The organism is Burkholderia sp. Bp8963 (assembly GCF_003854275.1).
Lineage (GTDB): Bacteria > Pseudomonadota > Gammaproteobacteria > Burkholderiales > Burkholderiaceae > Burkholderia.
In genome coordinates this window covers 1-57,538 of sequence record NZ_QTQP01000020.1, presented here as the reverse complement: position 1 = coordinate 57,538, position 57,538 = coordinate 1, and the positions used below count along the sequence as shown (strand labels likewise).

At 64.5% G+C, this 57,538-nt stretch carries 49 protein-coding genes, 1 tRNA gene and 1 pseudogene (1 of these 51 cut by a window edge); 24 read left to right on the top strand and 27 right to left on the bottom strand.

Annotation, left to right across the window (positions count from 1 at the left end):
• The 4 genes from htpX to def all read right to left on the bottom strand — a co-directional run.
• Window positions 1–682, bottom strand: the 5' portion of a protein-coding gene (gene htpX, locus DID96_RS18460) for a zinc metalloprotease HtpX (RefSeq protein ID WP_124600719.1). Its footprint begins 176 nt before the window's first position; 682 of the gene's 858 nt are visible here — the first part of the coding sequence; it begins with the start codon at window positions 680–682; its stop codon lies beyond the left edge, outside the window.
• Window positions 683–788: 106 nt separating this feature from the next.
• The gene (locus DID96_RS18455) at window positions 789–1,430 is read right to left on the bottom strand and encodes a LysE family translocator (RefSeq protein WP_124600718.1); all 642 of its coding nucleotides are present in this window, start codon (window positions 1,428–1,430) and stop codon (window positions 789–791) included.
• Between the two features lie 111 nt (window positions 1,431–1,541).
• Window positions 1,542–2,525, bottom strand: a complete 984-nt coding sequence (gene fmt, locus DID96_RS18450) for a methionyl-tRNA formyltransferase (RefSeq protein ID WP_124600717.1) — start codon at window positions 2,523–2,525, stop codon at window positions 1,542–1,544.
• A gap of 34 nt (window positions 2,526–2,559) precedes the next feature.
• Complete coding sequence (gene def / locus DID96_RS18445) at window positions 2,560–3,063, bottom strand: peptide deformylase (RefSeq protein WP_124600716.1); 504 nt, start codon at window positions 3,061–3,063, stop codon at window positions 2,560–2,562.
• A gap of 182 nt (window positions 3,064–3,245) precedes the next feature.
• Between def and dprA the strand changes: the two genes are divergently transcribed.
• From dprA to DID96_RS18430, 3 genes are all read left to right on the top strand, one after another.
• Window positions 3,246–4,574: a DNA-processing protein DprA gene (gene dprA, locus DID96_RS18440; protein WP_124600715.1), complete on the top strand. Its 1,329-nt coding sequence runs from the start codon at window positions 3,246–3,248 to the stop codon at window positions 4,572–4,574.
• A gap of 37 nt (window positions 4,575–4,611) precedes the next feature.
• A complete protein-coding gene (locus DID96_RS18435) occupies window positions 4,612–4,992 on the top strand; it encodes a thioredoxin family protein (RefSeq protein ID WP_124600714.1) in 381 nt (126 codons plus the stop codon).
• Between the two features lie 191 nt (window positions 4,993–5,183).
• Window positions 5,184–7,781, top strand: a complete 2,598-nt coding sequence (locus tag DID96_RS18430) for a DNA topoisomerase III (protein WP_124600713.1) — start codon at window positions 5,184–5,186, stop codon at window positions 7,779–7,781.
• A gap of 162 nt (window positions 7,782–7,943) precedes the next feature.
• On the opposite strand, the gene DID96_RS18425 is transcribed toward DID96_RS18430, so the two are convergent.
• The gene (locus DID96_RS18425; RefSeq protein ID WP_124600712.1) at window positions 7,944–8,993 is read right to left on the bottom strand and encodes a LysR family transcriptional regulator; all 1,050 of its coding nucleotides are present in this window, start codon (window positions 8,991–8,993) and stop codon (window positions 7,944–7,946) included.
• Between the two features lie 425 nt (window positions 8,994–9,418).
• Between DID96_RS18425 and DID96_RS18420 the strand changes: the two genes are divergently transcribed.
• The gene (locus tag DID96_RS18420) at window positions 9,419–10,432 is read left to right on the top strand and encodes a D-2-hydroxyacid dehydrogenase family protein (RefSeq protein WP_124600711.1); all 1,014 of its coding nucleotides are present in this window, start codon (window positions 9,419–9,421) and stop codon (window positions 10,430–10,432) included.
• 51 nt (window positions 10,433–10,483) lie between these two features.
• Here DID96_RS18420 and DID96_RS18415 read toward each other — a convergent pair whose 3' ends face one another.
• Entirely contained in the window at window positions 10,484–11,347 is an 864-nt protein-coding gene (locus DID96_RS18415) for a patatin-like phospholipase family protein (RefSeq protein WP_124600710.1), read from the bottom strand.
• Between the two features lie 9 nt (window positions 11,348–11,356).
• A complete protein-coding gene (locus DID96_RS18410; RefSeq protein WP_124600709.1) occupies window positions 11,357–11,761 on the bottom strand; it encodes a PaaI family thioesterase in 405 nt (134 codons plus the stop codon).
• 192 nt (window positions 11,762–11,953) lie between these two features.
• Between DID96_RS18410 and DID96_RS18405 the strand changes: the two genes are divergently transcribed.
• Together DID96_RS18405 and DID96_RS18400 are read left to right on the top strand one after the other, a co-directional pair.
• Window positions 11,954–12,029, top strand: a tRNA-Lys gene (locus DID96_RS18405).
• A 461-nt stretch (window positions 12,030–12,490) separates the two neighbouring features.
• A complete protein-coding gene (locus DID96_RS18400; RefSeq protein ID WP_124600708.1) occupies window positions 12,491–12,772 on the top strand; it encodes a hypothetical protein in 282 nt (93 codons plus the stop codon).
• 71 nt (window positions 12,773–12,843) lie between these two features.
• Here DID96_RS18400 and phnY read toward each other — a convergent pair whose 3' ends face one another.
• Together phnY and phnA are read right to left on the bottom strand one after the other, a co-directional pair.
• A complete protein-coding gene (gene phnY / locus DID96_RS18395) occupies window positions 12,844–14,298 on the bottom strand; it encodes a phosphonoacetaldehyde dehydrogenase (protein ID WP_124600707.1) in 1,455 nt (484 codons plus the stop codon).
• A 29-nt stretch (window positions 14,299–14,327) separates the two neighbouring features.
• Window positions 14,328–15,563 (bottom strand): phosphonoacetate hydrolase, encoded by a 1,236-nt coding sequence (gene phnA, locus DID96_RS18390; RefSeq protein WP_124600706.1) that lies wholly within the window; start codon window positions 15,561–15,563, stop codon window positions 14,328–14,330.
• 209 nt (window positions 15,564–15,772) lie between these two features.
• On the opposite strand from phnA, the gene DID96_RS18385 reads away from it, so the two are divergent.
• The 5 genes from DID96_RS18385 (at window position 15,773) to DID96_RS18365 (ending at window position 22,430) form a co-directional block, all read left to right on the top strand.
• On the top strand, window positions 15,773–16,846 hold the full coding sequence (locus DID96_RS18385; protein ID WP_124600705.1) for a putative 2-aminoethylphosphonate ABC transporter substrate-binding protein: 1,074 nt from the start codon (window positions 15,773–15,775) through the stop codon (window positions 16,844–16,846).
• Window positions 16,847–16,943: 97 nt separating this feature from the next.
• On the top strand, window positions 16,944–18,035 hold the full coding sequence (locus tag DID96_RS18380) for a putative 2-aminoethylphosphonate ABC transporter ATP-binding protein (protein WP_124600704.1): 1,092 nt from the start codon (window positions 16,944–16,946) through the stop codon (window positions 18,033–18,035).
• Window positions 18,032–19,765, top strand: coding sequence for a putative 2-aminoethylphosphonate ABC transporter permease subunit (locus DID96_RS18375; protein WP_124600703.1), 1,734 nt, complete (start codon window positions 18,032–18,034; stop codon window positions 19,763–19,765). Before DID96_RS18380 ends, DID96_RS18375 begins: the two co-directional genes overlap by 4 nt.
• A gap of 48 nt (window positions 19,766–19,813) precedes the next feature.
• Complete coding sequence (locus DID96_RS18370) at window positions 19,814–20,944, top strand: 2-aminoethylphosphonate--pyruvate transaminase (protein ID WP_124600702.1); 1,131 nt, start codon at window positions 19,814–19,816, stop codon at window positions 20,942–20,944.
• 97 nt (window positions 20,945–21,041) lie between these two features.
• Window positions 21,042–22,430, top strand: coding sequence for an FAD-dependent oxidoreductase (locus DID96_RS18365; protein ID WP_124600701.1), 1,389 nt, complete (start codon window positions 21,042–21,044; stop codon window positions 22,428–22,430).
• A 75-nt stretch (window positions 22,431–22,505) separates the two neighbouring features.
• On the opposite strand, the gene DID96_RS18360 is transcribed toward DID96_RS18365, so the two are convergent.
• Together DID96_RS18360 and DID96_RS18355 are read right to left on the bottom strand one after the other, a co-directional pair.
• Entirely contained in the window at window positions 22,506–23,234 is a 729-nt protein-coding gene (locus DID96_RS18360) for a phosphonate utilization associated transcriptional regulator (protein ID WP_124600700.1), read from the bottom strand.
• Between the two features lie 196 nt (window positions 23,235–23,430).
• Entirely contained in the window at window positions 23,431–25,599 is a 2,169-nt protein-coding gene (locus DID96_RS18355; RefSeq protein ID WP_124600699.1) for a phosphocholine-specific phospholipase C, read from the bottom strand.
• Window positions 25,600–25,829: 230 nt separating this feature from the next.
• Here DID96_RS18355 and DID96_RS18350 point away from each other — a divergent pair, with 230 nt between their 5' ends.
• Complete coding sequence (locus tag DID96_RS18350; protein WP_124600698.1) at window positions 25,830–26,738, top strand: LysR family transcriptional regulator; 909 nt, start codon at window positions 25,830–25,832, stop codon at window positions 26,736–26,738.
• A gap of 156 nt (window positions 26,739–26,894) precedes the next feature.
• Here the strand turns inward: DID96_RS18350 and DID96_RS18345 are convergent, their stop codons facing one another.
• Window positions 26,895–28,544, bottom strand: coding sequence for an L-lactate permease (locus DID96_RS18345; protein ID WP_124600697.1), 1,650 nt, complete (start codon window positions 28,542–28,544; stop codon window positions 26,895–26,897).
• A gap of 389 nt (window positions 28,545–28,933) precedes the next feature.
• Here DID96_RS18345 and DID96_RS18340 point away from each other — a divergent pair, with 389 nt between their 5' ends.
• Together DID96_RS18340 and DID96_RS18335 are read left to right on the top strand one after the other, a co-directional pair.
• Window positions 28,934–29,245, top strand: a complete 312-nt coding sequence (locus tag DID96_RS18340) for a DUF4148 domain-containing protein (RefSeq protein WP_124600696.1) — start codon at window positions 28,934–28,936, stop codon at window positions 29,243–29,245.
• A 12-nt stretch (window positions 29,246–29,257) separates the two neighbouring features.
• Window positions 29,258–29,452, top strand: coding sequence for a hypothetical protein (locus tag DID96_RS18335; protein ID WP_124600695.1), 195 nt, complete (start codon window positions 29,258–29,260; stop codon window positions 29,450–29,452).
• Here DID96_RS18335 and gshA read toward each other — a convergent pair.
• The 3 genes from gshA to ada form a co-directional block, all read right to left on the bottom strand.
• Window positions 29,442–31,055, bottom strand: a complete 1,614-nt coding sequence (gene gshA / locus DID96_RS18330; RefSeq protein ID WP_185732297.1) for a glutamate--cysteine ligase — start codon at window positions 31,053–31,055, stop codon at window positions 29,442–29,444. The genes DID96_RS18335 and gshA overlap by 11 nt on opposite strands.
• 404 nt (window positions 31,056–31,459) lie before the next feature.
• The gene (locus DID96_RS18325) at window positions 31,460–32,419 is read right to left on the bottom strand and encodes a DNA-3-methyladenine glycosylase (protein ID WP_124600790.1); all 960 of its coding nucleotides are present in this window, start codon (window positions 32,417–32,419) and stop codon (window positions 31,460–31,462) included.
• A gap of 56 nt (window positions 32,420–32,475) precedes the next feature.
• Window positions 32,476–33,570 carry a bifunctional DNA-binding transcriptional regulator/O6-methylguanine-DNA methyltransferase Ada gene (gene ada / locus DID96_RS18320; protein ID WP_124600694.1) on the bottom strand — a complete coding sequence of 365 codons (1,095 nt, stop codon included), beginning with the start codon at window positions 33,568–33,570 and terminating at the stop codon, window positions 32,476–32,478.
• A 410-nt stretch (window positions 33,571–33,980) separates the two neighbouring features.
• Between ada and DID96_RS18310 the strand changes: the two genes are divergently transcribed.
• Window positions 33,981–34,394 (top strand): VOC family protein, encoded by a 414-nt coding sequence (locus tag DID96_RS18310; RefSeq protein WP_124600692.1) that lies wholly within the window; start codon window positions 33,981–33,983, stop codon window positions 34,392–34,394.
• A 28-nt stretch (window positions 34,395–34,422) separates the two neighbouring features.
• Here DID96_RS18310 and DID96_RS18305 read toward each other — a convergent pair whose 3' ends face one another.
• The 3 genes from DID96_RS18305 to speG form a co-directional block, all read right to left on the bottom strand.
• Window positions 34,423–34,977: a YaeQ family protein gene (locus tag DID96_RS18305; RefSeq protein WP_124600691.1), complete on the bottom strand. Its 555-nt coding sequence runs from the start codon at window positions 34,975–34,977 to the stop codon at window positions 34,423–34,425.
• Between the two features lie 221 nt (window positions 34,978–35,198).
• On the bottom strand, window positions 35,199–35,546 hold the full coding sequence (gene sap1, locus DID96_RS18300; RefSeq protein ID WP_185732296.1) for a surface attachment protein Sap1: 348 nt from the start codon (window positions 35,544–35,546) through the stop codon (window positions 35,199–35,201).
• Window positions 35,547–36,021: 475 nt separating this feature from the next.
• Window positions 36,022–36,564 (bottom strand): spermidine N1-acetyltransferase, encoded by a 543-nt coding sequence (gene speG / locus DID96_RS18295; protein WP_124600690.1) that lies wholly within the window; start codon window positions 36,562–36,564, stop codon window positions 36,022–36,024.
• Between the two features lie 155 nt (window positions 36,565–36,719).
• Between speG and DID96_RS38340 the strand changes: the two genes are divergently transcribed.
• From DID96_RS38340 to DID96_RS38945, 4 genes are all read left to right on the top strand, one after another.
• The gene (locus DID96_RS38340) at window positions 36,720–36,890 is read left to right on the top strand and encodes a hypothetical protein (RefSeq protein WP_042586622.1); all 171 of its coding nucleotides are present in this window, start codon (window positions 36,720–36,722) and stop codon (window positions 36,888–36,890) included.
• A gap of 3 nt (window positions 36,891–36,893) precedes the next feature.
• Window positions 36,894–37,154 carry a DUF2795 domain-containing protein gene (locus tag DID96_RS18290; RefSeq protein ID WP_124600689.1) on the top strand — a complete coding sequence of 87 codons (261 nt, stop codon included), beginning with the start codon at window positions 36,894–36,896 and terminating at the stop codon, window positions 37,152–37,154.
• Between the two features lie 110 nt (window positions 37,155–37,264).
• Complete coding sequence (locus DID96_RS18285; RefSeq protein WP_124600688.1) at window positions 37,265–38,620, top strand: sensor domain-containing diguanylate cyclase; 1,356 nt, start codon at window positions 37,265–37,267, stop codon at window positions 38,618–38,620.
• A 136-nt stretch (window positions 38,621–38,756) separates the two neighbouring features.
• Window positions 38,757–38,879, top strand: coding sequence for a hypothetical protein (locus DID96_RS38945; RefSeq protein ID WP_260463940.1), 123 nt, complete (start codon window positions 38,757–38,759; stop codon window positions 38,877–38,879).
• A 229-nt stretch (window positions 38,880–39,108) separates the two neighbouring features.
• On the opposite strand, the gene dinD is transcribed toward DID96_RS38945, so the two are convergent.
• The 3 genes and pseudogenes from dinD to mnmE all read right to left on the bottom strand — a co-directional run bounded on the left by dinD (window position 39,109) and on the right by mnmE (window position 41,780).
• On the bottom strand, window positions 39,109–39,981 hold the full coding sequence (gene dinD / locus DID96_RS18280) for a DNA damage-inducible protein D (RefSeq protein WP_124600687.1): 873 nt from the start codon (window positions 39,979–39,981) through the stop codon (window positions 39,109–39,111).
• Between the two features lie 94 nt (window positions 39,982–40,075).
• Window positions 40,076–40,344 (bottom strand): annotated as a pseudogene (locus DID96_RS39410) (integrase); the annotation flags it as partial.
• Between the two features lie 41 nt (window positions 40,345–40,385).
• Window positions 40,386–41,780, bottom strand: a complete 1,395-nt coding sequence (gene mnmE, locus DID96_RS18270; protein ID WP_124600686.1) for a tRNA uridine-5-carboxymethylaminomethyl(34) synthesis GTPase MnmE — start codon at window positions 41,778–41,780, stop codon at window positions 40,386–40,388.
• A gap of 332 nt (window positions 41,781–42,112) precedes the next feature.
• On the opposite strand from mnmE, the gene DID96_RS18265 reads away from it, so the two are divergent.
• Window positions 42,113–42,535: a helix-turn-helix transcriptional regulator gene (locus tag DID96_RS18265; protein WP_124600685.1), complete on the top strand. Its 423-nt coding sequence runs from the start codon at window positions 42,113–42,115 to the stop codon at window positions 42,533–42,535.
• 171 nt (window positions 42,536–42,706) lie between these two features.
• On the opposite strand, the gene yidC is transcribed toward DID96_RS18265, so the two are convergent.
• The 4 genes from yidC to rpmH all read right to left on the bottom strand — a co-directional run bounded on the left by yidC (window position 42,707) and on the right by rpmH (window position 45,346).
• Entirely contained in the window at window positions 42,707–44,383 is a 1,677-nt protein-coding gene (gene yidC, locus DID96_RS18260) for a membrane protein insertase YidC (RefSeq protein ID WP_124600684.1), read from the bottom strand.
• Window positions 44,384–44,391: 8 nt separating this feature from the next.
• The gene (yidD, locus tag DID96_RS18255; protein WP_124600788.1) at window positions 44,392–44,658 is read right to left on the bottom strand and encodes a membrane protein insertion efficiency factor YidD; all 267 of its coding nucleotides are present in this window, start codon (window positions 44,656–44,658) and stop codon (window positions 44,392–44,394) included.
• Window positions 44,659–44,734: 76 nt separating this feature from the next.
• Window positions 44,735–45,196 carry a ribonuclease P protein component gene (gene rnpA, locus DID96_RS18250; protein ID WP_185732295.1) on the bottom strand — a complete coding sequence of 154 codons (462 nt, stop codon included), beginning with the start codon at window positions 45,194–45,196 and terminating at the stop codon, window positions 44,735–44,737.
• A 15-nt stretch (window positions 45,197–45,211) separates the two neighbouring features.
• Entirely contained in the window at window positions 45,212–45,346 is a 135-nt protein-coding gene (rpmH, locus tag DID96_RS18245; protein ID WP_004198824.1) for a 50S ribosomal protein L34, read from the bottom strand.
• A 419-nt stretch (window positions 45,347–45,765) separates the two neighbouring features.
• Between rpmH and dnaA the strand changes: the two genes are divergently transcribed.
• The 3 genes from dnaA (at window position 45,766) to gyrB (ending at window position 51,294) form a co-directional block, all read left to right on the top strand.
• Window positions 45,766–47,340: a chromosomal replication initiator protein DnaA gene (gene dnaA / locus DID96_RS18235; protein WP_221624588.1), complete on the top strand. Its 1,575-nt coding sequence runs from the start codon at window positions 45,766–45,768 to the stop codon at window positions 47,338–47,340.
• 167 nt (window positions 47,341–47,507) lie between these two features.
• Window positions 47,508–48,614, top strand: a complete 1,107-nt coding sequence (dnaN, locus tag DID96_RS18230) for a DNA polymerase III subunit beta (protein WP_124600681.1) — start codon at window positions 47,508–47,510, stop codon at window positions 48,612–48,614.
• Between the two features lie 205 nt (window positions 48,615–48,819).
• Complete coding sequence (gene gyrB / locus DID96_RS18220) at window positions 48,820–51,294, top strand: DNA topoisomerase (ATP-hydrolyzing) subunit B (RefSeq protein ID WP_124600680.1); 2,475 nt, start codon at window positions 48,820–48,822, stop codon at window positions 51,292–51,294.
• A gap of 482 nt (window positions 51,295–51,776) precedes the next feature.
• Here gyrB and DID96_RS18215 read toward each other — a convergent pair whose 3' ends face one another.
• Complete coding sequence (locus tag DID96_RS18215; protein WP_124600679.1) at window positions 51,777–53,876, bottom strand: DEAD/DEAH box helicase; 2,100 nt, start codon at window positions 53,874–53,876, stop codon at window positions 51,777–51,779.
• Between the two features lie 2 nt (window positions 53,877–53,878).
• Window positions 53,879–54,736 carry a DUF1837 domain-containing protein gene (locus DID96_RS18210; RefSeq protein ID WP_124600678.1) on the bottom strand — a complete coding sequence of 286 codons (858 nt, stop codon included), beginning with the start codon at window positions 54,734–54,736 and terminating at the stop codon, window positions 53,879–53,881.
• A 703-nt stretch (window positions 54,737–55,439) separates the two neighbouring features.
• Here DID96_RS18210 and DID96_RS18205 point away from each other — a divergent pair.
• Window positions 55,440–57,395 (top strand): ATP-dependent endonuclease, encoded by a 1,956-nt coding sequence (locus DID96_RS18205; RefSeq protein WP_124600677.1) that lies wholly within the window; start codon window positions 55,440–55,442, stop codon window positions 57,393–57,395.
• Window positions 57,396–57,538: the final 143 nt, after the last annotated feature.

The window sequence follows — 57,538 nt, the reverse complement described above, 5'->3', positions numbered from 1 at the left end:
GGTGGATCTTGTCGAGCGCCGACGCGAGCGCCTGCGGATCGCCGGAAATCTGCGCACCACCGCGATCGGCCTCGAATTCGCGCGCCCGCGAGATCGCCATCTGGATCAGCGCGCCCGCGATCGGCGCGAGCAGCGCGACCGCGATGCCGGCGATCGGGTTGGCCGGACGGCCGTTCTCGTCGCGACCGCCGAAGAACATCGCGAAGTTCGCGAGTGCCGAGATCGCGCCCGCCATCGTTGCGGTGATCGTCGAGATCAGGATGTCACGGTGCTTCACGTGCGCGAGCTCGTGCGCCATCACGCCGCGCATCTCGCGCTCCGACAGCACGCGCAGGATGCCCGTCGTCGCCGCGACGGCCGCGTGTTCGGGGTTGCGGCCCGTCGCGAACGCGTTCGGCGCGTCTTCGTTGATCAGGTAGACGCGCGGCATCGGCAGGTTCGCGCGCGTCGCCAGCTCGCGCACCATCCGGTAGAACTGCGGCGCCGTGTTCTCGTCGACTTCCTGCGCGTTGTACATGCGCAGCACCAACTTGTCGGAGAACCAGTAAGAAAAGAAATTCATGCCGAGCGCGAACAGCAGCGCGATCGTCATACCGCGCGATCCGCCGATCATGCCGCCGATCACGATGAACAGGGCCGTGATCGCGGCCATCAGCATCGCCGTTTTGACCCAATTGAACATACGTCGACTCCTTATCCGAATGCGACTCCCGCCGGTTGCCTCACCCGGGCACGGCGAAAAATTGTAAGCGGTTTGTTAGATGAGTACGTATCGAAAAAATTCAATCTCAGCGCTGCGACGCCGCAAGCCGGAGGCCCAGCCCGACGAACGCGCTGCCGACCGTCCGGTCGAGCCACTTCCTGACGCCCGGCTTGCCGGAAAAACGGCGCGTCACGCTGCCCGCGACCCACGCGAGCATGCTGTTCCAGAGCGTGCTCATCACGACGAACACCCCGCCGAGGGTCAGGAACGCCAGCGCCTTGTGCGCGCTGTCGGCCGACACGAACTGCGGGAAGAAGGACACGAAGAACAGCACGACCTTCGGATTCAGCACGTTCGTCCAGAAGCCCTGCATGAACAGCTGGCGCAGCGGCTTCGCGGCCACGACCGGCGCAGCCGGTGCAGCGCCGGCCCCGGCAGCCTGCTTCGCGATGATCATCCGCACGCCCAGATAGATCAGGTACGCGGCCCCCACCAGCTTGATCACCGTGAACGCCGTGGCCGACGCGGCCAGCAGCGCGGTCAGGCCGAACGCGCACGCTAGCGCATGCACGCAGCAGCCGGCGGAGATGCCGAGCGCGGACATCAGCCCCGCGCCGCGCCCCTGCGCGACGCTGCGGCCGACGATATACGCGGTGTCGGGCCCCGGCGTGACGTTGAGCAGAAAAACCGCCAGCAGGAAGAAGCCGAAATGGGTAATGCCAAGCATGAAAACCTCGGAACCGGAGGAGCGCACAGAAATTCTACGCGCGCCCGCCGTGTGGCGCGACTCGGCCGTCCGGCCGATTGCGCACCTGCGGCGGGCCGCGTCAAATGGCGCTCAGGACGCGTCGGAAAGCGTGAACCGCTGGCCTGCGGCGAGCGGCGAGCCGGCCAGAAATTCGCGTGCCGGCAGCCGCTTGCCGCCCGGCTTCTGCAGCTGGGTCACGCGCAGCGCGCCCGTGCCGCATGCAACGACGACGCCATCCTGCCCCGCGTCGACGATCGTGCCGGGCACCGCGTCGCCGCGCGCCGCGACGGGTTCCGCCGCCCACAGCTTGAGCGCCGCTCCGTCGAGCGTCGCGACACCGCCCGGAAACGGGTCGAACGCGCGCACCTGGCGCGCCAGCACGTCCGCGGGCTTGCGCCAGTCGAGCACGGCCTCGTGCTTGCCGATCTTTTCCGCATAGGTCACGCCGGCGGCCGGCTGCGGCGTCGACGGCAGGCTGCCGGTGCGTTCGAGTTGCACCAGTGCATCGACGATGAGCCGCGCGCCTTCGGCGGCGAGCTTGTCATGCAGCGTCGCGGTCGTGTCGTCGGGCGCAATCGCCACGCGCGCTTCGTGCAGCATCGCGCCGGTATCGAGCCCGGCATCCATCTGCATCAGCGTGACGCCCGTCTCCGCATCGCCTGCCTCGATCGCGCGATGGATCGGCGCCGCGCCGCGCCAGCGCGGCAGCAACGATGCGTGGATGTTGATGCAGCCGTGGCGCGGAATGTCGAGCACCTCCTGCGGCAGCAGCAGGCCGTAGGCGGCGACCACCATCACGTCGTGCGGGGTCGCGCGCAACAGCTCGATCGCTTCCGCCGCCTCGGCCGGATACTTGCCCGCGCGGCGCAGCGACGGCGGCTGGGCGACGGGCATCCCATGCTCGACGGCATGGCACTTCACGGCGCTCGCCTGCAGCTTCATCCCGCGCCCGGCGGGGCGGTCCGGCTGCGTGAGGACGAGCGGCACCGGAAATCCGGCCGCGTGGATCGCGGCGAGCGCGGCCGCGGCGAATTCCGGCGTGCCGGCAAAAATGACGCGCAACGAATGTGTCATGTCAACGATCGGGATCAGGCAGGGCGAACGCGCGTCACATCGCGCGTTCGAGTTTCTTCATCTTCGACTTGATACGGCTCTGCTTGAGCGTCGACAGGTATTCGACGAACACGCGGCCCATCAGGTGATCCATCTCGTGCTGGATGCATACGGCCAGCAGGCCCTCGCAGTCGAGCTCGAACGTCTCGCCCTTTTCATTGAGCGCGCGCACACGCACGCGGTCCGGACGCTCGACTTCGTCGTAGACGCCCGGTACCGACAGGCACCCTTCCTCGTAGATCTTCTTCGCGTCGCTCGACCAGACGAGCTCGGGATTGATGAAGGCGCGCAGTTCGCTCTTGTCCTCGGAGATGTCGATCACGATCACGCGCTCGTGCACGTCGACCTGCGTCGCGGCAAGGCCGATGCCCGGCGCGGCATACATGGTCTCGGCCATGTCGGCGACGAGCTTGCGGATCCGGTCGTCGACCTGGTCGACCGGCTTGGCGACCTTGTGCAGCCGCTTGTCGGGGTAATGAAGAATGTTGAGCAAAGCCATGGTTCGGTAATCGGTGGGGCGGCTCGTCGCGTCGGCCATCCGGCCAGCTGGCGCAGCCGCCAGGATGCAAAGAAGATGAGGCGGATACACGGCGTATCAACGCTCGCGGATCGCGCCTCCTGCAACCGGCCGCACGCCTGCGCGCGGCCTCTCGAGTTATTTCGGATGATGAAAATTTTAACATGGCGACACGCGGCCCGCTGGCCGCTGCGCTCCAAGGGGCTCTCATGTCGCCGCAAGCGCTGAGCGTCGCCGAACTGCGCGCATGGCTGCGGCTCGCGGACGCGCCCGGCCTGAGGCCCGCCGTGCTGCGCGTATTGCTCGATGCGTTCGGCTCGCCGGCCGCGCTGCTCGACGCACCGGACGACGCGCTCGCCGCGGCGAGCAGCCCGGCGGCCGCGCAAGCGGTGCGGGACAGCCTGCGGGACGATCTCGACGCACGCACCGACGCGACGCTCGCGTGGCTCGATGCGCCAGGCAACCGCATCGTCACGTTCGGCGACCCGGCCTACCCGCCGCGGCTCCTCGACCTGCACGATCCGCCGCCGCTGCTATATGTAAAGGGCCGGGTTGCGCTGCTGCACGCGCGCAGTATCGCGATCGTCGGCAGCCGCCACGCGACGCCGCAGGGGCTCGCCGACGCGACGCACTTCGCGCGCGTGCTGGCCGACGCGGGGCTCGCGATCATTTCCGGCCTCGCACTCGGGATCGACGGCGCTGCGCACCGAGGCGGGCTGGACGGACGGTCGGGCACCATCGCGGTGATCGGCACCGGCGCCGACCTCGTCTACCCCGCGCGGCATCGCGCGCTCGCGCACGAAATCGCCGCACACGGCGCGATCGTGTCGGAATGGCCGCTCGGCACGCCGGGCCGCGCATCGCACTTTCCGCAACGCAACCGGCTGATCGCCGCGCTGGCGAGCGGCGTGCTCGTCGTCGAGGCCGCGCCGCGCTCCGGCTCGCTGATTACAGCGCGGCTCGCGAACGAAATGGGGCGCGATGTGTTCGCGGTGCCGGGTTCGATCCATGCACCGCTCGCGCACGGATGTCACGCGCTGATCCGCGACGGCGCGAAACTCACCGCGACGCCTGACGACGTTCTCGACGAATACGGGCTGAGCGAATGGTCACGCGGCGCACCGGGCAACGCGGAAACGGATGCCGCGACAGCCATCGGTTCATCTGCCGGTGTTGGTGCGGATGCCGATGCGGGGCCAAACCTGGCCTCCGTGACCGACACAAACTCCCCCGCAGACGGCGGCACCAGGCCGTCCGCCACGCCCGCCTTATGCGGCAAAACCGAGCAACTCGTCCTCGCCGCACTGGGGTATGACCCCGTTACCTACGAGTGGCTGGCCGAGCACACCGGCCTGTCCGACGACGCCCTCCACTGCGCGCTTCTCGCGCTCGAACTGGCCGGCCGCGTCGCCAGCGTGCCGGGCGGCCGCTTCGCCCGGCTCGACGCGGCGGCCACCCCACCCGCGCGCGGCGTGCTACATTCCCGCGCATAGGGGCGGCCGAGCCGCCCGCCGACCTGCAAGGAAACCCATGCCCGCGCTGAATCTCGACACCGACGCGGATCGTATCGCCGAGCGCCTGCGCCATCCCGATACGCTGCTCGTCGCCTGCCTGTGCGCCGAATGGTGCGGCACGTGCCGCGACTACCGTACAGCCTTCGACCAGCTCGCCGACACGCATCCCGACATGTGCTTCGCGTGGATCGACATCGAAACGCATGCCGACCAGCTCGACGATCTCGACGTCGAGAATTTCCCGACGATCCTGATCGAGGACGCCAACGCCGCGCGCTTCTTCGGCACGGTGCTGCCGCACGCGGCCATCGTCGACCGGATGCTGTCCGACCTGACCGCGCTGCCAGGCGTGCCGCATGCACCGAAATTGCGCAACATCCTGAACGTCGAGGCCTGAGCCGTATGCCGGCGCAGCGGTATTTCGCACGAAAGCGCATCCCGCCGCGCCGCACGCTTGCCGCCGTCACGGCCCCCCACTATGATGAGCCGCTTTTTGCACGCCGAGCCGCCGTCACGGCGCCGTGTGCTATAAAGCCGTCGTAAAAGGGACCCACAACCGGCACACCCGGTCTACCAACACACACAGTCATGTCCAAAGCTCTGATCATTGCGGAAAAGCCTTCTGTCGCGAACGACATCGCGCGCGCTTTGGGTGGCTTTACCAAGCATGACGAATACTACGAGAGCGACGAGTACGTCCTGTCGTCCGCTGTCGGCCACCTGCTGGAAATCGCTGCCCCGGAGGAATACGAGGTCAAGCGCGGCAAGTGGAGCTTCGCGCACCTGCCCGTCATTCCGCCGCATTTCGACCTGAACCCGATCGCGAAGAGCGAGTCGCGCCTCAAGGTGCTGACCAAGCTGATGAAGCGCAAGGACGTCGACCAGCTGATCAACGCATGTGACGCGGGGCGCGAAGGCGAGCTGATCTTCCGCCTGATCGTGCAGCACGCGAAGGCGAAGCAGCCGGTCCAGCGCCTGTGGCTGCAGTCGATGACCCCGCAGGCAATCCGCGACGGCTTCGCGCACCTGCGCAGCGATTCGGACATGCAGCCGCTCGCCGATGCCGCGCGCTGCCGCTCGGAAGCGGACTGGCTCGTCGGGATCAACGGCACCCGTGCGATGACCGCGTTCAACAGCAAGGGCGGCGGCTTCTTCCTGACCACCGTCGGTCGCGTTCAGACGCCAACGCTGTCGATCGTCGTCGAACGCGAAGAGAAGATCCGCCGCTTCGTCCCGCGCGACTACTGGGAAGTGAAGGCGGCGTTCGCATGCGCGGGCGGCTTCTACGAAGGCAAGTGGTACGACCCGAAATTCAAGCGCGACGAATTCGATCCGGAAAAGCGCGACTCGCGCCTCTGGAGCCTGCCCGCCGCCGAAACGATCGTCGCGGCCTGCCGCGACCAGGTCGGCACGGTCAGCGAGGAATCGAAGCCGTCGACGCAGCTGTCGCCGCTGCTGTTCGACCTGACGAGCCTGCAGCGCGAGGCAAACAGCCGCTTCGGCTTCTCCGCGAAGAACACGCTCGGCCTCGCGCAGGCGCTGTATGAAAAGCACAAGGTGCTGACCTACCCGCGTACCGACGCGCGCGCGCTGCCGGAAGACTACATTGCGACGGTCAAGTCGACGCTCGAGATGCTCAAGGAGAGCCACAACTACCTGCCGCATGCGAAGCAGGTGCTCGACAAGGGCTGGGTGAAGCCGAACAAGCGGATCTTCGACAACTCGAAGATCAGCGACCACTTCGCAATCATCCCGACGCTGCAGGCGCCGAAATCGCTGTCCGAGCCCGAGCAGAAGCTGTACGACATGGTCGTGAAGCGCTTCCTCGCCGTGTTCTTCCCGGCCGCGGAATACCGCGTCACGACGCGGATCACCGAAGTCGTCGGCCATCACTTCAAGACCGAGGGCAAGGTACTCATCGAGCCGGGCTGGCTGCAGGTGTACGGCCGCGACGCCGAAGGCGCGGACGCCAACCTCGTGCCGGTGCAGAAGGACGAGAAGGTGAAGACGGACGAGATTGCCGCGGTCGCGCTCGTGACGAAACCGCCTGCTCGCTACTCGGAAGCGACGCTGCTCTCCGCGATGGAAGGCGCGGGCAAGCTGGTCGAGGACGACGAGCTGCGCGAGGCGATGGCCGCGAAGGGGCTCGGCACGCCGGCCACGCGCGCGGCGATCATCGAAGGCCTGCTCGGCGAGAAATACCTCGTGCGCGAAGGCCGCGAGCTGATTCCGACCGCGAAGGCATTCCAGCTGATGACGCTGCTGCGCGGGCTCGGCGTGAAGGAACTGACCGCGCCGGAACTCACCGGCGAATGGGAATACAAGCTGTCGCAGATGGAACGCGGCAACCTCGGGCGCGACGCGTTCATGCAGGAAATCGCCCGCATGACGCAGCAGATCGTCAAGCGCGCGAAGGAATACGATTCCGACACGATCCCCGGCGATTACGCGACGCTCGAGACGCCGTGCCCGAACTGCGGCGGCCAGGTTAAGGAAAACTACCGCCGCTTCGCGTGCACGAAGTGCGAATTCTCGATCTCGAAGATCCCGGGCAGCCGGCAGTTCGAGATCGCGGAAGTCGAGGAGCTGCTGCAGAAGAAGGAAATCGGCCCGCTGTCCGGCTTCCGCAGCAAGATGGGGCGGCCGTTCTCGGCGATCCTGAAGCTGTCGTTCGACGACGAGACGAAGAACTACAAGCTCGAGTTCGATTTCGGCCAGGACCAGGGCGGCGAGGAAGGCGAAGCGCCGGACTTCTCCGCACAGGAGCCGGTCGGCGCATGCCCGAAGTGCAAGGGCCGCGTGTTCGAGCACGGGATGAGCTACGTATGCGAGCACTCGGTTGCAAACCCGAAGACTTGCGACTTCCGCTCGGGCAAGGTGATCCTGCAGCAGGAAATCACCCGCGAACAGATGGGCAAGCTGCTTGCCGACGGCCGCACCGACCTGCTGCCGAACTTCAAGTCGTCGCGTACGGGCCGCAACTTCAAGGCGTATCTCGTGAAGCAGCCGGACGGCAAGATCGGCTTCGAATTCGAGAAGAAGGAGCCGAAGGCGGCTGCCGCGAAGAAGACCGCGAAATCCTCGACAAAGGAAGCGGAAACGGTGACGGAAGGCGCAGAAGAGAAACCGGCGCCGGCTCGCAAGACCGCCGCGCGCAAGACGACGACGCGCAAGACCGGCTCGTAACGGCTGCATGCGCCAGCCCGGCGCGCGCCGCCGGGCCAGCCATAGAAAAACGCGGATCGATTGCTCGATCCGCGTTTTTTATTGTGCAGATGGTTCTTGATCCGCGTTTCTATTGTGTCGGCGTGGGTCGGTGGTTCGATCAGCACCCAGCGCCGCGCAGCATCAAAGCGGCGACGGTACCGCAACTCGCGTGCGCGGCGAACGCGGCAGGCGCGGCGACAGCGTCGGGTCGGCCCCTTCAGGCTGCTCGGCGCGCGCCTCGACACCGATCGGCGCGACCGCGACGCCCTGCGCCGCCCATTGCTCGCCCATCATCGCATCGGTCGAATGGCTGAAATACTCGACGAGGTGGTCGATGAAGGTCCGCACCTTGGCCGGCAAATGACGCCGGCTCGGGTACGCGATATTGATCTCGACCTGCGGCAGGCGGAAATCGGGCAACAGCCGCACGAGCGCGCCGCGCGCGATGTCGCTGCCGATCAGATAGCTCGGCAGGATCGCGACACCCATGCCAAGCAGCGCGAACTGGCGCAGCATCGCGGTGTTGTTCGCGACGATCACGTTGGTCGGCCGCACCCGCACTTCGCCATCCGGCCCTGTAAACACCCGCTCGTCGCCCCAGTATTCGGTCGGCAGGCTCAGGCTCGGGTGCTCAGCGAGTTGCTCCGGATGGGTCGGCACGCCGTGCTTTTCCAGATAGCTCGGCGTCGCGCAGACGGTCATGCAGCCGGTGGTAAGCCGCCGCGTGACGATGCTTGCGCTGCGCATCTGGCGCGTGACCACGATACCGACGTCGAAGCCTTCCTCGACGAGGTCGACCTGCCGGTCGACGAGCGTCAGATCCGGCACGACTTTCGGGAAGTTCTCCGTGTAGGACTGCAGCACGGGCGCGAGGTTGTGCAGGCCAAACACGACCGGCGCGACGATGCGCAGCGTGCCGACCGGCTCGTGATTGCGCGCGACGACCATCTGCTCGACATCCTCGAGTTCATCGAGGATCTGGCGCGCGCGCTCCAGATAGACCTGACCGGACTCCGTCAGCGAGAGGCTGCGCGTGGTGCGATTGAGCAAGCGCGTGCCGAGACGGCCTTCCAGATCGGCGACGTGACGTGTCGCAACCGCGTTGGAGATATCCATTGCACTCGCGGCCCGCGCGAAACTGCCGAGATCCGCAACCTTGACGAACACTCGCATCGACTGCAAATGATCCATAAACGACTCCTGCCGCTGTTACTGCTTCAAAAAGATCTAGCAAATGCGTAATTCTCCTACGACAGCGGAATTGGTGCAGAGTTGCTGACCAAGCCCCCAATATCCGAAAAAAACAGTCAATCTTCCTCGGGATACGTGGATGATTGACCTAATTGTTCTTATATCAGCAACAATTGGGTGAACCTCGTCGATGAAGTGGCGGATTCAGAAAGGACGTGTTTGATGCGACACGGCATCGCGGCGGCGGCCGGCCGCGCAAGACCTGCGTCAGGGCAGGCCTGGCGCCAATTGCGGCGGGGCGTAACAACCTGTTAAAAAGACACCATGCGGCCGTTCGACATAGCATCATGTCGGCCCCGGCCGGGCGGGGACGATGCACGACGCGCCGTCACTGCCCCTGATTCAACGCGCGACTCCCGCTCACCATGAAAATTGCCATCCTCGACGACTACCAGGACGCCGTCCGCAAGCTGAACTGCTTCCAGATGCTCGCCGACCACGACGTGAAGGTCTTCAACAACACGGTACGCGGCCTGGGGCAGCTCGCCAGCCGCCTGGCGGAAGTCGAAGCGCTCGTGCTGATTCGCGAACGCACGCCGATCTCGTCGCAACTGCTCTCGAAGCTGCCGCATTTGCGCATGATCAGCCAGACCGGTCGCATCGGGACCCACATCGATCTTGAAGCGTGCACCGATCGCGGCATCGCGGTGCTCGAAGGGTCGGGTTCGCCGATCGCGCCCGCCGAGCTGACCTGGGCGCTGATCATGGCCGCCCAGCGCCGGATTCCGCAGTACGTCGCGAACCTGAAACAGGGCGCGTGGCAGCAGTCGGGCCTGAAGACGTCCGCAATGCCGCCGAACTTCGGCCTCGGCCAGGTGCTGCGCGGCCAGACGCTCGGCATCTGGGGGTACGGAAAGATCGGCCGGCTCGTCGCCGGCTACGGCAAGGCGTTCGGGATGAACGTGCTGGTGTGGGGCCGCGAGCACTCGCTCGAGGCGGCGCGCGCGGACGGCTACACCGCGGCCGACAGCCGCGAGGCGCTGTTCGAGCAGAGCGACGTGCTGTCGCTGCACCTGCGCCTGCACGACGACACGCGCGGGATCGTCAAGCAGGACGACCTGATGCGGATGAAGCCGACGTCGCTGCTCGTCAACACGAGCCGTGCCGAACTGCTCGAGGAGAATGCGCTCGTCAACGCGCTGTCGCACAACCGGCCGGGGATGGTCGCGATCGACGTGTTCGAGAGCGAGCCGATCCTGCAGGGCTACAGCCTGCTGCGGATGGAGAACGTGATCTGCACGCCGCACATCGGCTACGTCGAACGGGAAAGCTACGAGCTGTACTTCAGCGCGGCATTCAAGAACATCCTCGCATTCGACCAGGGCGACATGTCGAACGTCGCCAACCCGGAAGCGCTGACCCCGATCCGCAAGCGCTGACCGCCTCCCGGCCGCGCCTGCTGCGGCCGCAGCGTCAGCCGGGCCGCAGCGTCAGCCAACCGGCCCGCGCGTCATCGCGGCGACGCGGGTGAGGAAATGCTCGCCGTCGCGCCGGCCGAGATCGTACGCGTGCCGCATCTGCGACGGGCTCGTGTAGTCCCAGCTCGAAATCGGTACCTTGCTCGACGGCTGCACGTACAGGCGCTGCTGGTCGCCGTGCGCGACCGTGAACATCTGCGGACGCGGGTACAAGCGGGTGACGAGCACCAGCACATGCCCCGGCGACGCGTCGAGCGCGTCGACCGGCACGTTGTCGACCATCCCGCCGTCGAGCACCGGCCGGCCGTTACGCCGCAAGACCGGCGTAAACGGCGGCGTGCACGACGACTGCAGGATCAGGTCGGCCAGCTCCTCGACCCGCGTGCATGCCTGTGCGCGCACGAATTCCGGCCGGAACCCGAGCGTGCGGCCAAGCGTCGGGTGCAGCGTCTTGCGCACGTACTTCTCGATGTTGTACGCGACGAGGCCCGCAGCGACCGCGCTGCGCGCGCCAAGCCAGCGCGGCACGTGCGACACGCCGATGCGGATCTCGGGCGCGTCATGGAGTTTCGCGAACGGCTCGCCGTAGATGTCGAGCAGCGCCTGCCGGTAGATCCGGTAATGCGGAAACACCGGCTCGCGGCCGAACAGGTTGCCCCAGTACGCGTTCTTCCGGTTGTGACGCAGCGCCTGTTCGTAATAACGCATCACCCACGCGGCGTCGCGCGTATACAGCATGCAGGCCGTCGCGGCGCCGGCCGAGATGCCGGTGATCACGCGTGGCCGCAACGCAAGCGCGGGCTGTGCGACGTCCCAGAAGCCCGCCTGCCACCAGCAGCGGTTGCCACCGCCGGCAAACACGATCTGGTCGAACATCGGCGACGCTCAGCCGACGAGCGCGTACGTCGACGTCGCGTGAACGGCCATCTTGCCGTCTTCGTCGAACAGTTCGACCTCGCCGAACACCAGATTGCGGCCCATCCGCAGCACGCGCGCGGTGACGAGCACGTCACCCTTGCGCACCGGGCGCATGAAGTTCGTGTTCAGCGACACCGTCGTCATCGGCCGGAACTCGCCGAGCACGGACGAGATCGCGACCACCATCGCGGTATCGGCGGCGGCCGTGAACACCTGGCCGCAGATCACGCCGCCGGAGTGGCGAAATTCACCGGAAAAAGGCAAACGCAACGTAACGCCGTCGTCGGCGATCGATACGGGCACCAGACCGAGCGAGCGGACCCACGGGGCCAGCAACCGGTCCAGCAATTCGCGGACTGCATTTTCGTCCATCTTCGAATATCCAGGAAATGTTGCGCGACCGCCGCGCAACAAGCGTGGACGTCATCATACCGGGAGCACGGAAACTGCGATGCCCGGCTGCGCCTCCAACCGCCCCGCACGTCGATGACGAAATATTTTTGGGAAATTCGCAGAAAGTACTTGCCAGCCGCCAAAAACCCGTGCATAATTTCTTTTCTGTTGGGGGCGTTAGCTCAGTTGGTAGAGCAGCGGACTCTTAATCCGTAGGTCGAGTGTTCGAGTCACTCACGCCCCACCAGGAATTCCAAAGGCCGGTCAGCGCAAGCTGACCGGCCTTTTCCTTTTGCACGTCCGGCAGGCGTTGCGATCCCTTCGCAACACCCAGAGCGACTTCCATCAGGAACCGCTCCGATCGTGATCGACTCGCCACCTTCTTCGTCGCCCGGACAACCCGTATCCCCTGGAAGTTCATGACCCGCCTATTCGGGTTCGGGATCTGCTCCGACGCAGCTGCGAATCTGCGCGCAACTATCCATACCTTCCGTTGAGCGCTCCGCCATCGGAGTTACTGATTCTCCATACGAAAACGCACCGCGACACGTCCGCTTTGCCCGTCTCGAACCGCCCCACGACGACCCGTTACCACCCGTTACAAAAGCGACAACGCCGTATCACCCGCCGCGCACGCGCTACGTACCATGGAGCCAAGGTGAACTGATTGCTCGCGAGCCGGTACGGCCGCGAACGGAGCGAAGGAAAATGAAGCGAATCCTGTTGTCCGGCGCCCTCGGCGTCGTGACGGCCTGCCTGTCGGCAAGCGCGTTCGCGCATGCCGACATCGGCGTGTACCTCGGTGTGCCGGGACCGGTAATCGAGGCACCGCCGCCGGTCTACTACGAACCGCCGCCGCCGGTGGTGTACCAGCCGGCACCGGTCTACTACGGACCGTATTACGGCGGCTACCGCGATCGCCGCGAATGGCACGACCGTGGCTGGCATCGCGGCTGGCATCATCATCATCATCACGACGACGACGATTGATATGGCGCACGCGTCAACGAACCGCGCCGGCCTGACAGCCGGCGCGTTCGCGTCCCCTCCCGCTTAACCGCTTACCACGGCAGCGAATACGTCTTCGTATTCGTAAAGCTCTTCATCGCTTCCTGCACGCCTTCCTTGTAGCCAAGCCCCGAATCCTTCACGCCGCCGAACGGCGTCAGTTCGAGCCGATAGCCGGGCACTTCGCGCACGTTCACGCTGCCCACTTCCAGCTCGGTGATGAAGCGCGTGATGGTGTCGAAGCGGTTCGTGCAGATCGACGACGACAGCGCATAGTCGGTGCTGTTCGACATCCTGATCGCTTCGTCGATGTCCTTGAAGCGCATGATCGGCGACACCGGCCCGAACGTCTCGTACTTCACGAGCGGCATGTCCGGCGTCACGCGGTCGACGACGGTCGGCGAGTACAGCGCGCCGTCGCGCACGTTGCCGACCAGCAGCCGCGCGCCGCGCGCGATCGCATCGTTCACCTGCTGCTCGCAGAACCGCGCGGCGGCCTCGTCGATCACCGTGCCCATGTCGACCGACGGATCGGCGGGATTGCCGTACGACCACGCGCGCGTCTTCTCGACCACCAGCTCCGTGAAGCGGTCGGCCACCGCCTCGTGCACGAGCATCCGCTTGATCGCGGTGCAGCGCTGCCCGGAGTTCTTGTACGAACCCGATACCGCGAGCGTGCTCGCCTCGTCGAGGTCGGCGTCTTCCATCACGATGATCGGATCGTTGCCGCCGAGTTCGAGCACCGCGCGCCGATAGCCCATGCGTGACGCGATCGACTTGCCGATCGATACGCCGCCCGTGAACGTGATCAGGTCGATCGCGGGGTTCGTGATCAGCTCGTCGGCGATCTCCTTCGGGTCGCCGGTGACGACCTGCAGCATCTGCGGCGGCAGGCCCGCCTCGTACAGGATGTCCGCGAACAGGTAGCACGACAGCGGCACCTTCTCCGACGGCTTCACGACGATCCGGTTGTTGGTCGCGACCGACGGCACGACCTTGTGCGCGACCTGATTCATCGGATGGTTGAACGGCGTGATCGCCGAAATCACGCCGAGCAGCGGCTCGCGCTGCGTGTACACGCGGCGCTTCTTGCCGTGCGGCGTCAGATCGCATGAAAAGATCTGCCCGTCGTCCTTCAGCACTTCGCCCGCGCCGAACGTCAGCACGTCGGCGACGCGGCCCGCTTCGTACGTCGAGTCCTTGATGCACAGCCCCGCTTCGGCGGTGATCAGCCGCGCGATCTCCGCGGTGCGCGCCCGCACGATGTCGGCTGCACGACGCAGGATCGCCGCGCGATCATGGCGCGTCAGCGTCGGCCGGTACGCACGCGCCACGGCGAATGCGCGCCGCACGTCGTCGAGCGTTGCCTTCGGCACGGTGCCGACGAGCGAGCCGTCATACGGATTGCGCACGTCGATCACTTCATCGCGATGGATCCGTTCGCCGTCGATCCGCAATGCCTCGTGACGGATCTCGCTGACGTTCGTCGATGCTGCAATGGCGTTCATGAATGAGCCTCCTTCCGGATTCGTTCGCATCACTGAAGATGATTGAGCGCGATATCGATGATGTCGAAATTGCGCAGCCGCGCGCGGCCTGTCACGTCGGCGGCGACCGGCTTGCTGAAGATCAGCGGCACGATCTGCTCGGAAATCCCGCCATGCGAGCGCAGCGGCACGTCGAGGCCCGACAGGTCGTGCTTGACGGACCGCGTGCCGAGCACCACGTGCTGCTTCGAGATCACGATCAGGTCGCCCATCCGGTCCGGCGGCAACTCGAAGCGTGCGCAGCCTTCGGTGCGCGTCAGCACGACCTCGATGCCGTCGACGGCCGCGAGCCGCGCGCGCAACGCGTCGATATCGGCGGTATCGGGCACGTAGACGGTCGCGAACGAACCGAGCGCGCCGTGGTGCACGACGTACGGATCGGTGATCGGCAGGATCACGCGCGCCGCGTCTTCGCCGAGCCAGTCGTCGAACAGCTCCTGCAGGTAGATCACGTTCGGCTCGCCTGCGTCGTCGTGCTTGTCGTTCATCCCGTGATCGGCCGTGATCGCGACGATTGCGCCGAGCTCGTCGAGCCGCTTCAGGTAGCGGTCCATCATCTCGTAGAACGCGTTCGCGCCGGGCGTGCCGGGCGCGCACTTGTGCTGCACGTAGTCGGTGGTCGACAGGTACATCAGGTCGATCGGGCGCGTCTCGAGCAGGCGCACGCCGGCGGCGAACACGAACTCCGACAGATCCGCGCTGTACACGCTCGGCACCGGCTTGCCGACCAGCTCGAGCACGTTGTCGATGCCGTTCTCGTCGATCGTCGCCTCGTCGGCCTTCTCCGATGAGAAGCAGATGCCGTTCAGCCCCTTGCCGAGCAGGCGGCGCAGCTTGTCCTTCGCGGTCACCACCGCGACGCGCGCGCCCTGTTCGGCGAACGTCGCGAGCACGGTCGGCGCAACGAGGTACTTCGGGTCGTTCATCAGCACCTCGGTGCCGCTGTCGCGATCGTAGAAGTAATTGCCGCTTATCCCATGCACCGACGGTGGCACGCCTGTCACGATCGACAGGTTGTTCGGGTTCGTGAAGCTCGGCACCACGCATTCGCCCTTCAACGCGGTGCCAGGCTTCAGCAGCGTGCGCAGGAACGGCGCGACGCCGGCCTCGGCGGCCATCTCCAGATATTCATAGGCGCAGCCGTCGACGCAGACGACCACCACGGGCCGGCTCATCCAGTTGTAGCGGCGGCCGTTCACTTCCACGGATACAGGCGTTTCAGTCATGACGTTCAGTCCTTTCGTTCGAAGAGGGGTTGAGTCGTCGGCGCCCGCGCCGCGCCGATGGGGGTGTTTTCCATGCTTGACATTAAAATGGATGATTTGTAGATTGTCAACAACATGCAGAGAACAGAAAGCAAAACACGGTTGCGCAAAGAGGGCTGGTCACCACTCATCCGCCGCGTCCCGCGGCGCCACAGTCAAGGGGTCTGAAGATGAACGAAGTGCCGGTAAGCAAGCGTTTCAAAACGTGGGCAGCGGGTGCGGCCCGTTGCGCGCTCGTCGCGTCGGTCGCCACGGTCGCCACGGTCGCGCTCGGCGTCGCGCACGCGGCGCACGCGAAGACGTCGCTGCTCGTCTACACCGCGCTCGAGGACGAGGCGATGAAGCCCTACAAGGACGCGTTCGAGAAAGCGAACCCGGACATCGAGATTCGCTGGGTGCGCGACTCGACCGGCTCGGTCACTGCGAAGCTGCTCGCCGAGAAGAACAATCCGCGTGCGGACGTCGTGCTCGGCCTCGCCGCGTCGAGCCTCACGCTGCTCGACCTGCAGGGGATGCTGATGCCGTACACGCCGAAGGGCTTCGACCAGCTCACGCGCAAGTACAGCGACGCGAACACGCCGCCGCACTGGGTCGGCATGGATGTATGGGGCGCGACGATCTGCTACAACCGCGTCGCCGCGCAGGCGAAGAACATTCCGAAGCCGACGTCGTGGGAGGACCTGACGAAGCCGGTCTACAAGGGCGCGATCGTGATGCCGAGCCCCGTGTCGTCCGGCACCGGCTACCTCGACGTGACCGCGTGGCTGCAGACCTTCGGCGACGACCGCGGCTGGAAGTTCATGGACGCACTCGACAAGAACGTCGCGCAATACGTGCACTCGGGCTCGAAGCCTTGCACGCTCGCCGGCACCGGCGAATTCCCGATCGGCATCTCGTTCGAGTTCCGCGGCCACGAGCTGCAGGCGCAGGGCGCGCCGATCGACCTGATCTTCCCGAAGGAAGGGCTCGGCTGGGACATGGAAGCGACCGCGATCATGAAGACCACGAAGCAGCCCGATGCCGCGAAGAAGCTCGCCGACTTCATGGCGAGCAAGGACGCGAACGCGATCACCGCGCGCTGGTGGGCAATCGTTGCGTATCCGGGCATCGCGAAGAAGCTGTCCGGCATCCCCGACAACTACGCGGACCTGCTCGTGAAGAACGACTTCACGTGGTCCGCGAAGAACCGCCAGTCGATCCTCGATACCTGGCAGAAGCGCTACGGAGCGAAGGCGCAGCAGTAAGGCCACGAACGGCGGCAAGGCGGCCACGCAGGCCGCCTTGCATCACCTTGCAACCGTCGAACCCGGCCCCAGGGCCACCCGCAGCGTGGAGGCGCGCATGGCACCTTATCTGAGCGTAGAACGCATCGAGAAGCGGTACAACGACACGCAGGTGCTCAGGGACATCAACCTGAGCGTAATGAAAGGCGAAATGATCTGCTTCCTGGGGCCGTCCGGCTGCGGGAAAACCACCCTGCTGCGGATCATCGCCGGGCTCGAATCGCAGAGCGCCGGCCACATCATGCAGGACGGCCGCGACATCTCGCGGCTGCCGCCGCAGCAGCGCGACTACGGGATCGTGTTCCAGTCGTACGCGCTGTTTCCGAACCTCACCGTCTACGACAACGTCGCGTACGGGCTCGTGAACCGCAGGATGAAGCGCGACGCGATCCACGAGCGCGTGCACACGCTGCTCGCGCTCGTCGGCCTGCCCGACAGCCACCGCAAGCATCCGAACCAGTTGTCCGGCGGCCAGCAGCAGCGCATTGCGCTCGCCCGTGCGCTTGCGACGTCGCCGGGCCTGCTGCTGCTTGACGAGCCGCTGTCCGCGCTCGACGCGCGCGTGCGCGTGCGGCTGCGCCAGGAGATCCGCGCGCTGCAGCAGCGGCTCGGCGTGACGACGATCATGGTCACGCACGATCAGGAAGAAGCGCTGTCGATGGCCGACCGGATCGTCGTGATGAACCACGGCGTGATCGAGCAGATCGGCACGCCGCTCGAGATCTACCGGCAGCCGGCGTCGCCGTTCGTCGCCGACTTCATCGGCAAGGTCAACACGATACCCGCCGAGGTGACGCACGACGGCACGCTGCGCGCAGGCGGCATCGGGCTTGACTACCGCTGCGGCAACGCGCGTCCCGCGCAGGGTTCGACGGTGTCGGTCTACGTGCGGCCGGAAGATCTCCGCATTCACGTGCCGGGCGATACGCCGGACAACCTGTTGAGCGGCCGCGTCGAAAAGCTCGAGTTCCTCGGCGCGTTCTGCCGCGTGAGCTTCCGGATCGACGGGCTCGACGGCCAGGAGATGGTCGCCGACCTGTCGTTCCACGAAGTCGACCGCACCGGCCTGCGCGAAGGCGCGCGTATCGATCTCGCGCTCGACCGCGAGCATGTCTGCGTGTTCTCGTCCGCCAAGGAGCGACTGCAATGAGTGCCGTGCTGACCGAGCGCCGCCGCGGCGCCCCCGCCCCTGCCCCTGCCGACGTGCGGCAGTTGACCCACTGGCACGACCGCGTCGCGCAGCTTGCATTGCTGACGATGGCCGCGCTGCTGTCGCTGTTCCTGCTGCTGCCGCTCGCGCTCGTCGTGCAGAAATGCTTCGTCGACGCGGACGGGCATTTCGTCGGCCTGCACAACTTCGCGCAGTATCTCGAAGACAGCGGCGTGCTGCGCTCAATGCTGCATTCGCTGACGGTCGGCGCGCTCGTCACGTCGATCGTCGTGCCGATGGCGTTCACATTCGCGTATGCGCTGACGCGCTCGTGCATGCCGCTGAAAAACGCGGCGCGTACGATCGCGCTGCTGCCGCTGCTCGCGCCGACGCTGTTGTCCGCCGTGTCGTTCATCTACTGGTTCGGCAACGCGGGGCTGCTGAAGCCGCTGCTGCACGGCCATTCGATCTACGGGCTGCCGGGCATCGTCGCGAGCATGGTGTACGCATCGTTCCCGCACGTGCTGATGATCCTCGTGACCGCGCTGTCGCTCGCCGACGGCCGGCTCTACGAAGCGGCCGACGCGATGGGCACGAGCCGCATACGCAAGTTCTTCACGATCACGCTGCCCGGCGCGAAATACGGGCTGATCAGCGCGACGATGGTGTCGTTCACGATGTGCATCAACGATTTCGGCGTGCCGGTCGTGATCGGTGGCTCGTACAACGTGCTGTCGACCGACATCTACAAGCTGATCATCGGCCTGCAGGACTTCAACCGCAGCGCGGTCGTGAGCCTGATGCTGCTGTTCCCGGCGCTGATCGCGTTCGGCATCGACTTTTTCATCCGCCGCCGCCAGCAGTCGCAGCTCGGCGCGCGCTCGACGCCATACCAGCCGAAGCCGTCGCGCGGCTTCGATCTCGCGATGCTCGCGTACTGCGGCGTCGTGTGCGCGTTCTTCGTCGCGGTGGTCGGGATCTCGGTGTTCGCGTCGTTCGTCAAGTTCTGGCCGTACCAGATGCGGCTCGGGCTGCAGCACTACGAGATGGGCCTGATCGCGGGCGGCATCTTCGACGCGTACAAGAACAGCCTGCGGATGGCGGCCACGGTCGCGATCGGCGGCACGATCGTCGTGTTCGGCAGCGCCTACCTGATCGAGAAGACCCGCGGCGCGCGCTGGCTGCGCGGCTTCATCAGCCTGTGCGCGATCCTGCCGATGGGCGTGCCGGGCCTCGTGCTCGGCATCAGCTACATCTTCCTGTTCAACGCGCCCGGCAATCCGCTGAACGGGCTGTACGGGTCGCTCGCGCTGCTCGCGATCGTCACCGTCGTCCACTACTACTCGTCGAGCCATCTGACCGCGGTCACCGCACTGCGCCAGATCGACAGCGAGTTCGAAGCGGTGTCGGCATCGCTGAAGGTGCCGTTCTACAAGACCTTCCTGCGCGTGACCGTGCCCGTGTGCCTGCCCGCGATCCTGCTGATCGCGCGCTACCTGTTCGTGAACGGGATGACGACCGTCTCGGCGGTCGCGTTCCTCTATTCGCCGGACACGCAGCCCGCGTCGGTCGCGATCCTGAACCTCGACGATGCCGGCCAGATCGGCCCGGCCGCCGCGATGGCGACGCTCGTGCTCGCGACCTCGTCGTGCGCGTGTCTGCTGTTCGCGTGCGTGTCGCACCGCCTGTTGCGCCGCACGCAGGCGTGGCGCAACCCGCATCGCCGCTGAATCCCCCACCGTATTCCCGTGACGTTTCGACTTCATCAAGGAGACACCATGACGCTCGCCGCCCAGCCCATCCTGCTCACCCCCGGCCCGCTGACGACTTCCGACCGCACGCGCGAAGCGATGCTGCGCGACTGGGGGTCGTGGGACAGCGACTTCAACGCGATCACCGCGCGCCTGCGCGAACGCATCCTGCAGATCGTGCACGGCGAAGGCACACATGAATGCGTGCCGCTGCAGGGCAGCGGCACGTTCTCGGTCGAAGCGGCAATCGGCACGCTCGTGCCGCGCAACGGCCACGTGCTCGTGCCGAACAACGGCGCGTACTGCCAGCGCATCGCGAAAATCTGCCGCGTGCTCGGCCGCACGCTGACGACGATCGACTACACCGAGGCATGCCGCGTCGACCCGGCCGACGTCGATCGCGCGCTGGCCGCGGACCCGGGCATCACACATGTCGCGCTCGTGCATTGCGAGACGGGCACCGGCGTGCTGAATCCGCTGCACGAGATCGCGAAGATCGTCGCGAAGCATGGCCGCGGGCTGATCGTCGACGCAATGAGCTCGTTCGGCGCGATCGACATCGACGCGCGCACGACACCGTTCGACGCGGTGATCGCGGCGTCCGGCAAGTGTCTCGAGGGCGTGCCGGGCATGGGTTTCGTGATCGTGAAGCGCAGCACGCTCGAACGCTGCGAAGGCAACAGCCATTCGCTGAGCATGGACCTGTACGATCAGTGGACGTACATGCAGCGCACGACGCAATGGCGCTTCACGCCGCCGACGCACGTCGTCGCCGCGCTCGACGCCGCGCTCACGCAGTACCTCGACGAAGGCGGGCTCGCCGCGCGCGGCGGCCGCTACGTGCGCAACTATCGCGCGCTGATCGACGGGATGATGGCGCTCGGCTTCCGCCCGTTCCTCGATGCGTCGGTGCAGGCGCCGATCATCGTCACGTTCCACGCGCCGGACGATCCGAACTACGACTTCAAGACGTTTTATCAGGAGGTCAAAAAGCGCGGCTACATTCTGTATCCGGGCAAGCTGACTGAGGTCGAGACGTTCCGCATCGGCTGCATCGGGCATTTCGGCGAAGCGGGCATTCCGGGCGCCGTCGCCGCGATCGCCGACACGCTGCGCGTGATGGGCGTGCGGCGGGTGTCCGCCGAAGCCGCGGCGTGATCTGCCGGGCCGCGCATCGGTTGCGATGCGCGGCCCGCCCTCCCGTTGATCCGGCCGTGCGCGACACGGCCGCTTTTCCATTCAAGCGAAACACGTGATGCGTCCCTTCTGGATCGAACAAGCGCTCTTCAACGACGGCGATCTCGCCCCCGCGCTGCAAGGTGCGGCGAAAGCCGACGTCTGCATCGTCGGCGGCGGGTTCACGGGGCTCTGGACGGCGATCCAGGCCAAGCAGCAGAACCCCGCGCTCGACATCGTTATACTCGAAGGCGACCTGTGCGGCGCGGGCGCGAGCGGCCGCAACGGCGGCTGCCTGCTCACGTGGTCCGCGAAATTCCTGACGCTGCGGCGCCTGTTCGGCGAGGCCGAGGCGGTGCGGCTCGTGAAGGCGTCCGAGGCGGCGGTGCAGCACATCGCCGAGTTCTGCCGCGCACACGGCATCGACGCGGAGCTGCGGCTCGACGGCACGCTGTACACGGCGACGTCGCCCGCGCAGGTCGGCACGCTCGCGCCGGTGCTCGACGCGCTCGCCGCGTGCGGGATCCACAGCTACGAGCCGCTGCCGCCGGCCGAAGTCGCGCGCCGCTCGGGCTCGGCGCGCAATCTCGACGGCGTGTATTCGCCGATCGCCGCGACCGTGCATCCGGGCAAGCTCGTGCGCGGGCTGCGCCGCGTCGCGCTCGCGATGGGCATCCGGATCCACGAGCGCACGCCGATGCTCGACTTCACGCCGGGCCCGCAGGTCGTCGTGCGCACGCCGGCCGGCAGCGTCACCGCCGGCAAGCTCGTGTTCGCGATCAACGCGTGGATGGCGAGCCGCTTCCCGCAGTTCGCGCGCACGATCGCGGTCGTGTCGAGCGACATGGTCATCACCGAGAAGTGTCCGGAGCTGCTCGCGAAGACGGGGCTCGCCGACGGTGTGTCGGTGCTCGATTCGCGGATCTTCGTGTACTACTACCGCAGCACGCCGGACGGTCGGCTGATGCTCGGCAAGGGCGGCAACACGTTCGCGTGGCGCGGGCGCATCGCGCCGGTGTTCGACCAGCGCTCGCCGTACGAGGCGCAGCTCACGCAGAGCCTGCGCGCGTTCTTCCCGTCGCTCGCCGGCGTGCCGATCACCGCGAGCTGGAACGGCCCGTCGGACCGCTCGGTGACGGGCTTTCCGTTCTTCGGCCGCCTCGACGGCGCACCGAACGTGTTCTACGGCTTCGGCTATTCGGGCAACGGCGTGGGGCCGACCTACATGGGCGGGCAGATCCTGTCGTCGCTCGTGCTCGATCTCGACAACGCGTGGACGCGCAGCCCGCTCACGCAGGGCCCGCTCGGACATTTCCCGCTGGAGCCGTTGCGCTATGTCGGCTCGCATGTGGTGCGCAACGCGATCCGTCGCAAGGAGCGCGCGGAGGACGCAAACCGGCAGCCGTGGATCGTCGATACGTGGCTGTCGAAGCTCGCGAGCGCGGCGGGGAAGGCGGACAAGGCGTAGGTGCGTCAGTCGTGCACCATGAACAAAGGGCGCTTCGCAGCGCCCTTTGTTCTGTTCCCGCGATGCGTGCGGCGCTCACACCCGCGCCGTCTTCTCGCGAGCCGCCTTGCCGGTTGCCGGCAGGCCCTGCTCGTGCGTGCGGCGCATCCGTGCGAGGCCGTGCGCGACGTGCTCGCGCACGAGCGCGACCGCCTTCTCCTCGTCGCCGTTACCGAGCGCCTGCACGATCTTCTCGTGCTCGGCCGCCGACACCGACAGCGCATCGTGCTCGGCCTCGATCGCCGCCTGCCGCAGCAGCCCGAGCTGCCGCACGAGCCGGCGGTAGGTATCGGTCAGGTGCGTGTTGCCGACGCCGACGACCATCGCGTCGTGGAACTGCACGTTGAGCTCGGTATAGCGCGTAACGTCATGCGTCTTCGCGGCGTCCTTCATCGACTGGATGATGCCCTTCAGCACCTTCAGCGTGTCGGGCGAGATGCGCTTCGCGAGCGCGCGCGCGACCGACTCGTCGAGCATCGCGCGCACTTCGTAGATCTCCTCGGCTTCGCGCAGCGGCACGACGCGCACCGTCACGCCGCGGTTCTTCTCGTTGCGCAGCAGGCCCGCCTGCTCGAGCGCGCGGAACGCCTCGCGCACGGGGCCGCGCGACACGTTCAGCTTCGTCGCGATGTCGACTTCGTTGAGTTTCTCGCCGGGCGCATATTCGCCGGACACGATCGCCCGCTCGAGCATGTCCTGGACGATCATCGCAAGCGACTGGCTCTGCAGGAGTTCGATGGCGTTGAGCGCGTTCGGGGCTGTCATGGTCGGGCAGGCAGCGGGGCTGCGGTGGAAAACGAGGGCGCCAGATCGGCGAATGATCCTTGTATACCTTCGGCCCGACACATTGTCAACAGTTTTCAGTCTCCAAACGCCAATCCCGAGTGGGATCTCGATGGAGACCGTGACCGAGGCCGCGATGCCGGCAAACGCGTGCCGCCGGCATCGCGACACACGCCGCTCAGCCCTTCACCGGCCCCGGGTCGCTCTGGCTCGGCCGGCCCGTCTCGACGTGCCCGGCGAAGCGGCGCACGACCTTGTCGTCGCCGGCGCCGCCCGTCGTGGTCGCGACGATGTTCAGGTCGTACCAGCCGTGGCTCGAGCTGAGCTCGAAGTGATCCTCGACGCGCTCGCCCGGCGCGAGCGTGTACGACCGCGCGTGCGCATGGCTGTACGCGTTGTCGACGACCACGCGGCACGGCGCGCGGCCGCTGTTGCGCAACTGCAGGTACACGTGGCGGTTGCGCACGTCGTAGCCGAGCTTCGCGTCCGGGTTCGCGTGCTGGCCGTCCGTCGCGAGCGTCGTGTTGCCCTGGAACTCGCACACGTAGCCGTTCGGGCCATACACCGCGAGGTGATAGTCGCCGTGCGCGACCGACGTGTTCCAGCAGTCGGCGATCTTGTCGCCCGCGGACACCGCATAGCGGCGCGGCTGGCTCGACGGATTGCGACGATCGTACACGTAGAACGCGGCGCCCGCGCCGCCCGTGTTCGCGAAGTCGAGCCACACGTTGCCGTCATGGCTGTTCACGCGGCTGTGCACGAAGACCTCGTACGGCAGCGCGCGCGCCGGACGCGTGCCGGCTTCCTGCGCCGGCATCGTCTGCTGCGCGGGCACCTGGTACGCCTGGCCGGCCGTCGCGAGGTGCTGCGGCACCGTGAAGCTCACCGTGCGCGTGTCGGGCTTGCCGGAGAAGTCGAACGCGGACGTCAGGTCGCCGCAGATCGAGCGCCGCCATGCGCTGATGTTCGGCTCCTTCACGCCGAAGCGCGCTTCGAGGAAGCGCAGCACCGACGTGTGGTCGAACGTCTCCGAGCACACCCAGCCGCCTTTCGTCCACGGCGAGATGATGATCAGCGGCACGCGCGGCCCGAGGCCGATCGGCTGGATCCCGCCCGGGTCCGCGCCCGGCACGAGCGGGCTCATCTCGTGCGGATATTTGCCGAGGTCGAGCAGCTCGTCGCCGAGATTGCCCAGCAGGTTCGACGAAACGACGCCCTGGCCGTTCACGCCGCTCGTCACGGGCGGCACCGGCGGCACGACGTGATCGAACAGCCCGTCGTTCTCGTCGTAGTTGAGGATGAACACGGTCTTCGCCCACACGTCCGGGTTCGACGTCAGCGCTTCGAGCACCATGTTGATGTAGAACGCGCCGTCGGTCGGCGACGCCTGCGGGTGCTCGCTGTACTTGTACGGCGCGACGATCCACGACACCTGCGGCAGCCGGTTCGCCTGCACGTCGGCCTTCAGCTCCGCGAGCGTGTGGTTCGATGCACCCTTGTCGACGAGCGGGCCGCTCGCGCCTTCCTTCACCTGGAAGCGCTTGAAGAACATCAGCGAGTTGTCGGTGTAGTTGTCGGTCGGGTCGCCCGGGATGCCCGTGCCGCCCTGGTACACCTTCCAGCTCACGTTCGCGTTCTCGAGGCGCTCCGCGTAGGTCGTCCACGTGTAGCCGTTGACGTTGTTGCGCTCGCCGATGCCGGGGCCGTTCGGCTGCGTGCCGTACACGTTGCGCGAGTCGATCGTGCCGGTCCACAGGTAGATGCGGTTCGGCGCGGTGTCGGCGTGCGCGGAGCAGAAATACGCGTCGCAGATCGTGAACGCGTCGGCCAGCGCGTAGTGATAGGTGAGGTCCTGGCGCTTCAGGTAACCCATCGTCAGCACGTCCTGCTTCTGGTTCACCCACTGGTTCCACTGGCCGTTGTTCCAGGCCAGGTGGCCGCTGCTCCAGCCGTGGTTGGTGCCCGGCTGGAATTCGGTCGTCTGCTTCGGATCGAGGTAGAACGGCAGCACGTACGGCGCGGACGAATCGAGGCCGCGCGAATGATAGTTCTTCGTGAACACCGACGCGGGCGGCTGCTGCCACACCGGCGCACCACTCGGCAGCAGGTGCGGGCGCGGGTCGTCGAAGCCGCGCACGCCGCGCAGCCCGCCGAAGTAGTGGTCGAACGAGCGGTTTTCCTGCATGAAGATCACGACGTGCTCGACGTCCTGGATCGTGCCGGTGCGCGACGCGGCCGGCATCGCCAGCGCCTTGCGGATCGCGGGCGGGAAGCCTGCGTAGGCGGCCATCGCGCCCGCCGACTGGGCGGCAAGGCGCAGGAAATCGCGTCTGTTGGTCGAAGACATGGAGAGGATCCTGTTGGGTCGGTATGGAAACGAGCAACCGGCTGAGCGGGGCCGGCGGCGGTGCGTTGCCGTTATTAGTCCGCACCGGCGTGTCCCGGACGTGACCGGTTCCAGCAGGTTTCTTGTGGTCATCCCCAGCTTTTTTTCGAAGTCGCGCACGACGCGCCTTTCACCGCGCCGACACATGGGTGCGCTACGCTGCCGCGCATGAAGAGGGATGAGGCGGAGTCGTGTTCGATCAGCTGAAGGCGTTCCACGCGACCGTCAGGCAGGGCAGCATCACGCGCGCGGCGCGGCATCTCGGCGTGAGCCAGCCGACCATCGCCGCGCAGATCAAGCAGGTCGAGCAAGTGTACGGCGTCGAGCTGTTCTATCGCAGCGGCCGCCGGCTCGAAATCACCGAGACCGGCATCGAGCTGCTGCCACTGATCGAGAAGATGATCGCGCTCGAAGCGCAGGTCGACATCATGCTGCGCAACGTCGGCGGCCTGTTCGAAGGCCAGTTGCGCATCGGCGCGACGGGGCCGTACTACATCATGGACGCCGTCGGGCGCTTCTCGAACGCGCATCCGTCGATCGCGCTCACGTGCCGGATCGGCAACTCCGAGGAAATGCTGCAGGCGCTGCACGAATTCCGCATCGATCTCGCGGTGTCGTCGCAGCGCAATGATGCGGACGGGCTCGACCGGCAGGTGATCTCGACCGATCCGCTCGTGCTCGTCGTGCATCGCACGCATCCGCTCGCGCGCTTCGACGCAATCGACGCGGCGCAGCTCGCCGACGTGCGGCTCCTGATCCGCGAGGAAGGCTCGGTCACGCGCCGCTGCACCGAGGAGATCCTGTCGGCGGCCGGCGCTGCACCGGCGTGCGTCGCGGAGATCGGCAGCCGCGAAGCGATCCGCGAGGCGATCCTGCACGGCGTCGGCTGCAGCCTGTTCCCGCTCGGCGAGGCCGAACGTCATCCGGAATTGCGGATCGTCGCGCTGCGCGGCGTCACGACGACGATCGACGAATACGTGTACTACCTGAAGGCGCGCCGCAACAGCCCCGCGATCGCCGCGTTCCTCGCGTGCATCGTGCCGGCGCGCGGCGAGGCCGTCGCCGCCGAACAGAACACGCGCCGCGTGATGGCGCGCTGAGCGGTGCTGCGGCGCCGAGCGGCGCTGCGGCGCTGACCGGCGTTGCGGCGTTGGCGTGACCAGCTCTGACCGGCGTTGCCGCCGCGTGCGCCGGCGCGCGGGACACCCGCGCCGCTCAGGCGCGCGCCCGCTTACGCCATTCAGGTGCGCTGGCGCTTACTTCGGCAGTGCCGGGATCATCCAGGTCAGCACGTGCTGCTGCAGAACCACGAGCACGCCGAGCAGCAGCGTAAGGATCACGCTGTGCCAGAACGTGCGCGCGAACACGACGCCCTCCTGCCCCTTCAGGTCCGTCGTCGACACGCCCGTTGCGATGTTCTGCGGCGAGATCATCTTGCCCATCACGCCGCCCGACGAGTTGGTCGCGGCCATCAGCACCGGATCGAGGCCGAGCTGCCGCGCGGCGACCACCTGCAGGTTGCCGAACAGCGCGTTGCCCGACGTGTCGCTGCCGGACAGGAACACCGCGATCCAGCCGAGCGACGCGGACACCAGCGGGAACAGCGCGCCCGTCGACGCGACGCCCGTGCCGAGCGTATAGCTGATGCCCGAGTAGTTCAGCAGGTAGGCGAGCCCGACGATCATCATCACCGTGACGATCGCGATGCGCGTCTGCCGCCAGGTCTTCGCGACGCAGCCGAAGAAGTCGCCGGCGCCGGTGCGCGTCCACGCGGCGGTGACGATCGCGGACAGCAGGATCGCGGTGCCCGTGCCGAGCGGCTGGAAGTCCCAGATCGCCGCATAGGGCTTGTGGTACAGCGTGACGAACACTGCGTTGTGCAGGCCCGGCCAACGGATCTTCACGTCGCCGACCGCCGCGATGTTCGCGTGCACCCAGACGATCACGACCACCGACACGACGATCCACGGCAGCCAGCCGCCGTAGCCGATACGTCCGCCGCCGCTGCTTTCGCCGCTCGCCGGGGTCGCGCGCGCGACCGCGAACTGCGGGTCGGGCTGCGGTTTCCACACTTGCAGGAAGCCGATCGTGACGATCAGCGAGGTGAGCGACGACAGCACGTCGGTGAGCTGATAGCCGAGGAAGTTCGACGTGACGAACTGCGCGAGCGCGAAGCTGCCGCCCGATACGAGCAAGGCCGGCCACAGCCGTGCGATCGACCGCGTGCCGCCATACACGCCGATCACGTAGAACGGCAACAGCAGCGCGATGAACGGCAGTTGGCGGCCGACCATCGCGCCAAGCGTTGCGGGCGGCAGCGACGTGACCGCGCCGAGCACGGTGATCGGCACGCCGAGCGCGCCGAACGCGACCGGCGCGGTGTTGAACAGCAGCGTGTACGTGAGCGCCTCGATCGCCGGGAAGCCGAGCGCGATCAAGAGCGCGCTCGTGATCGCGACCGGCGTGCCGAATCCGGAGATCCCTTCGAGCAGGCAGCCGAACGAGAACGCGACGACGAGCAGCACGAGGCGGCGGTCGTCGGGCAGGTGGTCGAGCATCCATTGCCGGAACTGGTCGAAGCGGCCCGACTTCACGGCAATGTTGTACAGCAGCAAGGCGTTGAAGACGATCCACATCACGGGGATCAGCGCGAGCGCCATGCCGGCGGCGACCGCGTCGAACGCGAGGCTGGCCGGCATGCCCCACGCGCCGATCGCGACCGCGAGGCCCGCGATCAGCCCGGCGAGCGATGCCTGCCATGCGGGACGCCGCAGCACGCCGAGCGCGATCAGCGCGACCGCAATCGGGATCGCGGCGACGAGGAATGACAGCAACAGGGAATTGCCGACCGGCGTCAGCGGCTGCGCGAATGCGATACCGGCGGGTAGAACGGCGGTGGGGCTCATCGTGCCTCCTGTGCAAAATCCCGGGCGCTTGCGCACGCAACGACGCCGCCGCGCCTATGGATCGGTCACTTAAAAAGGTTAGGAGGCGCGCAGCGCTTCTACAAGGAGGGACAAGCCCGAGGCAGGCCGACGCCGGTACTCGGCGGTACACGGAGGCACACCGAGGCACACGGACGCACACGGAGGCACGACGCCGCACATCGCTGCGAGACACGGCGAGCGCGGTCCTGCCGCGTCCGGCAACGCACCGCTGCAATCTTGCACCGCGAACAAAGGTGCCTCTCCGGCAGCGGGATGTTTCGTTTGGCATCCGAAGCCTAGACTGCGCGCATCGGTTCCGTTCGTGCCGACTACGGTGCGACACCGGAACGCCTACGGAGAGTACGAAAATGAAGACGATGATTCGCGCGGCCTGGGCCTGTGTCCTGATCGGCACGGCCGTCGCAGCCCATGCGCAATCTGCATCACACCCGTTGACGCGCGCCGAGGTCCGCCAGGAACTGGCCGACATGCAGGCCGCCGGCTACCGGCCCGGCATCGTCAGCAGCCCGGACTATCCGCAGAACATGCAGGCGATCGTGAAGCAGGTCGCTCAGGCGCACGCCGCCACCGGTTACGGCAGCAACGACAACGTTGCCGCGGAGTCCGGGAAGCCGGGCCAACTGCCCGCGATCGATCGCAATACCTACGCGCATCACTGACGCAGGCACGCGATGAACCGCATCGGCAACTTGGTGGCGGTGACACCGCCGGGCGATGCCGGCGGCCTTCATCCGCGCCGCCCGCCGCGCACGCGGCGCCTGCTGCGCCTGGTGCGCGGGGTCCACGCCTGGCCGCACCGGGCCACATCGGCCGTGACTCCGCGCACGCCGATGCGCGCGGCCGCGTGCACCGTCGTCAGACGCTGAAGCGGTTCAGCGTGTACGCGCGATAGGCCGCGACGAACGCGTCGAACGAACCGGCTTCCTTCGCTTCCAGTTCGGCCTGCTCGGCGAGCGACCGTGCGGCGAGCGTTTCCGCCGTGCGCTGGTCGGCTTCAGCGAGCGGCCGCGCGCGGAAATGTGCGGCATGCGCATCGCTTTGCGCACGCGCGAACGCGAGGAACGACTGTTGGTTGTCGCGCATCGTGCGCAGCACGCGCGCGGACGGCGTGCGCTCCGGATCGGCAAGCTTCTCGCGCTGCGCAGCGATCGCGCGCGCATGCTCGTCGCCGCCGCGAATTTCGTCGAGACGGCGGCCGACGGCTTCGATCTTCGCCATCAGTTCGTCTGCCCACGCTTGCAGCGCGACCGGGCTGCCGCCGCGCGACAGCATCAGGCCCGGCTTGCGCCCTTCCATCGTCACGCTGCCGAAGTTCGCGTTCGCCTCGCGATACGCGTCGCAATCGAGCGGCGGGCTCGCATCGAGCGCGCACACGAGCAAATACGCATCGAGAAACCGCGCGGTATCGAGCGCGATGCCGGTCGGCTCGAACGGATCGATGTCGAGGCAGCGCACTTCGATGTACTGCACGCCGCGCGATGCGAGCGCATGCAGCGGACGCTCGCCCGAATACGTGACGCGCTTCGGCCGGATCGTCGAGTAGAACTCGTTCTCGATCTGCAGCACGTTCGTGTTGATCTGGATCCACTCGCCGTCGCGATGCGTGCCGATCGCCTCGTATGCCGGATACGGCTCGCTCACGGCCTTCGACAGCGCGTCGAGATAGCCCGACAGCGTGTTGTAGTCGGCCTGCAGCGCCGCCTGCGCGGTCGTGTTCGAGTAGCCGAGATCGCTCATCCGCAGGCTCGTCGCGTACGGCCGGTACAGCGTGTCGGCGTCGAACGTGTCGAGCGTGTGCGGCCGGCCGCGCAGGAATTTCAGGTCGAGTGCGGGCGACGCGCCGAACAGGTACATCAACAGCCAGCTCGTGCGGCGGAAGTTGCGGATCTGCGCGAGATAGCGCTCGGACTGGTAGTCGACGAGCGTCGCGGTCGAGCCCTCTTCCGCGTGCAGGCGCCGCCACACCTCTTCATGCAACGAGTAGTTGTAGTGGATGCCGGCAATGCACTGCATCGTGCGGCCGTAGCGATAGGCGAGGCCGCGCCGGTACACGGTCTTCAGGCGGCCGATGTTCGACGTGCCGTAGTTGGCGATCGGAATCTCGTCGTCGGCGGGCAGCAGGCCCGGCATCGAGTCGGTCCACAGCATCTCGTCGCCGAGCGACGCATACACGTAGCGATGCAGCTCGTCGAGGCGTTCGAGCGTGAGCGCCGCATCGCGTTCGGCCGGGGTGATCAGCTCGACCAGCGCTTCCGAATAGTCGGTCGTCAGCGACGGATGCGTGAGCGCCGAACCGAGCGCGCGCGGATGCGGCGTGAACGCGATCATCCCGTCGCGCGTCACGCGCAGGCTTTCCTTTTCGATGCCGCGCAGGCCGTCGGGCAGATGCTGCCGCGTCGGGCCGGTGCTCAGCGCGTCGAGGCGATCCAGCAGCAAATCGGTCTGGCGGATGGTCATGGTGTTCGACATGGATGCGCAAGTGCGGGCACGGCGCGCGTGGAATGCTCACGCGCGGCCGGCTGGATTGTTGGTCGCTTCGTTGGTAGCGGGCACTTTAACATCTCGCCGGAACACGCGCTTGAGGCGGCCGCGGGCGCGGGCGGGCGCGTCGCAGCGGGCCGGCGGGGCCGGTGGAACAACGGCGCCCGCGGAAGCGGAAGCGTCTGCGACAACGTCCCACCGGGCTGCTCAAAGGCTGCGGCGTAGCGCAGGCGGATTCATTCGTCTGCGGGATGACGAACCACATCGGCCAGCGGACGGTGCAACCCGACGGTCATGATCGGGTGCCGGCGCGAACGTCCGATGGCATCGAGGGCCGGCTTGCGGCAGCTTGCACATGCGCGACACGGTGCGCACGGTTGCACCGCGCCACGTCACCCGCCGCGCGCGCCGCCTGCGCGGTCGGCCACCTCGTTCCACAAATGCAGCGCCGCATACGCGCGCCACGGACGCCAGCCGTCCGTGCGGCGCTTCTGGCTCGCGAGCCGGTCGAGCGACGGATCGCGCGCGGCGATCGACTGCATCAGCACGAGATCCGACGCGGGCCATGCGTCCGGATCGCGCCACGCGCGCATCGCGATGTATTCGACCGTCCACGGACCAATCCCGGGCAGGTCGAGCCACGCCTGCCGCAGCGTCGCCAGATCGGCCTGCGCGGGATCGACCGGCACGTCGCCTGCCGCGACCGCGCGCGCCACCCCGGTCAGCGCCGCCGCCCGCTTGCCGGGCATCCCGATCCGTGCGAGGTCGCACGCGGCGAGCGCGTCGGGCGTCGGGAAGCGCCACGCAGGCGCGCCGTCCTGTGCGGACATACCATCCTGTGCGGGTATGCCGTCGTGCACGACCCGCTCGCCCGCGCGCTCGACGAGACGCCCGACGATCGTCGTCGCCGCCTTCACGCTGACCTGCTGGCCGACGATCGCGCGCACCGCGAGCTCGAAGCCCGACCATGCGCCCGGCACGCGCAGCCCCGGCGCGGCCGCGACGAGCGGCACGAACCAGGGATCGCGTGCGAGTTCCCCGCCGATCGCGGCCGGGTCCGCGCGCAGGTCGAACATCGAGGCGAGCCGCGCGGCGAACGCGTCGTCGACGTGGCGCGCGGCCGGGCCGTCGACGGTCGCGACGAGGCAATGCCTGCGCGGATGCCGCTCGACGGTGAGCCGCCCCGGTGCGCCATGCAGGTCGACGATCCGGCGATACACGCCGTCCGCAACCTGCTCGACGCCGGGAATCGCGCGCCCGCTGAAGAAGCGCAGCACGCGCGCCCAGTCGTAGGGCGCCTTGAAGCGCAGCTCGAGCTGAGCGGTTGTCGGTGCGGTCGTCGGCGCCGTTATTGGCGCGGCATCGGGTGCGGCATCGCCGGCCGACGTTTTCGTTGTGTTCGTAATGCTCAAGCTGCGCTGTCCTCCGCAATGGCAACGGTCGTTTCGTCATCGTGCGCATGGCGCGCCTCGGCCGCAAGCAGCGTCGCCTTGCGGCGCACGCCCCAGCGATAGCCGGCGAGCGCGCCGCCCTTCTGCACGACCCGGTGGCACGGGATCGCGAGCGCGACCGGATTCGACGCGCACGCCGACGCGACCGCCCGCACCGCGCGCGGCGCGCCGAGCGCTTCGGCGATCTCGGAATAGCTGCGCGTTTCGCCGTACGGAATGTGGGTCAGCGCTTCCCATACGCGCTGCTGGAACGCGGTCGGCGCGATATCGAGCGGCAGCTCGAAGGTGCGGCGCGTGCCGTCGAGATACGCACCGATTTGCGCGACGAACGGCGCGAGTTGCGCCGGCGACTCGACCAGCTCGGCACGCGCGAACGCGTCCGTCAATGCGGCGACGAGCGACGCAGGATCGTCGCCGAACGCGATCCGGCAGATCCCCTGCGCCGTCGCGGCGACGAGCACCGTGCCGAGCGCCGTCGGCGCGGTCGCATAGTCGATCCGCAGCCCGGCGCCATGCCGGCGGAACGCGGACGGCGCCATCCCCAGCTCGCGCGGCACCGACGCGTAAAGCCGCGACGGCGAATTGAAGCCCGCGTCGACGGCCGCCTGCGTGACCGGCTGCCCGCTTTGCAGCGCCTGCCGCAACGCGGCGCCCCGCTGCGCGGCCTGGTATTGGCGCGGCGACACGCCGACCACGCGCTTGAACAGCCGCTGCAAGTGGAACGGGCTGACGTGGACCGCATCGCTCAATTGCTGCAGCGTGAGCCGCTCGGGATGCGCGTCGAGCACCGCGCACGCGCGATTCACGATGTCGAGTTCGCGCGGCAGCCCCTCGGGCTGGCAGCGCTTGCAGGGCCGGAACCCGGCTGCGCGCGCGGCCGTCGGATCGTCGAAGAATGCGACGTGTTCGCGTCGCGGCAGGCGCGACGCGCAGGTCGGGCGGCAGAACACGCCGGTCGTGCGCACTGCATAGAAGAACGCGCCGTCCGCATGCGGATCGCGGGCGGTCACGGCATTCCAGCGGGCGTCGTCGGTCGGATAGGCGGTTTTCATCGGAACCTCGCACTGTCAGTGTAGACGGTGCCTACTCTAGCCAGCCGCACGCACCGTCGCGCCCTGAATCTTGCTCTGTGATTCGCCCCGGGTGATCGGGGGCACATCAAAAAAACGTCCGAACGGACGGACGGCAATCCGGTTTTCACCGCATCGCCACATTCATGTTGCAGTGCGGCTGCGACAAATCGCCGTCCTGACGTTTTTTTACACAAATAATATTGCGACGCACCATCGCCGTGTGTATAGTTGGAACTGTCTCCTCCATGTCTCCTCCTGATATGGATTAAGCCCGTTCCACGTGAACGGGCTTTTTTTTCGCCCGTCGATCCTGCCGTGTTTGCGCGGGCGCCGCCGGCGGCACCGTGGTCTACACTCGATGAACCCTGCCTGCGAAGGAGCGTTCGTCCATGAAACCGACCATCCGCGCGATCGATCACGTCGTGCTGCGCGTGACCGACATGGCCACGATGACGCGCTTTTACTGCGACGCCGTCGGCTGCCACGTGGAAAAGGAACAGCCCGATCTCGGCCTCGTGCAGTTGCGCGCGGGCGATGCGCTGATCGACCTGCTCGCCGTCGGCGGCAAGATCGACCGGCCCGACAGCGGCCCGCCCGGCGCGGGGCGCAATCTCGATCATCTGTGCCTGCGCGTCGAGCCGTTCGATCCGCATGCGCTCGCCGCGCACCTGAGCGCACACGGTGCGCGGCCTGGCGGCGTCGAGGAGCGCTACGGCGCCGGCGGCTACGGCCCGTCGATCTACCTGTTCGATCCCGAAGGAAACATGCTGGAATTCAAGGGGCCGCCGGCCGAGATCCGGTGAGCGCGGCCGGCGCGTGCCAGCGCGTGCATCATGCGTCGGCGCGCGCCTTGATGACGGTCCATTCGACGGCGACCGGATCGTGATCGGCGCTCGAGATCCACGCGGTGCCGTCCTGCACCGTGCACTGCAGGCGCATCGTGCGCTCGGCAAGCCGCCCGAGCGCCGTGGCGACGCCGTCGGCGAGCGACAGCACCTGCACGTTGCGCAGCCGCTCGACCTTGCTGCGCACGCCCTGCCACCAGATATCCGACGTCTTGCCGCCGTACGCGATCACCGTCACCTGCCCGGCGCGGCCCGCCGCTTTCGAGATGCGCCGCTCGTCGGGCTGACCGACGTCGATCCACACGTCGATCGCGCCCGTCAGGTCCTTCTGCCAGAGATCGGGCTCGTCGGTGTCCGACAGCCCCTTGCAGAACTCGAGCCGCTCGTGTGCGAACAGCGCGAACGCGGCGATGCGCACCATCATCCGCTCGTCGGTTTCCGACGGATGGCACGCGACCGTCAGTGAGTGGTCGGCGTAGTAATGCCGATCCATGTCGGCGATTTGCAGTTCGGCTTTGAAGATCGTGGATTTGAGCGCCATGCGGGAAGTGCCCGGGCGGGCATCGGTTCAGGTCGGGCCGTGATGATACCGAAAGCCCGGCGTCCGACGCATGACACGCACAGCAGAACGGCCCGGCATGCGGCCGGGCCGTGTTCGGTTCGCGCCGCCGGCGGCGCCGGCGCACGCGTGGCGCCGCTGCGACGGCGCGTGATTGCGTTGTTAATGTGTGGCTGTTGCGTGGCTGTTGCGTGATTGTTGCGTTATTGCTTGACGAAGCGGGAATCGGTCCACAGGCCTTGCTGGTCGCTGTTGTCGGCGCTGACGAACTGCACGTCGCCCTGCTCGACCGACACCACGCGGAACCGCTGGCCTTCCGGCACCGACAGGCAACGGTAGTCGTCGAAGTATTGCTGCTTCGCCTGCGACTGGCCGTCACGCTCGTGATTCAGTACGGAATCCAGATTATCTTTCGACAGACAGCCCCATGCGTTCTTCGTCATCTGGATTTCCTGCTTCGGCTGCACCGCCGAATCGCCGCCGGCCTGGGCGATGGACACCACGGCAAACGCGCCGACGATCGCAAGAAAAACATTGGTTCGCTTCATCATTTTCTGTCTCCGTGCTCGCGGGCACCGGGCTGGGGTTAGCTATGCGTTTAAAGGTGATCGTGAACCCGCATTTTTCAATTTAGGAGACCGGCAAGCGATAGCAAGCACATTTGTTGTGCGATCGCAATAGCGGCGAATTGTCGCACCCTGCGCGACGCACCTTTCGGCGCGCCGTCGCATGGATGGTAAAAACAGACGCATCACGCGCGAACTCGCGACGGCGGCCGCAAAGCCATGCGCCACAAGGCTTTCACCGAATCGTCGCGACGCTGGATGAACGGTTTGGATAATCCATTTCGATATCCGGACGAATTTGATGCGTCGCACATAAAGTCATCCGAAACATCACCGGCTTTACTGCAATGCGTCACGCTTTTAAGCGAAAACAAGAAAAATGCCAGGTACGCGAATACCTGGCATTTACCCGCATTTCGCGGCGGGCGCCCGCCGCCGCCAATACGCTGCGCGAAATGCGTCAGTCCGCGCGCTGCCGCTCGAAATAATCGCGCTGGAACAGGCACATCCGGTATGCGTTGTGATACGTACCGTTGCCGAAGAATTCCTCGATCAATTCCGCTTCGTGCTGGAACCCGCATTTTTCATAAATGTGGATCGCTGCCGCATTGGACGTATCCACGATCAGGTACAGCTTGCGCAGGTTCAGTACCTTGAACGCGTATTCGATCGCGCGACGCGTCGCCTGCCCCGCATAGCCGCGGCCCTGGCAATGCGGCGCGATGATGATCTGGAATTCGCCGCGGCGGTGGATGTAGTCGAGCTCGATCAGTTCGACGAGCCCGACGAGTTCGCGTTGCGGGTCGACCGCGACGAAGCGGCGCTCGCGCTGGTCGTGCACGTGACGGTCATACAGTTGCGACAGTTCGGCAAAGGTTTCGTAAGGCTCCTCGAACCAGTAGCGCATGATCATCGCGTCGTTGTTCAGTTCGTGGACGAACCGCAGGTCCTGGCGCTCGAGCGGCCTCAGCGCAAGCGCATTCGTATCGTTTTGTAGTGACATCGTAAGGGTCTTCGCGTCGCGCGCAGCGGGGCGCGGGGCGACCCTGTCGGGAACCGCCCCGATTGCGCCCCGCCTGCGCGCCAAGAAAATGAACGTGGGTGAGGTTGAGAGCCTAGAATGGGAACAGGGTTCCTGCCACCGTCAAGGAGGCAATCGTGATCGAGCAAGTAATACTCGGTGTGTTTCTGGTGCTGCCGCTCGTGATCGTGGCCGTGCTGTTTTCCGATGAACTGTGGCAGGAACACCGGCGTCAGCATCCACGTGACGAGAACGCGCCACACATCGACTGGAAGCATCCGTGGCGCCGGGTACGGCGCGGACACTGAACGATGGACGCCGACGTGAACAACACCTCATCCTCCCGGAAGCCGGATATCCCGCACGAAACGATCGATCTGCAGATCGCCGACGTGCTCGCGGCCGTCCGCTATCCCGCGAACAAGGATACGATCGTCGACGCCGCGCGCGATGCGGGCGCAAGCAACGAAGTGCTGACGATGCTGGACGGGCTGCCCGAACAGGACTACGCGGACATCGACGCGGTCACGCGCTGGGTCGCCGGCAACTACGGCCCGGGGCTCGGCATTTGAGCGCGCACCCATAACGCGATAGGATCGGGCCGCACCGGTCGCGCGCGACCGGGATACACATCGCCCGGCGTCTCGGCCGGGCGCTTGCGAATGCGTGCCTCGGAGACCTCATGGAAGGCATCCTGATCCAGCACACCACACGCCGGCAGCTCTGGTTCGGCGCGCTGTCGGCGCTCGTGATCCTGCTTGCGCTCGGCATCGCCGCGCCGCGTGCGAATGTCGCACTGCCGACGGTCGAACCGTTCCTGCCGATGTGTGCGCTGACCGTATTTACCACCGCCAGCATCGCGGCGTTCTTCCTCGGCGCGCAATTCACCATCACGCGCCAGCCGGTGCTCGGTGCGCTCGGCGGCGCCTATGCCTTCACCGCGCTCGCCGTCGCGTTGCAGCTGCTGACGTTTCCCGGCGTCTTCGCACCGCATGGCCTGTTCGGCGCGCTGCCGCAGAGTGCCGCATGGATGTGGATCTTCTGGCATGGCGGTTTTCCGTGTTTCGTGATGCTCGCGCTGTTCGCGCGCAAGCGGATGGTCCGCTCGCCGATCAGCGCGCACCGCACGCACTGGTGGACGATCGCGTTCGTCGGCGGCCCCGCAGCCGCCGCCGCGCTGCTGTGCATGCTCGCGCTGAACGTGCAGCTGCCGCCCGCGTTCAGTCCGCCGGGCGCGGCGGCCATGATCCCCGTCAATCAGATCGCGCTCGTCGTCTGGGCGCTCAACGTGATCGCGCTCGCCGCCGTGCTGTTCACAGGCCGGCTGCGTACGACGCTCGACCTGTGGCTCGCAATCGCCGTGCTCGCATGCCTCACCGACACCACGCTGAACCTGCTGAGCACGGACCGCTTCACGCTCGGCTGGTATCTCGCGCGCGTGTTCAGCATGTTCACGCCCGGCGTGCTCGTCTGCGTGCTCGCGTGGGAAGTGACGATGCTCTATCAGCGCCTCTTCGAAGCGCACGCAACGCTGATCCGCTCATCCGCCCGCGACGGCCTGACGGGCGTCTACAACCGCAGCCACTTCAACGATCACTTCCACCTGCTGTTCCTGCAGGCGCGGCGGCAAGGCGAGCCGCTGTCGCTGCTGATGGTCGACGTCGATCACTTCAAGGCGTACAACGACGCATTCGGCCATGTGAAGGGCGATGCGTGCCTGATCGCGGTCGCGAACGCGCTGAAGGGCGTCGTGCGCCGGCCCGCGGATCTCGTCGCGCGTTACGGCGGCGAGGAGTTTGCGATCGTGCTGCCGAACACGGGCGCACGCGGTGCGCGGCTCGTCGCGGAAGAAGCGCGCGAGGCGGTGCTGCGGCTCAACCTGCCGACGCATGCGCCGTCCGGGCGCGTGTCCGTCAGCGTCGGCTGCGCGACAGCGTCGCCCGACGAACTGTCGATGCCGGACGCCCTGATCGAAGCGGCCGACGCCGCGCTGTATCGCGCGAAAGATGCGGGTCGCAACCGCATAGTGACGGTTTGATACGCGCGTTCGATCGAATTTGCTTACTGGAATAATCCGCCGTTACGCAATGCACGGTTGAGAAACGATTCCTTACAGCCGCCGCCAGGGGCGCTCGATATGCTGGGCGCATCTTGAACCTGAGCAGGTGAGCGCCATGAAAACCCTGTTGTTGATTGTCGGCGTCGCCGCGTTGCTGAGCGGCTGTATCGTTGCGCCTTATGACGGTTACTATGGTGACGGGTATTACCATCACCATCATCATCGCGATTGGGATTGACGGTAGCTGACGTTGCACGTTCCGGCGGGGTTGCTGACGTGCCGGTGCGGGCAGGCGATGGTCAGGATAGCGTGATATCGGCAATGCATCGCCGTCGACACCGTTCACTGACTCGCCGCCGCGACGCCCGTTTTTTTTTGCAACGAGCATCGCGCGCATGCAACGATGCAGCACATTCGTGCTGCCCGTTACGCCCTCCGCTTCATGCGTCACACACCAGAGTCATCGTTCAAAGCGCGTGGGCCGGCTCCGCATGAGCGAGAAACACCTGCAACGCCGCGAGGGTTTCCTGGTGAAGATGCTCGAGGCGTGCGTCCTTTGCCGGATCATCGACCGCATGGCCGCGCAGATCGTGACGATACGGTTCGCCTAGCAAGTCGGCCATGTCGAGCTGAAAGTAACTGCTGTTCCCGTACGGGCGCTTGCCGTCGATCATGGGCATCGGCCACAAGTCGTCCTCCCCCAGCACGTCGTCGATGCTGTTGGCATCGACCGTCCACCAGACGGCCGCCCGCAGCAGCGTGAGATGTTCGTCACGCAATTCGAACCGGCCCGATGCGTCTACGCCGCTGTGCGGAAAATCGAACACTTTGCGCAGCTCGGCCGGGATCACGTATTGCCCGGCCTGTTGTGCAGCTGCTGCCAGATGCTTGTTGTGGGTGATGAGCTCGTTGCGGATCGCCAGGCGCTTTCCGTCCTCGTTGAGTTGAGCAAACTGGGCATCGTCAGCCAGCTCCTGCCGGCGCGTTTGCATCGCGAAGTAAGTTTGCCCGTTGGCGATCACGGGTTTCGAGGGATCGCCGTTCTGCACGACCAGATAGCAGGCGTAGCGGGACAGGCGCACGTCATCGATCGAGCGTTGCGCGCCGGAACCAATCCCGACCATTTTGCGCACGTCCGCAAAATGGTCTTCCACCTGCAGCCCACTTTGGCGGCAGGCCTCCCGTGCTTTATCCAGCACCGGCAGGAAGTTGCGCCATTGCGGGTAGTCGAGCAGTGGCGCGAGGTCTCGCGCAAACCAGAATTCGGAGTTGTCGTCGAGTTGCTTGATGCTCTCGAAAGTCCGATGGTGAAGCGCTTCAATCGGCTTGCTGTTTTGCACCTATGCCTCCCTCGTAAGCGAGCCACTACCGGGGAATTGGCAGCCGATGGGAGATATTGTAGGATTGGACGCTGTTTTTTTGTACAGGGTTGCTTCAGCCCGCCACCGCGCCAAACCTCCCGATCACGACCTTACGGCCCTCATCAACCTGAGCGTCCACGAACTCAGCCCACAGCGCCAGCAGCTTGCGGCGTTGCCCAGCGTACTCCGCACGGTTGTATCCGCCCTTCTTGCCGGGAACGTGTGTGCCAGCGCCTTCTCGATGGCATACGATGGCTGTCCCATCTCGTGCACGTGCGTGATGGCAGTGCGACGGAAGTCATACAGCACGAAGTGCTGAACCTCCATGGCTGTCGCAGACACTCAGCGCAGCGCGTGCAAACTCGGCAGCGCCGGCCGGCCGCTCACTTCCCGATGCAAAACCTGCTGAAAATCACCCCCAGCAGATCATCCGAAGTGAACTCCCCGGTAATCGAATTGAGCTGATCCTGCGCAAGCCGCAGTTCTTCCGCGAACAGATCGAGCGACTGCGCGCGCTGTTCCGCGTGATCGGCCGCCTGCGCGAGATGCTCCTGCGCCGCACGCAATGCGATCAGGTGCCGCTCGCGGGCCAGATACACGCCTTCCGCACCGGCCTGCCACCCGGCGATCCGCAGCAACTCCGCGCGCAGCAGATCGATCCCGTCCCCGCGCTTCGCCGACAGATGCACTTCGGTGAGATCGCCCTCCGCCGCCGGATGCTCGACCGTCGCCGGCACGCCCGTCAGGTCCGTCTTGTTCAGCACGCGCACGACCGGCACATCCGCCGGGAAACGCCCGGCGATCGCTTCGTCGTCGGCCGTCATCCCGCTGCGCGAATCGAGCAGATGCAGCACGACATCCGCGCGCTCGATCTCGCTCCACGTACGCGCAATGCCGATCCGCTCGACCTCGTCCTCGGTCTCGCGCAAGCCCGCGGTATCGATGATGTGCAGCGGAATCCCTTCGACCTGGATCGTCTGCGCGACCTTGTCGCGCGTCGTGCCGGCAATCGGCGTGACGATCGCGAGCTCGGCACCCGCCAGCGCGTTCAGCAGCGACGACTTGCCGACGTTCGGCTGCCCCGCGAGCACCACCGACAGCCCTTCGCGCAGCAACGCACCCTGCCGCGCATCACCGAGCACGTGCGCGAGCTGCTCGCGAATCCGCGCGAGCTTGCCGCGCGCATCCGCCGCCTCGAGAAAATCGATTTCCTCTTCCGGGAAGTCGAGCGTCGCCTCGACCAGCATCCGCAGCGTGATCACGTCGTCGACGAGCGTGTGGATCTGCCGCGAGAACGCGCCGTCGAGCGAGCGCCCGGCCGAGCGTGCGGCCGCCTCGGTGCTCGCCTCGATCAGGTCGGCAACCGCCTCGGCCTGCGCGAGATCGAGCTTGTCGTTCAGGAACGCGCGCCGCGTGAATTCGCCGGGCTCCGCGAGCCGCAGCCCGAAGCCGCGCCCCGCATCGAGGCAGCGCTGCAGCAGCAGCTGCATCACGATCGGCCCGCCGTGGCCCTGCAGTTCGAGCACATGCTCGCCCGTATACGAATGCGGCGCCGGAAAATACAGCGCGATGCCGCGATCGAGCGGCGCGCCATGTTCGTCGACGAACGGCACGTAGCTCGCATGCCGCGGCGCAAGCCGCTGCCCGCACAACGCTTCGATCAGCGGCAGCGCCGCCGCCTCGCCGCCCCGCCCGAACGACACGCGGACGACGCCGATCCCGCCCCGGCCGGCAGCGGTGGCAATGGCGACGATCGGATCGGAATCGGTAGCAAGCATGGCAATCGGAAGAATCAGACAGTCATTCGGCACACCCGCGCAACCGCGCAGGCATCGGGACGCCGGCATTGTAGCGTGACCGCGCGCCCGTCACCGCGCGCCGCGCGGGATTCGGACATGGCCGAATTTATCCCGGGTACGATAAGATAAATCCTATATCGATCGGGGCGCGCTGGGGCGGCTTCGTACATGTACGCCCTCCCGGCCCGACCGATGCACAGTCCCATCGATTCGTGACAAATCCATGGATTATCCTCGGACGAATCCAATTGAGATACGTTTATCCCGATTGGTTGTCTGACATGCGTCGGCTGAACTGCACAATCTCCCCCATGCCGACACCCGAAGAAAAAGCGGCGTTCACCGAACGTCTGAAATTCGCCTTGTTGCGCAGCCCTGAGAAAATCACGGGCGCGACGGAGCTGGCGTTGCATTTCAATCTCCGCCATCACGGCGAGCAGCCAGTGTCGCCGCAAACCGCGCACAAGTGGCTGACGGGACGCACGATCCCGACGCCGGACAAGCTGCGCACGCTCGCGGACTGGCTTCGCGTCGATCTCCACTGGCTGCACTACGGCCCGCCGCCGAATGCCTCGGCGCGTTCGACGCCGCAACCGCTGCCGCGCGACGAGCGCTATCCGCCGACGCCCGAGACGATCGAGCTCGCGTCGAAGATCGAGGCGCTGTCGCCGCATCACCGCTACCTGGTGCAGGAACTGATCGAGCAGTTCTACGGCGATTCGTCGAAGCACTGAGCATCGCATAGGCGGCGCCACGATCCGCCAATCCGCACGCGGCTAATCTGCATGTAGCCAACCCGCCGCACCAATGAAAAAGCCGCAGAGCCCGAAGGCCATGCGGCTTTTTTTCACCATCGCGACCGGCGCGGGCGGGCGGAGAACGTCCGCCCCGGCACCGGCCAAGCGTCAGGCGGGTTTCTTCTTGACCCCGCCGAGCTTGCGCGTGATGTAGTACTGTTGTGCGATCGACAGCACGTTGTTCACGACGTAGTACAGCACGAGGCCCGCCGGGAAGAAGAAGAACATCACCGAGAACGCGATCGGCATGAACTTCATCATCTTCGCCTGGACGGGGTCCGGCGGCGTCGGGTTCAGACTCGTCTGCACGTACATCGACACGGCCATCAGCACCGGCAGGATGAAGAACGGATCGCGCTGCGACAGGTCGGTAATCCACAGCATCCACGGCGCACCGCGCATTTCGACCGACGCGAGCAGCACCCAGTACAGCGAGATGAACACCGGGATCTGGATCACGACCGGCAGGCAGCCGCCGAACGGATTGACCTTCTCCGTCTTGTACAGCTCCATCAGCGCCGCGTTCATCTTCTGCGGATCGCTCTTGAAGCGTTCGCGCAGCGCCTGCATGCGCGGCGTGATTTCCTTCATGCGCGCCATCGACTTGTAGCTCGCGGCCGACAGCGGGAAGAACACCGCCTTGATCAGCAGCGTCAGCAGCACGATCGCCCAGCCCCAGTTGCCGACGAAGCCGTGGATCTTCTCGAGCAGCCAGAACAGCGGCTTCGCGATGATTGTCACCCAGCCGTAGTCCTTCACGAGCTCGAGGCCCGGCGCGATGCCTTCCAGCATGCGCTCTTCTTCCGGACCGGCGAACAGGCGCGCCGACACGTCGGCCGACTGGCCCGGCGCGATTGCGCCGACCGGCTGCTTCACGCCGACGCGGTACAGCGTCGGATCGAACTTCTCTGCGTAGATGTCACGCTTCACGCCCTGCTTCGGAATCCACGCCGACGCGAAGTAGTGCTGGACCATCGCAACCCAGCCGTTGTCGGCGGAGTTCACGTAGTCGGCCTTGTTCTTGTCGAGGTCGGTGAAGTTGATCTTCTGGAAGTGCTTCGCATCCGTGTAGACCGCGGGCCCGAGGAACGTATGCGAGAACATCGGCGTCTCGACCGCCGTGTTGTCACGCACGAGTTCCATGTAGACCGTCGGCGACACCGGCGCGGTGCCGACGTTGTCGATCTTCGTATCGACGCCGATCACGTAGCTGCCGCGCGTGAACGTATACGTCTTCACGACCTTCACGCCACCCTTCACCGGCGATTCGAACGACAGCTTCAGCGCGTTCTGGTCGCCCGCCAGCGACGTCGAGCCCGCGTTGAGCTGCGTGTAGACGTCGTTGTGGTTCGGGAAGTCGCCGCCGAGCAGGCCCGTGCGCGCGAGATACGTGTGGCCGGCCGTGTGGTCGAACAGCGTGATGTACAGGTCCGGCTGCTTGCCGTCGCCCTGCTTCTTCAGCACGAGCTTCGCGAGCGTGCCGCCGCGCGTGTCGATCTCGCCGTCGTACACATCGGTCGAGAACTTCACGAGCTGCGCCTGTGCGGCCGGTGCCGTCGTCGCGGGTGCGGTGCCGTCTGCGGCAGCAGCGGGCACGCCGCCGGCCGTCGTCGTACCGGTGCCGGTCGCGCCGGTGCCGGATGCGCCGCCCGCGGCGGCGGGTGCCGACTGCGTGGTGTTCGGGAAGAACATCGACGGGCGTCCATGGGACCGCTGCCAGTTGTCATAGAGCATGACAGCTGACATGAAGAAGATCACCCATAGGACGGTGCGTTTGATATCCATGCGTTGTCTCAGAGTCGATGGGACCGCGCTTCGGCCTGGCCGCGAGCGCGTGTGTCGGAGGTGGGCGGCGGAACGAGGTCGATGCCGCCCGCGGAAAACGGGTGACATCGGCACACGCGCCTGACGGCGAGATACGCGCCGCGCGCGGCGCCATGATACTGGATTGCTTCGCGCGCGTAATCCGAACAGGAAGGATAAAAACGGCAACGGTTGCCGAGCAGCGGACTCACGGCAACCTTGTAGAAACGCAGCAACGCGATCAGAACCGTTTGCATACCAAGGGCGACGCCGTTCAGCGCCGCTTCAAAGCCGGCCGCGCAGGCGCGAACGCCGCCGCGGCGGGCGGGTGCGTCACTCGGACGCGGGCTTCGACGCACGGCGGACGATCTCCCGGGCTGCCCGATCGAGCAGCTCGCGAATCTCGGCCGCGCACATCGCCGCGAGCGGGGCGGAAGCCGCACTCGGCAGCGCTTTCTTGTCGAAGCGCGTGTGCTGGCGCAGCAGCAGGTCGTAACCCGCGAACTCGGCCCGGCGCAGGCGAAATGCATCGCGTGCGAGCCGCTTCACGAGGTTGCGCGTGACTGCGCGCGGCGCATACTTCTTGCCGACCACGAGCCCCAGACGCGCGGGCTGGCCGGTCGGCTTGCCGTAAATCACGAAGTGCGCGGAGCGCCGCCACGGGCGCAAACGAAAAACGGATGAAAATTCATCCGTTTTCAGAAGTCGCGCAGCTTTGGGAAAGGTGGCTTTCGTCTGCAACGGATTCGCACCCGGCTCGACGGCACCTTCCGCAGTACTGCGGACGGCGGACACAGCGCGCAACCCGCGTTAGATCGCGAGGCGCTTGCGGCCCTTCGCGCGGCGAGCGTTGATGACCTTGCGGCCACCTGCCGTCTTCATGCGGACACGGAAGCCATGGGTGCGCTTGCGGCGCGTCACGGACGGTTGGTAAGTACGTTTCATGATGCTCTCACTTGTTCGAGAATGTCGAAATTCAGGGGACCGCGTGCCCTTACACAGGAGGCCTTCGGGCGAACGCAATCGCCGGAAATGCAGGATTGGTTTTCGCGGAACCCGCTATTTAAACCGTTTTTCTCTTGACGGTCAACAGTTTAGAAGCTACCCGGATGCGCCGGCACACCGCGATCCGGCCCCGCGACCCACAGCAACACCCTGTGGATAACTCCCGCTGTGGCCACTTTTGCGGGTAGAATCTCGCCTTATTTCCAAGAATCCCGCACGCCGCTTCGGCGCTCGCCTGCCACCCGATACTGTGACGCAGGCGTCCGAAGCACGCTCGTACGACCGCTTCGGGCCTTGTTGCGCAACCGCGACAAGGGCGACGGCGAGCCGTCGTGCACGCAAAAAACGACAGTGAATTGATGAACGACTTCTGGCAACACTGTTCCGCACTGCTGGAGCGCGAGCTAACGCCCCAGCAGTACGTGACGTGGATCAAACCCTTGGCCCCGGTGGCCTTCGATGCGACGGCGAACACGCTGTCCATCGCCGCGCCGAACCGTTTCAAGCTGGATTGGGTCAAGAGCCAGTTCTCGGGCCGGATCTCCGATCTGGCCCGCGATTTCTGGCACGCGCCGATCGACGTTCAGTTCGTCCTCGATCCGAAAGCCGGCATGCGCAGCGCAGCCAGCGCCGCGCCTGTGGCGCCGCGCGCGCCGCTGGCCCCGGCCGGCGGCCCGGCCGCCGCTGTGGCCGCGATTGCCGCGAATTTAGCCGCGAACGCCGCTGCGAATGTTGCCCCCGCCCGCATTGACGCGCCGATGAGCGCACAGGCCGCCGCGCACCTGCACGGCGATGACGCCGACATCGACCTGCCGAGCCTGCCCGCGCACGAAGCGGCCGCTGGCCGCCGCACGTGGCGGCCTGGCAATGGCGCGGCTCCTGCCGCTGCCGGCGAGGCCGATTCGATGTACGAGCGCTCGAAGCTGAACCCTGTGCTCACGTTCGACAACTTCGTGACCGGTAAGGCGAACCAGCTCGCGCGCGCCGCCGCGATCCAGGTGGCGGACAACCCCGGCATCTCGTACAACCCGCTGTTCCTGTACGGCGGCGTCGGCCTCGGCAAGACCCACCTGATCCACGCGATCGGCAACCAGCTGCTGCTGGACAAGCCGGGCGCGCGGATCCGCTACATCCACGCGGAACAATACGTGTCGGATGTCGTGAAGGCGTACCAGCGCAAGGCGTTCGACGATTTCAAGCGCTACTACCACTCGCTCGACCTGCTGCTGATCGACGATATTCAGTTCTTCTCCGGCAAGTCGCGCACGCAAGAGGAATTCTTCTACGCGTTCGAGGCGCTGGTCGCGAACAAGGCGCAGGTGATCATCACCAGCGATACGTACCCGAAGGAGATTTCGGGGATCGATGACCGCCTGATCTCGCGCTTCGACTCGGGCCTCACCGTCGCGATCGAGCCGCCCGAGCTGGAAATGCGGGTCGCAATCCTGATGCGCAAGGCGCAGTCGGAAGGCGTGAATTTGTCCGAGGACGTTGCGTTCTTCGTCGCGAAGCACCTGCGCTCGAACGTGCGCGAACTGGAAGGCGCGCTGCGCAAGATCCTCGCGTATTCGAAGTTCCACGGCCGCGAGATCTCGATCGAGCTGACCAAGGAAGCGCTGAAGGACCTGCTGACCGTGCAGAACCGGCAGATTTCGGTCGAGAACATCCAGAAGACCGTCGCCGACTTCTACAACATCAAGGTCGCCGACATGTATTCGAAGAAGCGTCCGGCGAACATCGCGCGGCCGCGGCAGATCGCGATGTACCTCGCGAAGGAGCTGACGCAGAAGAGCCTGCCGGAAATCGGCGAGCTGTTCGGCGGGCGCGATCACACCACCGTGCTGCACGCGGTGCGCAAGATCGCCGACGAGCGCAGCAAGGATGCGCAACTCAACCACGAGTTGCACGTGCTGGAACAGACGCTGAAGGGGTGATCGGGCGCGGTTGCGCTTGAGAATTCGGCGTCCGCCCCAAATTAACGGGGGCGATTCGGTTTTGAGGCACAATATAGGTTTGACCGCTCCGATGGCGGCCGGCCATGTGCCCGGCCGGCGGGGCGTTGCGAGGCTGCTGCAGGCCGTTATCTCAACGAAGGAACTCTATGCAACTGGTCAAGACCGAACGAGACACCCTCCTCAGGCCGCTGCAAACGGTCAGCGGCATCGTCGAACGCCGCCATACGTTGCCGATCCTCGCGAATTTGCTGATCACCAAGAACGGCGCGGACGTTTCGTTCCTGTCGACCGACCTGGAGCTGCAGATCACGACCCGCGCCGATTTCGGCGTCGGCAACGACCAGGTTGCGACCACCGTTGCCGCCCGCAAGCTGCTCGACATCCTGCGCGCGATGCCTGACGGCCAGGTGACGCTGTCGCTCGCCGACAAGCGCCTGACGGTTCAGTCGGGCAAGAGCCGCTTCGCACTGCAGACGCTCGCGGCCGACGAGTTCCCGACCGTCGCGCACGCGAAGGATTTCGGCGCGAGCCTCACCGTCCCGCAGAAGTCGTTCCGCCAGCTGCTCGGCATGGTGCACTTCGCGATGGCGCAGCAGGACATCCGCTACTACCTGAACGGCATGCTGCTCGTCGTCGACGGCGACCAGCTGATGGCCGTGGCCACCGACGGCCACCGCCTTGCGTTCTCGTCGATGAAGATCGAGGGTGGCACGTTCGGCCGCCAGGAAGTGATCGTCCCGCGCAAGACCATCCTCGAACTGCAGCGCCTGCTCGAGGACATCGACGACACCGTCACGATCGACATCGCGCAAACGCAGGCGAAGTTCACGTTCGGCCAGGTCGAGCTCGTGTCGAAGCTGGTCGAGGGCAAGTTCCCCGACTTCCAGCGCGTGATCCCGAAGGCGCACAAGAACACGTTCGAGATCGGCCGTGAAGAACTGCAGCGTTCGCTGCAGCGCGCGGCGATCCTGACGTCGGACAAGTTCAAGGGCGTGCGCTGCATCATCGCGCCGGGCCAGCTGAAGATCATGTCGACCAACGCCGACCAGGAAGAGGCGCAGGAAGAACTGGAAATCGCCTACCAGGGCGACACCGTCGACATCGGCTTCAACGTCACGTATCTGCTCGACGTGCTCGCGAACCTGAAGGTCGACACCGTGCAGGTGAGCCTCGGCGACGCCAGCTCGAGCGCCCTGATCACGGTGCCCGAGAACGACGAGTTCAAGTATGTCGTGATGCCGATGCGCATCTGACGCGCGCGACACACGACACACACCAGGGGGCGGCAAGCCCCTTTGGCGTTTTTATGGCGAATCAACCACCCCTCCTCCACGCGCCGGGCCGGTGCTCCGGAGGGGTCAGGAAAACTGGAGCGGCCCGACCTGGGCAGCCCCGCGTTTTCATGAGAAAACGCACCGCGCCGTTGATTTAGCGGCCTTGCAGAACCGGAAGATATCCATGAGTGAACAGCACAATACGCAGCCCGATAACAGCAGCTACGGCGCATCGTCGATCCAGATCCTCGAAGGGCTGGAAGCGGTGCGCAAGCGCCCCGGGATGTACATCGGCGACACGTCGGACGGCACCGGTCTGCACCACCTCGTTTTCGAAGTTCTCGACAACTCGATCGACGAAGCGCTCGCCGGATACTGTAACGATATTCACGTGACGATTCATGCGGACAACTCGATTTCCGTGACCGACAACGGCCGCGGGATTCCGACCGACGTGAAGATGAACGACAAGCACGAGCCGAAGCGCAGTGCTGCGGAAATTGTGATGACCGAGCTGCATGCTGGCGGCAAGTTCGACCAGAACAGCTATAAGGTGTCGGGTGGTCTGCACGGCGTGGGTGTGTCGTGCGTGAACGCGCTGTCGAGCTGGTTGCGGCTGACCGTGCGGCGCAATGGCAAGAAGCACTTCATGGAGTTCCACCGTGGGGTCGCGCAGAACCGCGTGCTCGAGACGGTGGACGGCGTGGAAGTGTCGCCGATGCAGGTGATCGGCGATACCGAGAACCGCGGCACTGAGGTCCACTTCATGGCCGATCCGACGATTTTCGGGACTGTTGAGTACCACTACGACATTCTTGCGAAGCGGATGCGGGAGCTTTCGTTCCTCAATAACGGTGTGCGGATTCGGTTGACCGACCTGCGCAGCGGCAAGGAAGACGATTTCGCGTTCGCCGGTGGCGTGAAGGGCTTCGTCGAGTACATCAACAAGACGAAGACCAATCTGCATCCGACCATCTTTCACATCAACGGTGAGAAGGATGGCGTCGGCGTTGAAGTCGCGATGCAGTGGAACGACAGCTACAACGAGAACGTGCTGTGCTTCACGAACAACATCCCGCAGCGGGATGGCGGCACGCACCTCACCGGCCTGCGGGCCGCGATGACGCGCGTCATCAACAAGTACATCGCCGATAACGAAATCGCGAAGAAGGCCAAGGTCGAGACTTCCGGCGATGACATGCGCGAAGGGCTTTCGTGCGTGCTGTCCGTGAAGGTGCCGGAGCCGAAGTTCAGCTCGCAGACCAAGGACAAGCTGGTTTCTTCCGAAGTGCGGGCGCCGGTGGAAGACGTTGTGGCGAAGGCGCTGGAAGAGTTCCTGCTCGAGACGCCGAACGACGCGAAGATCATCTGCGGGAAGATCGTAGAGGCGGCTCGCGCGCGGGACGCTGCGCGGAAGGCGCGGGAGATGACGCGGCGTAAAGGCGTGCTCGATGGCGTTGGGCTACCCGGCAAGCTCGCGGACTGCCAGGAGAAGGATCCGGCGAAGTCGGAAATCTATATCGTCGAGGGTGACTCGGCAGGTGGCTCGGCGAAGCAAGGGCGTGATCGGAAGTTCCAGGCGATCCTGCCGCTGCGCGGCAAGGTGCTGAACGTCGAGAAGGCGCGGTATGACAAGCTGCTGTCGTCGGAGCAGATCGTTACGCTGGTTACCGCGCTCGGCTGCGGGATCGGCAAGGACGATTACAACCTCGACAAGCTCCGCTATCACCGCATCATCATCATGACCGACGCGGACGTCGACGGTGCGCACATCCGGACGCTGCTGCTCACGTTCTTCTATCGGCAAATGCCGGAGATGATCGAGCGCGGGTTTGTGTATATCGCGCAGCCGCCGCTTTACAAGATCAAGGCCGGTAAGGATGAGCGGTATCTGAAGGATGACACCGAGCTGGACGCGCATATGCTGCGGTTGGCGCTGCTTGGGTCGGAGCTGGTGCCCGGCGAGAACGCGACGCCGATTTCAGGGGACGCGCTTGGGGAGCTGGCCCGGTCGTATCTGATGTCGCAGAGCGTGATCGGGCGGTTGAGCCGGTTGTATGACCCGGCGGCGCTCGAGGCGATCATGGATGGGGTTGTGATCGATCTCTCCAACGAAGAATCGACCGAGGTTTCGGCTAAGGCGCTTCATGCGGCGCTGCATAATGAAGCGCTCAAGAACGAAGTTCGGGTTGTGCCTTCGTATGATCCGGTGCGGGAGCTGCGGTCGCTGCGGGTTGAGCGTGCGCATCACGGGAATGTGCGGGTTTCTGTTATCGATGAGGAATTCCAGCACACGGCGGATTATCAGCAGCTTGTGACTACTGCGAATACGTTCAAGGGGCTGATTGGGGCTGGGGCGGTCATCAAGCGTGGGGAACGCAGCATGGCTGTGGGGGACTTCAAGAGCGCTATGAAGTGGTTGCTGGCGGATGCTGAGCGGAATGTGTCGAAGCAGCGGTATAAGGGGCTGGGGGAGATGAACCCCGAGCAGCTGTGGGAGACGACGATGGATCCGGCAGTGCGGCGGTTGCTGCGCGTGCAGATCGAGGATGCGATTGCTGCGGATGGGATCTTTACTACCCTTATGGGGGATGAGGTCGAGCCGCGACGGGCGTTTATCGAGTCGAATGCGTTGAGGGCGGGGAATATTGACGTCTGACACCTGCTGTAGGTAGAGGCATAACCTGAGAATCTGGGACCCATAAGTTGAGAAACTTATGGGTCTTTTCAATTGATAGCTTTGATTTACGGGTCCCACGACCCTCCTTTCGAGAGTAATCACTAGAAGCGAACCTCCACGGAACGCATCTTCTTCCAGGTATATCGGTTACGCTCCGGTCGGGCATCTCGCGCACTGAAGCCGGATGGGCACGTGATGAACCATCTTATAGTGTCGTCCAAATTTCGGCTCAGCTCGAACGTTGGCGAGTGTAGCCGTGGTCCGGCTCCTTGACCCACACGTCGTACAGCAATCTCGACGGAAACTAAGGCGAGATTGATGCTAGAGACCGGGATACGACCTTTATGGCTTGTGCGCTTATGTGGCGTCCGAACCGGCGAGAAAAACGCCTCTGCCCACGCCTATGTTGGAGTCGCCAAGTCTTTATCTCATAAGCATGTGCAAAACCCGCCGAAATTTAACTATAGATTCGCGGGCTTAATCTCCAAAGCGGAAAGAATCCAGCTGCGTTCGAATGGTGTCAGTTCGGTGGATTCAGACATAGCGAGCGCGGCAAGCCTGTCTGTAAGTGCTGCCTTGCTTTCCCCAACGTGGAATCGCTCGGATATTTGAATAGGTATCCCTTCCTCATCGAGGTTTTTTAGTTCCTCTGGGAGGAACCATCGGCTCAAGGCTTGAACGAATAGCCCATAATCAGCAGGAAAGCCGGCCGACTTCACAAACGCTTCGACTAGTGAAAACCACTGCGGAAGACCATATTCGCAAGCGCGAAGAAAGCGAAAAACGTTGTCGTAGTTCTCGGCCATACCTTGATACTTCATGTCGTATTCATTCAAGAAGCTCTTCATGCTTCCAGCCATTCTCAACGCGTTAATAAAGTACGTCAGCGCCTTAGCTGTGCGTGCGCCGAATTCGCCGGGCGAGCGCTCGTTACAGAGTACATCTACAACAGCCTTAATATCTCGGTATCGAGGAATCGCGGCCCAAGACAGCGAGGCACCAGAATCAAGAGCAACTTGGACGCGTGCTTTCAATCGTTGAGCCGAATCTAAGCCTAACGATGCAGCTAATCGCAGTCCTGCCCAGTCGAGGGCTAGAGTATTGCGCATCGAGATAACACGGCTATCGCTGCTCTCCTGTGGCGGCTGTTCATCTAGTTGCACCACGTAGTCCAACGGCGCCGACTCTTCATCGGCGAATAACGTCGGATATACCTCCATTTCTTCGCGCTCTGGTGCCTCATTGAATAGATAAACTTTGCCAACATGGTGTTGACCAAGGCGACCCGCACGCCCACGAATGTTCGAGTAAGTGAAGAAGTCGTATGGAGCTCTATTAATGTTCTTGTCGTATATCAAGACAGTCTTTGCCGCCGTGTTTACGCCTTCGATGAGGGTGGATGTGCAAAACAGAACGGGCAATGTACCGTCGTTGAAGAGTCGCACCATCTGCGATGCGATTGCTCTTGGCAGCCGTCCATGATGGACACCAAAGCCGAATCGGACGGTATAGACGAGCGACCAGTTCGCTCCAACGTTTTCGGATAGCCACGCGGCAAAGGCAGTCGCCGTGTCGGAAACGGCCATATTTTCTGCAGCGCGGTTCGCTATCTTGTTCGCGCGGTCCGGTGAGGACACAAAGACTAGTGCCGGCCAGTTGCCATCATCGCCAATTTCCTCGAGCAGTCGCTCCTCTTTATCGTCAATGTTTCGGAGGTCGTAGGTATCGACTGCGACCGTGGAGAATTTGGTTCTCAAGAACTCAAATTTCCATTTCACCCCCTCGGTGAATCGCACACCGTCAATGTTCGGGCCGAGGAAGAAGAACTGTCGAGACCGTTTGAGGAGCTTATACACCGCCGCATTGAGTGTGATGCTCCGGTCATCTTTGCGGCTCGGGTCAAGTTTGTAAAACTCGTCTACGACGGTGAGGTCTAACTTGCCAAGGTCAGTTCGATGAATCAGACGCTCTTGGGTTCCAAGGAAGATTGTTGGTGTATCGTCTGACGCCTCATCGGACGGATGCATCACAACGGCAAAGCGAGTGTCGAATCTTCGACGCAGGCGTCGCCGAAACTCATCGAGCAAAGCGATAGTGGGAAGTACTATGGCGACACGGGAGTATTTTCCGGTTGCGAGGAGTGCGTCGATTAATAGGCTCTTACCGAAGCTCGTCGGCGCGCTCAGAATCAAATTTCGGCCGGCAAGTAGCCCATTTAACGCGTCTATTTGTTCTCGGTGAAAAATGATGCCATCCAGTTCTGGTACGGTCACCGATTCCGCTAACAAAACGTCAGGCTCGGACGCAGCCTTCTTGTCGATGTAGTTCCAGAGCCCAGACGCTCTGGCGAGCGCACTGAGCGGCTCCCGATACGATTCCAGTTCCTGCCGGTCCTCAATGAGCTTCGCGAGCCTCGGAACAATCTCGAGCGTATTCGGGTCATCGTCCTCCTCAAGCTGAATCGCACTCGCAGCTCTTTGCAGAATCTCGAAGACGACACCTTTCAACTTGCTACCGCGCAGCGATGAAATTTGATTCCATTGTTCGCTTGAGATTTTCATGACTAGTCCTCGATGTTCAAGGCCTTAAGCCGCTTATCGAAAGCGTCCGCTATTCGCTCTTTCGATTCCAATGGAACATAGATGAGATGCATCTTAATCTTAGCCGGGAGGCCAGATTCTTCCATCTTCTCGCGAAGTTCTGTCAATTCGCCGAATACACTTTCAATATACTCCGCAGTGTGACTCTTGTATGCTTTCACTGCCCCGCTGTCACATGCGATACATACAGGGAAAACTGCGTTTTGGAACAGCGCATCAATCGACGTCTGGCTTGCGAATAATTTTCGAATTTGTTCGGCGTACGGAAGCGTTTTCGAAACTTGTGGGCCGAGGATAAATTTCTCTCGCTTCAAAAAACCTGCATCAATGTGCGCCTTAACCGATTCGATAGCCGATGAAATTGCCGCCTTGCCATCTTTGTAGAATTTCGATTCCCCAAGCCAGATTTCGAATGTTGAGTCGACCGTATACCTGACATGTACCATGTCAAACGATTTCACAACATCGTTCGAAGCAGTCTTGTAGAAGACACGTGGCGCGAGTGGAATAGTTTTGAAAAAGTCACGGCAGATAGCGTGCAACGTAATTTCGCCAAGCTCTCCCCGTTTGTTGTAGTCTTTACTAGAATAGACTCGTGCAGCCGCCTGTTTCAGGCGAACATAGATGTTACCGTGATTTACATTGAGCTCATCCTCCTTCAACGCATAATCCGGGAGCCATTCAATAATGTGCTCGGCGAGCGCAGAGCATCGCCATTGGCTTATCTCGAAACCTGCGCAATAACTATCATGCCGCCATGGCGAGCCCTCAGAATGCAATTGAAGGAGTAACCGGTCAGGAATGCTGTCGTAGACGCTCATGATGCGGTAGCCTCGCCCACACTAGGTGTTTGGCTGGCTGCCAGCAAATCCCTTGGCCCTACACAGCAAAGACAGTTGATAGCTCGGCCCCTCAGGCGTGTCATCTTGCCCCTCCGTGCAGCGCGCTTAAAGCAGCGCAGTTCTCGTATGATGTTTGGTCTAGCATGCTACTACAGCAGTCAGAATACCGTCGAAAGCAAAAAGTAGGTGGGGAAAATCTCCCGACAGATACTTGCCTTGATTGACCTTGGCTCTCAGTGATGACGAAAGTTGATTCGTTCCGCAAAGCGGTATCGTAGCCGAATTGCTACCGCCAACTACCCTCGCTGCCGGGCCAATTGGTGCAAACGTTACCACCGGGTTACGCCGACCTTGACGCCAACTTACGCATTGAAGAAGCAAGCCGTGCGGCTGAGGCCTTAAGCTGAACGTCACGCAACGCCGTCAGTTACTATTTGCGACTATTCCTGCGAGGCTATGCTTGACACGATGTTTCACACTTAAAATTTCCAACGTGTCCTAATTCGCCTGCTGCATCCCGTGGTGCCGTGCTTGTCTGAGTGCTTCGGTTGCGACCGCGTAACCCGTCGCGTTGAGTGTGGCGAGAAGACTAGAGATTATCGCGAATCCTTTGACAAGAGCAGCAAAATCAAGGAGATTATCGACACCTAACGCGAAGTAGAACGTCTTTTGGGGGAGTCGAATGGCAGTCCATGAGAACCGGTCAAAACTAGTCCGGATTAGTGTTCGCAATATAGGTTGCATCGGAAACGAGCCAGTCGAAATCGCCCTCGACAATGTTGTCTGTCTCGTTGGAAAAAACAACGCTGGTAAATCAACAATTCTTCGCTCGTATGAACTAGCCAAGGGGTCGCTCTCATTTGATTCGAGTCGCGACAGGCATCTGCACGCAAGCGATGACCATCCCTCCGAGGTCGTACTCGAAGTTCACATCCCTGACGGCATCGGGAACATCGCGCCTGAGTGGAAGGTTGACGACGGCGGATTGAGGATTGTCAAAAGCCGGTGGCAATGGGCTCATCCGAACTATCAGAAAGTTAGAACGACATGGAACCCTACTGCCGGCGCAGATGGAAAAGGCGATTGGGACCCAGACAAGAACGCTGCGGGCCTCGACAACGTATTTACCGCTCGACTGCCTCGTCCGCTGCGTATCGGCTCGCTTGACGACGCGGCGAAGACCGAGGAGATGCTCCTTACGCTTGCGCTGACGCCTCTTATAACCAGCCTGGAAAGGGAGCGATTGAACAACGAGTCCGCCCTCTCGAAGGCAATTGCTAGCATTACCACCAACATCGATGCCCTCAGCGCGGTCCATGAGATTGGATTTAACAAGATAGCCGAACAGGTCACCGAAGGTTTTAAAAATGTCTTCCCAACGCTCGGCGTCCGCCTAAACATCGCGTCCGCGCCGTTTTCGGTCAAGCTGGACGACTTGGTCAAGAGAGGCTCAGGCCTTCGCATAGCAGACGGCAATGCCGATACATCGCTCTCGCAGCAGGGGACGGGGGCTCGGCGCGCGCTGTTTTGGGCAATGTTACAAGTCCACAACGAGCTGACTCGTGAGTCGGAGATACGTGCGGAATTTCGGAAGAAGCTGGAGAAGGAGATTACTGAAGAAAACAAAAAGAAGACAAAAAAGCTGACCGCCGAAGCTGTTGCGGAGATTGATGCACGCGTGGAAAGCCTTACCGCGCAACTGGAGGCTCACCTTGCGGGCGCGCCCATACCCGAAAGTCCAGAGGACCCGTCATTGCCGGGTTATCTACTCCTCATCGACGAACCCGAGAATGCGCTTCACCCCATGGCAGCACGCGCGGCCCAGCGACATCTATACAGACTTGCCGACAGCCCGGACTGGCAAGTATTGATGACGACGCACTCCCCGTACTTCGTAAATCCTTTCGAGGACCATACGACGATTGTCAGACTGGAGCGTACCGGCGACGGCACGGATGCCCCTATCGCCCCGATGACCTATCGGTCTGATTCGATTACGTTTGAAGGTGAGGAGAAGCAGCGTCTGCAAGCATTGCAACATATCGACCCCAGCTTTGCAGAAGTGTTTTTCGGCTCCTACCCGATTCTCGTCGAAGGCGATACTGAGCATGCCGCCTTCATCGCTGCAATAGTCGAGAAACAGCAGGAGCTCATCGACCGCGCAACCGTCATCCGGGCACGCGGTAAGGCAATCCTCGTTCCCTTGGTCAAAGTCCTCAAGCACTTCAAAATTGACTTCGGCATCGTGCACGACTGTGACCCACCGTTCAGGTCCAATGGCGACAAGAATGGCATGTGGACTGAAAACAAGAAAATCCGCGACGCCATCCTGGAAGCACGGGTCGCCGGTTTGACTGTTAGACATCGGGTGAGCATCCCGGACTTCGAGCGGTTTCTCGGGGGTGACGAGGAATCCAAGGACAAGCCTCTGAATGCATACTTGGCCATTGCAGGAGATGCCAAAGTGAGCGAACTCGTCCAGTCCCTGCTGAACGAGCTTGTGCGCGGCGACCAGAGTGAACCGTTCCCGCTAGAAGAAATGGGACTCGACTATCTCGCTGCTCTTCGCGCAAAGGTGTTGGCGTGGGCCAAAGAGAACGGCCTCGACACTACGCCTCGGTACGCCGGCGCGCTTTGAAACGCAACAAAAGCGCCTAGGAGTCTGGGCGGCAGAAGTCAATTCCTGGTCATCGGGCAAGGGAGGTGGCGCGTTATGAGCAGATGAGCGCGAATTACCTCCCCTATGAGCCGCAGCAAATGCTGCTGCTACCTGAAGCCCTG

Coding starts and splice junctions, on each gene's coding strand:
- DID96_RS18455 (WP_124600718.1), bottom strand. CDS start 1,430: ATGCTTGGCATTACCCATTTCGGCTTCTTCCTGCTGGCGGTTTTTCTG.
- fmt (WP_124600717.1), bottom strand. CDS start 2,525: ATGACACATTCGTTGCGCGTCATTTTTGCCGGCACGCCGGAATTCGCC.
- def (WP_124600716.1), bottom strand. CDS start 3,063: ATGGCTTTGCTCAACATTCTTCATTACCCCGACAAGCGGCTGCACAAG.
- dprA (WP_124600715.1), top strand. CDS start 3,246: ATGGCGACACGCGGCCCGCTGGCCGCTGCGCTCCAAGGGGCTCTCATG.
- DID96_RS18435 (WP_124600714.1), top strand. CDS start 4,612: ATGCCCGCGCTGAATCTCGACACCGACGCGGATCGTATCGCCGAGCGC.
- DID96_RS18430 (WP_124600713.1), top strand. CDS start 5,184: ATGTCCAAAGCTCTGATCATTGCGGAAAAGCCTTCTGTCGCGAACGAC.
- DID96_RS18425 (WP_124600712.1), bottom strand. CDS start 8,993: ATGGATCATTTGCAGTCGATGCGAGTGTTCGTCAAGGTTGCGGATCTC.
- DID96_RS18420 (WP_124600711.1), top strand. CDS start 9,419: ATGAAAATTGCCATCCTCGACGACTACCAGGACGCCGTCCGCAAGCTG.
- DID96_RS18415 (WP_124600710.1), bottom strand. CDS start 11,347: ATGTTCGACCAGATCGTGTTTGCCGGCGGTGGCAACCGCTGCTGGTGG.
- DID96_RS18410 (WP_124600709.1), bottom strand. CDS start 11,761: ATGGACGAAAATGCAGTCCGCGAATTGCTGGACCGGTTGCTGGCCCCG.
- DID96_RS18400 (WP_124600708.1), top strand. CDS start 12,491: ATGAAGCGAATCCTGTTGTCCGGCGCCCTCGGCGTCGTGACGGCCTGC.
- phnY (WP_124600707.1), bottom strand. CDS start 14,298: ATGAACGCCATTGCAGCATCGACGAACGTCAGCGAGATCCGTCACGAG.
- phnA (WP_124600706.1), bottom strand. CDS start 15,563: ATGACTGAAACGCCTGTATCCGTGGAAGTGAACGGCCGCCGCTACAAC.
- DID96_RS18385 (WP_124600705.1), top strand. CDS start 15,773: ATGAACGAAGTGCCGGTAAGCAAGCGTTTCAAAACGTGGGCAGCGGGT.
- DID96_RS18380 (WP_124600704.1), top strand. CDS start 16,944: ATGGCACCTTATCTGAGCGTAGAACGCATCGAGAAGCGGTACAACGAC.
- DID96_RS18375 (WP_124600703.1), top strand. CDS start 18,032: ATGAGTGCCGTGCTGACCGAGCGCCGCCGCGGCGCCCCCGCCCCTGCC.
- DID96_RS18370 (WP_124600702.1), top strand. CDS start 19,814: ATGACGCTCGCCGCCCAGCCCATCCTGCTCACCCCCGGCCCGCTGACG.
- DID96_RS18365 (WP_124600701.1), top strand. CDS start 21,042: ATGCGTCCCTTCTGGATCGAACAAGCGCTCTTCAACGACGGCGATCTC.
- DID96_RS18360 (WP_124600700.1), bottom strand. CDS start 23,234: ATGACAGCCCCGAACGCGCTCAACGCCATCGAACTCCTGCAGAGCCAG.
- DID96_RS18355 (WP_124600699.1), bottom strand. CDS start 25,599: ATGTCTTCGACCAACAGACGCGATTTCCTGCGCCTTGCCGCCCAGTCG.
- DID96_RS18345 (WP_124600697.1), bottom strand. CDS start 28,544: ATGAGCCCCACCGCCGTTCTACCCGCCGGTATCGCATTCGCGCAGCCG.
- DID96_RS18340 (WP_124600696.1), top strand. CDS start 28,934: ATGAAGACGATGATTCGCGCGGCCTGGGCCTGTGTCCTGATCGGCACG.
- DID96_RS18335 (WP_124600695.1), top strand. CDS start 29,258: ATGAACCGCATCGGCAACTTGGTGGCGGTGACACCGCCGGGCGATGCC.
- gshA (WP_185732297.1), bottom strand. CDS start 31,055: ATGTCGAACACCATGACCATCCGCCAGACCGATTTGCTGCTGGATCGC.
- ada (WP_124600694.1), bottom strand. CDS start 33,570: ATGAAAACCGCCTATCCGACCGACGACGCCCGCTGGAATGCCGTGACC.
- DID96_RS18310 (WP_124600692.1), top strand. CDS start 33,981: ATGAAACCGACCATCCGCGCGATCGATCACGTCGTGCTGCGCGTGACC.
- DID96_RS18305 (WP_124600691.1), bottom strand. CDS start 34,977: ATGGCGCTCAAATCCACGATCTTCAAAGCCGAACTGCAAATCGCCGAC.
- sap1 (WP_185732296.1), bottom strand. CDS start 35,546: ATGATGAAGCGAACCAATGTTTTTCTTGCGATCGTCGGCGCGTTTGCC.
- speG (WP_124600690.1), bottom strand. CDS start 36,564: ATGTCACTACAAAACGATACGAATGCGCTTGCGCTGAGGCCGCTCGAG.
- DID96_RS18290 (WP_124600689.1), top strand. CDS start 36,894: ATGGACGCCGACGTGAACAACACCTCATCCTCCCGGAAGCCGGATATC.
- DID96_RS18285 (WP_124600688.1), top strand. CDS start 37,265: ATGGAAGGCATCCTGATCCAGCACACCACACGCCGGCAGCTCTGGTTC.
- DID96_RS38945 (WP_260463940.1), top strand. CDS start 38,757: ATGAAAACCCTGTTGTTGATTGTCGGCGTCGCCGCGTTGCTGAGCGGC.
- mnmE (WP_124600686.1), bottom strand. CDS start 41,780: ATGCTTGCTACCGATTCCGATCCGATCGTCGCCATTGCCACCGCTGCC.
- DID96_RS18265 (WP_124600685.1), top strand. CDS start 42,113: ATGCCGACACCCGAAGAAAAAGCGGCGTTCACCGAACGTCTGAAATTC.
- yidC (WP_124600684.1), bottom strand. CDS start 44,383: ATGGATATCAAACGCACCGTCCTATGGGTGATCTTCTTCATGTCAGCT.
- yidD (WP_124600788.1), bottom strand. CDS start 44,658: ATGCAAACGGTTCTGATCGCGTTGCTGCGTTTCTACAAGGTTGCCGTG.
- rpmH (WP_004198824.1), bottom strand. CDS start 45,346: ATGAAACGTACTTACCAACCGTCCGTGACGCGCCGCAAGCGCACCCAT.
- dnaA (WP_221624588.1), top strand. CDS start 45,766: ATGAACGACTTCTGGCAACACTGTTCCGCACTGCTGGAGCGCGAGCTA.
- dnaN (WP_124600681.1), top strand. CDS start 47,508: ATGCAACTGGTCAAGACCGAACGAGACACCCTCCTCAGGCCGCTGCAA.
- gyrB (WP_124600680.1), top strand. CDS start 48,820: ATGAGTGAACAGCACAATACGCAGCCCGATAACAGCAGCTACGGCGCA.
- DID96_RS18215 (WP_124600679.1), bottom strand. CDS start 53,876: ATGAAAATCTCAAGCGAACAATGGAATCAAATTTCATCGCTGCGCGGT.
- DID96_RS18210 (WP_124600678.1), bottom strand. CDS start 54,736: ATGAGCGTCTACGACAGCATTCCTGACCGGTTACTCCTTCAATTGCAT.
- DID96_RS18205 (WP_124600677.1), top strand. CDS start 55,440: ATGGCAGTCCATGAGAACCGGTCAAAACTAGTCCGGATTAGTGTTCGC.